At 43.1% G+C, this 50,806-nt stretch carries 40 protein-coding genes, 5 tRNA genes and 1 pseudogene; 17 read left to right on the top strand and 29 right to left on the bottom strand.

The genetic code is table 11. The features are described 5' to 3' along the window. Positions 1-116: 116 nt before the first annotated feature. Positions 117-1,340: a lipoprotein N-acyltransferase Lnb domain-containing protein gene (locus HC733_RS13890; RefSeq protein WP_190365641.1), complete on the bottom strand. Its 1,224-nt coding sequence runs from the start codon at positions 1,338-1,340 to the stop codon at positions 117-119. Positions 1,341-1,706: 366 nt separating this feature from the next. On the opposite strand from HC733_RS13890, the gene HC733_RS13885 reads away from it, so the two are divergent. Next, the gene (locus HC733_RS13885; protein WP_190365640.1) at positions 1,707-1,850 is read left to right on the top strand and encodes a hypothetical protein; all 144 of its coding nucleotides are present in this window, start codon (positions 1,707-1,709) and stop codon (positions 1,848-1,850) included. Positions 1,851-1,899: 49 nt separating this feature from the next. On the opposite strand, the gene tuf (HC733_RS13880) is transcribed toward HC733_RS13885, so the two are convergent. The 15 genes from tuf (HC733_RS13880) to deoC all read right to left on the bottom strand — a co-directional run bounded on the left by tuf (HC733_RS13880) (position 1,900) and on the right by deoC (position 20,315). Then, positions 1,900-3,084: an elongation factor Tu gene (gene tuf / locus HC733_RS13880; protein WP_190365618.1), complete on the bottom strand. Its 1,185-nt coding sequence runs from the start codon at positions 3,082-3,084 to the stop codon at positions 1,900-1,902. A gap of 60 nt (positions 3,085-3,144) precedes the next feature. Continuing rightward, a complete protein-coding gene (gene fusA / locus HC733_RS13875) occupies positions 3,145-5,259 on the bottom strand; it encodes an elongation factor G (RefSeq protein WP_190365639.1) in 2,115 nt (704 codons plus the stop codon). A gap of 27 nt (positions 5,260-5,286) precedes the next feature. Then, positions 5,287-5,757 (bottom strand): 30S ribosomal protein S7, encoded by a 471-nt coding sequence (gene rpsG / locus HC733_RS13870; protein WP_190365638.1) that lies wholly within the window; start codon positions 5,755-5,757, stop codon positions 5,287-5,289. Positions 5,758-5,859: 102 nt separating this feature from the next. Next, complete coding sequence (gene rpsL, locus HC733_RS13865; RefSeq protein ID WP_010367657.1) at positions 5,860-6,234, bottom strand: 30S ribosomal protein S12; 375 nt, start codon at positions 6,232-6,234, stop codon at positions 5,860-5,862. A 406-nt stretch (positions 6,235-6,640) separates the two neighbouring features. Beyond that, positions 6,641-10,822, bottom strand: coding sequence for a DNA-directed RNA polymerase subunit beta' (gene rpoC, locus HC733_RS13860; protein WP_190365637.1), 4,182 nt, complete (start codon positions 10,820-10,822; stop codon positions 6,641-6,643). Positions 10,823-10,937: 115 nt separating this feature from the next. Then, positions 10,938-14,963 (bottom strand): DNA-directed RNA polymerase subunit beta, encoded by a 4,026-nt coding sequence (gene rpoB / locus HC733_RS13855; protein WP_190365636.1) that lies wholly within the window; start codon positions 14,961-14,963, stop codon positions 10,938-10,940. Between the two features lie 268 nt (positions 14,964-15,231). Further along, a complete protein-coding gene (gene rplL / locus HC733_RS13850; RefSeq protein WP_190365635.1) occupies positions 15,232-15,594 on the bottom strand; it encodes a 50S ribosomal protein L7/L12 in 363 nt (120 codons plus the stop codon). A gap of 71 nt (positions 15,595-15,665) precedes the next feature. Then, positions 15,666-16,160: a 50S ribosomal protein L10 gene (gene rplJ / locus HC733_RS13845; protein ID WP_190365634.1), complete on the bottom strand. Its 495-nt coding sequence runs from the start codon at positions 16,158-16,160 to the stop codon at positions 15,666-15,668. Positions 16,161-16,497: 337 nt separating this feature from the next. After that, the gene (rplA, locus tag HC733_RS13840) at positions 16,498-17,199 is read right to left on the bottom strand and encodes a 50S ribosomal protein L1 (RefSeq protein WP_190365633.1); all 702 of its coding nucleotides are present in this window, start codon (positions 17,197-17,199) and stop codon (positions 16,498-16,500) included. A 5-nt stretch (positions 17,200-17,204) separates the two neighbouring features. Beyond that, on the bottom strand, positions 17,205-17,633 hold the full coding sequence (gene rplK / locus HC733_RS13835; RefSeq protein WP_190365632.1) for a 50S ribosomal protein L11: 429 nt from the start codon (positions 17,631-17,633) through the stop codon (positions 17,205-17,207). Positions 17,634-17,810: 177 nt separating this feature from the next. Further along, on the bottom strand, positions 17,811-18,368 hold the full coding sequence (nusG, locus tag HC733_RS13830; RefSeq protein ID WP_190365631.1) for a transcription termination/antitermination protein NusG: 558 nt from the start codon (positions 18,366-18,368) through the stop codon (positions 17,811-17,813). A 4-nt stretch (positions 18,369-18,372) separates the two neighbouring features. Further along, positions 18,373-18,750 carry a preprotein translocase subunit SecE gene (gene secE / locus HC733_RS13825; protein WP_190365630.1) on the bottom strand — a complete coding sequence of 126 codons (378 nt, stop codon included), beginning with the start codon at positions 18,748-18,750 and terminating at the stop codon, positions 18,373-18,375. A 130-nt stretch (positions 18,751-18,880) separates the two neighbouring features. Continuing rightward, positions 18,881-18,957 (bottom strand) — tRNA-Trp (locus HC733_RS13820). 121 nt (positions 18,958-19,078) lie between these two features. Continuing rightward, entirely contained in the window at positions 19,079-19,582 is a 504-nt protein-coding gene (locus HC733_RS13815; protein WP_190365642.1) for a hypothetical protein, read from the bottom strand. After that, positions 19,566-20,315, bottom strand: coding sequence for a deoxyribose-phosphate aldolase (gene deoC, locus HC733_RS13810; protein WP_190365629.1), 750 nt, complete (start codon positions 20,313-20,315; stop codon positions 19,566-19,568). The genes HC733_RS13815 and deoC overlap by 17 nt, the downstream gene beginning before the upstream one ends. 332 nt (positions 20,316-20,647) lie before the next feature. Here deoC and cysG point away from each other — a divergent pair, with 332 nt between their 5' ends. Genes cysG through cysQ form a run of 6 tightly spaced genes read left to right on the top strand, consistent with a single transcriptional unit; the run spans position 20,648 to position 27,566 of the window. Further along, positions 20,648-22,069, top strand: coding sequence for a siroheme synthase CysG (cysG, locus tag HC733_RS13805; protein WP_190365628.1), 1,422 nt, complete (start codon positions 20,648-20,650; stop codon positions 22,067-22,069). A gap of 41 nt (positions 22,070-22,110) precedes the next feature. Continuing rightward, positions 22,111-23,010 carry a sulfate adenylyltransferase subunit CysD gene (gene cysD / locus HC733_RS13800; protein WP_190365627.1) on the top strand — a complete coding sequence of 300 codons (900 nt, stop codon included), beginning with the start codon at positions 22,111-22,113 and terminating at the stop codon, positions 23,008-23,010. Then, complete coding sequence (cysN, locus tag HC733_RS13795; RefSeq protein ID WP_190365626.1) at positions 23,010-24,425, top strand: sulfate adenylyltransferase subunit CysN; 1,416 nt, start codon at positions 23,010-23,012, stop codon at positions 24,423-24,425. The genes cysD and cysN overlap by 1 nt, the downstream gene beginning before the upstream one ends. A gap of 33 nt (positions 24,426-24,458) precedes the next feature. Next, a complete protein-coding gene (locus tag HC733_RS13790; protein WP_190365625.1) occupies positions 24,459-26,183 on the top strand; it encodes an SLC13 family permease in 1,725 nt (574 codons plus the stop codon). 12 nt (positions 26,184-26,195) lie between these two features. Beyond that, complete coding sequence (cysC, locus tag HC733_RS13785; RefSeq protein WP_190365624.1) at positions 26,196-26,792, top strand: adenylyl-sulfate kinase; 597 nt, start codon at positions 26,196-26,198, stop codon at positions 26,790-26,792. A gap of 3 nt (positions 26,793-26,795) precedes the next feature. Continuing rightward, positions 26,796-27,566, top strand: a complete 771-nt coding sequence (gene cysQ / locus HC733_RS13780) for a 3'(2'),5'-bisphosphate nucleotidase CysQ (RefSeq protein WP_190365623.1) — start codon at positions 26,796-26,798, stop codon at positions 27,564-27,566. 55 nt (positions 27,567-27,621) lie between these two features. On the opposite strand, the gene HC733_RS13775 is transcribed toward cysQ, so the two are convergent. Beyond that, a complete protein-coding gene (locus HC733_RS13775; protein ID WP_190365622.1) occupies positions 27,622-28,950 on the bottom strand; it encodes a hypothetical protein in 1,329 nt (442 codons plus the stop codon). Between the two features lie 156 nt (positions 28,951-29,106). Between HC733_RS13775 and HC733_RS13770 the strand changes: the two genes are divergently transcribed. Then, the gene (locus tag HC733_RS13770) at positions 29,107-29,871 is read left to right on the top strand and encodes a substrate-binding periplasmic protein (protein WP_190365621.1); all 765 of its coding nucleotides are present in this window, start codon (positions 29,107-29,109) and stop codon (positions 29,869-29,871) included. Here HC733_RS13770 and HC733_RS13765 read toward each other — a convergent pair. Then, entirely contained in the window at positions 29,868-30,707 is an 840-nt protein-coding gene (locus HC733_RS13765; RefSeq protein ID WP_190365620.1) for an arylamine N-acetyltransferase family protein, read from the bottom strand. The genes HC733_RS13770 and HC733_RS13765 overlap by 4 nt on opposite strands. 242 nt (positions 30,708-30,949) lie before the next feature. Here HC733_RS13765 and HC733_RS13760 point away from each other — a divergent pair, with 242 nt between their 5' ends. Next, positions 30,950-31,963 carry a hypothetical protein gene (locus tag HC733_RS13760; RefSeq protein WP_190365619.1) on the top strand — a complete coding sequence of 338 codons (1,014 nt, stop codon included), beginning with the start codon at positions 30,950-30,952 and terminating at the stop codon, positions 31,961-31,963. Between the two features lie 165 nt (positions 31,964-32,128). Here HC733_RS13760 and tuf (HC733_RS13755) read toward each other — a convergent pair whose 3' ends face one another. The 8 genes from tuf (HC733_RS13755) to murB form a co-directional block, all read right to left on the bottom strand. Further along, positions 32,129-33,313: an elongation factor Tu gene (gene tuf / locus HC733_RS13755; protein WP_190365618.1), complete on the bottom strand. Its 1,185-nt coding sequence runs from the start codon at positions 33,311-33,313 to the stop codon at positions 32,129-32,131. Positions 33,314-33,440: 127 nt separating this feature from the next. Next, positions 33,441-33,516, bottom strand: a tRNA-Thr gene (locus HC733_RS13750). 12 nt (positions 33,517-33,528) lie between these two features. Next, positions 33,529-33,603, bottom strand: a tRNA-Gly gene (locus HC733_RS13745). 44 nt (positions 33,604-33,647) lie between these two features. After that, positions 33,648-33,732, bottom strand: a tRNA-Tyr gene (locus tag HC733_RS13740). Positions 33,733-33,778: 46 nt separating this feature from the next. Beyond that, positions 33,779-33,854 (bottom strand) — tRNA-Thr (locus HC733_RS13735). Positions 33,855-33,975: 121 nt separating this feature from the next. Further along, the gene (locus HC733_RS13730) at positions 33,976-34,680 is read right to left on the bottom strand and encodes a type III pantothenate kinase (RefSeq protein ID WP_190365617.1); all 705 of its coding nucleotides are present in this window, start codon (positions 34,678-34,680) and stop codon (positions 33,976-33,978) included. After that, positions 34,680-35,669 (bottom strand): bifunctional biotin--[acetyl-CoA-carboxylase] ligase/biotin operon repressor BirA, encoded by a 990-nt coding sequence (gene birA / locus HC733_RS13725; RefSeq protein ID WP_342366018.1) that lies wholly within the window; start codon positions 35,667-35,669, stop codon positions 34,680-34,682. Before birA ends, HC733_RS13730 begins: the two co-directional genes overlap by 1 nt. Next, positions 35,662-36,675 (bottom strand): UDP-N-acetylmuramate dehydrogenase, encoded by a 1,014-nt coding sequence (gene murB, locus HC733_RS13720; RefSeq protein ID WP_190365615.1) that lies wholly within the window; start codon positions 36,673-36,675, stop codon positions 35,662-35,664. Before murB ends, birA begins: the two co-directional genes overlap by 8 nt. A 132-nt stretch (positions 36,676-36,807) precedes the next feature. On the opposite strand from murB, the gene HC733_RS13715 reads away from it, so the two are divergent. Next, entirely contained in the window at positions 36,808-38,655 is a 1,848-nt protein-coding gene (locus HC733_RS13715) for a M1 family metallopeptidase (protein ID WP_190365614.1), read from the top strand. Positions 38,656-38,684: 29 nt separating this feature from the next. Here HC733_RS13715 and HC733_RS13710 read toward each other — a convergent pair whose 3' ends face one another. Further along, positions 38,685-39,302: a DUF2057 domain-containing protein gene (locus HC733_RS13710; protein ID WP_190365613.1), complete on the bottom strand. Its 618-nt coding sequence runs from the start codon at positions 39,300-39,302 to the stop codon at positions 38,685-38,687. Positions 39,303-39,448: 146 nt separating this feature from the next. Here HC733_RS13710 and HC733_RS13705 point away from each other — a divergent pair, with 146 nt between their 5' ends. The 4 genes from HC733_RS13705 (at position 39,449) to HC733_RS13690 (ending at position 46,494) form a co-directional block, all read left to right on the top strand. Beyond that, complete coding sequence (locus HC733_RS13705; protein WP_190365612.1) at positions 39,449-39,820, top strand: histidine triad nucleotide-binding protein; 372 nt, start codon at positions 39,449-39,451, stop codon at positions 39,818-39,820. A 228-nt stretch (positions 39,821-40,048) separates the two neighbouring features. Next, positions 40,049-40,705 carry a helix-turn-helix transcriptional regulator gene (locus HC733_RS13700; protein ID WP_190365611.1) on the top strand — a complete coding sequence of 219 codons (657 nt, stop codon included), beginning with the start codon at positions 40,049-40,051 and terminating at the stop codon, positions 40,703-40,705. Between the two features lie 131 nt (positions 40,706-40,836). Further along, positions 40,837-42,996, top strand: a complete 2,160-nt coding sequence (locus HC733_RS13695; RefSeq protein WP_190365610.1) for an ATP-binding protein — start codon at positions 40,837-40,839, stop codon at positions 42,994-42,996. A 207-nt stretch (positions 42,997-43,203) separates the two neighbouring features. Then, positions 43,204-46,494: a methyl-accepting chemotaxis protein gene (locus HC733_RS13690; protein WP_190365609.1), complete on the top strand. Its 3,291-nt coding sequence runs from the start codon at positions 43,204-43,206 to the stop codon at positions 46,492-46,494. Between the two features lie 68 nt (positions 46,495-46,562). Here HC733_RS13690 and HC733_RS13685 read toward each other — a convergent pair whose 3' ends face one another. Beyond that, entirely contained in the window at positions 46,563-47,702 is a 1,140-nt protein-coding gene (locus tag HC733_RS13685) for a methionine aminotransferase (RefSeq protein WP_190365608.1), read from the bottom strand. Positions 47,703-47,815: 113 nt separating this feature from the next. Between HC733_RS13685 and HC733_RS13680 the strand changes: the two genes are divergently transcribed. Genes HC733_RS13680 through HC733_RS13670 form a run of 3 tightly spaced genes read left to right on the top strand, consistent with a single transcriptional unit; the run spans position 47,816 to position 49,649 of the window. After that, positions 47,816-48,430, top strand: a complete 615-nt coding sequence (locus tag HC733_RS13680) for a methylthioribulose 1-phosphate dehydratase (RefSeq protein WP_190365607.1) — start codon at positions 47,816-47,818, stop codon at positions 48,428-48,430. Further along, entirely contained in the window at positions 48,427-49,110 is a 684-nt protein-coding gene (gene mtnC, locus HC733_RS13675; RefSeq protein ID WP_190365606.1) for an acireductone synthase, read from the top strand. The genes HC733_RS13680 and mtnC overlap by 4 nt, the downstream gene beginning before the upstream one ends. Continuing rightward, positions 49,107-49,649 carry a 1,2-dihydroxy-3-keto-5-methylthiopentene dioxygenase gene (locus HC733_RS13670; protein ID WP_190365605.1) on the top strand — a complete coding sequence of 181 codons (543 nt, stop codon included), beginning with the start codon at positions 49,107-49,109 and terminating at the stop codon, positions 49,647-49,649. The genes mtnC and HC733_RS13670 overlap by 4 nt, the downstream gene beginning before the upstream one ends. 183 nt (positions 49,650-49,832) lie before the next feature. On the opposite strand, the pseudogene HC733_RS13665 reads toward HC733_RS13670, so the two are convergent. Continuing rightward, positions 49,833-50,687 (bottom strand): annotated as a pseudogene (locus HC733_RS13665) (alpha/beta hydrolase family protein); the annotation flags it as partial. Positions 50,688-50,806 lie beyond the last annotated feature (119 nt).

Below are 50,806 nucleotides of genomic sequence, written 5' to 3'. Positions count from 1 at the left end.
CTGTTGAGTAGTAACAAGTCTTACTGCACGTTCACGAAATTCTGGTGTATAGCGATTTGATTTTTTCATAGTTCCAGTTTCTCAAGTTATTGAGTCTCTGGCAAACTCGGGGCGATTCACAAACCTGCTTCCAACTTGCTTTCTATCCATGATTTTTTTGTATCTGTTACAAAGGCAATACCTATGGTTCCATAGTATTGCAAAGCGGCCATTGGTTGAAAGCTTAGCCCTATCCCACCATCCACGAAAACCTCATTTTCGTTTTTAAATCGGTTTGTGTCAAAGCCACTATAAGCCATAGTAAAATAACCTGATAACCCATTAACAACAGGCTCATAGGGGATATATTGAGAAATACCATATAAAGTGAACTCGTCTAATTTAACGCTATCATCAGAAAGGATAATTTTAGGGCTTATTAGCTGCAATGAAGACTCAGAAAACGCATGTCTATTATCATCACTGCTCAAATGAGAAGCAGGAATTGCTTTTACAGATAAGTATTGCTCTTGGTTATTCGTAAATAGGCTGAATGACATTTGACTGTCACCAAGTCGGTTTAATGGGTTTTTAAAATTGCTAACATCAATCTCCAAGCTACTTAACTTGTCAACTAGAGTATTAATTTTTGCCTGATTGTTCTGCCATAACACTTGCGTGATACTTTTTTGGTCAAATAAGTACTGATTTAGCGCTAAAAGGTATTTGCCAGTCAAAAGCTTATCAGCACCTGTCCCGTCTAATCTCGGCACGTTGCCACTAATTAGCCACTGACTAAACTGCTGCTTTTTGTCACCAGATAAATTTTTACCATAAGCACGCAACTGCCAATTGAGTGATGGAGTAATTGTTGAATTGGAAACCAGTCGACTCTGATTAACTACTTTCACAACATCTAAAGGCGTCAACCAAGCCGATTGCGATTGAATCATCTTGGGTTCGACAACACCTAAAATATCCAAAGTGATTGTTGCGCAATTGTGCGTATGAAAAAAGTAATCTATTCTGCGGTTTTTCAGCTCCCACAAATGCAGCGTGATGAGTTTTACCTCATATTCACTCAACCCTAAATGATATTCATAAATGTTTCTAGATTCGATTTTCCCGTAGAACTGCTCACTTTCTGAGTAAGGAGAAACTACAAAGTGACCGCTCTTTCCCGTGACTATTGACTCAAACAATAGCTTAGGCACATTAATGCTATCAACGTCAGTAAAATAAGATACCGCGTGCTCACGCCCATGTTTGCCATTTAACTTTAAGAAACTATGACCCATGAAGCTGCTTGGGCTGACGAGGTTTTCAGAAGCATAAACCAAACTGATTGAACCTGTATTCACTGATTCTATTTAGTTGTTCTAAATGAGAAATTTTTAACGCAGCTGTCGTCAGGTTTAATCCTTCAAAAGGATTAAGTGTTATTGCGGATTGGTATATTGGTATAAGAGTTCAAGTGAAAAGTGATTAACTAATCACGAATGACTTGTGAAACAAACTTAATGAGCATAACGACGTGATAGTTGGTGTTAAAAAGATAGTGATTTTTGGCAAAGCGCTCACATTCCTTTCGCGCAAGGTGAATTCGTGCAAAGGATTAGCGACTTGAGCGAAGCGAATACGCTCTTTTTGCGCAAGGTGATTAAGGTGTAAAGGGTTAACGACTGCGAACGAAGTGAGGTCGCTTCCTTTTTCGTAAGGTGAATATAGTGCAAAAGTTTAATGACAAAGCGCGCAGTGCTTACATTCCTTTTGCGCAAGGTGAAGTAAGCCAATCTAACAACCGCTACGAGACTCACTCCGTCGGATGGCGCTTCGCTTATCCGACCTACGACCAAAATCTCAGGCATTAAAAAAGGCCACCTAAGTGACCTTTTTTACAGTGTTACTGCAATCTATTGATTACTCAATGATTGTAGCTACAACACCAGCACCTACTGTACGGCCACCTTCACGGATTGCGAAGCGTAAACCTTCGTCCATCGCGATTGGTACGATTAGCTCTACAGTCATCTTGATGTTGTCACCAGGCATTACCATTTCTACGCCTTCTGGTAACTCTACGTTACCTGTTACGTCAGTTGTACGGAAGTAGAACTGTGGACGGTAACCTTTGAAGAACGGAGTATGACGACCACCTTCATCTTTAGAAAGTACGTATACTTCTGAAGTGAATTTAGTGTGTGGCTTGATTGAACCAGGCTTACATAGTACTTGACCACGTTCAACTTCGTCACGCTTAGTACCACGTAGTAGTGCACCGATGTTCTCACCCGCACGACCTTCATCTAGAAGCTTACGGAACATCTCAACACCCGTACAAGTTGTCTTCGTTGTATCTTTGATACCTACGATTTCTACTTCGTCGTTCACGTTGATAATACCAGCTTCTACACGGCCTGTTACTACTGTACCACGACCTTGGATTGAGAATACGTCTTCGATAGGCATGATGAATGGCTTATCGATTGCACGCTCTGGCTCTGGAATGTACGTGTCTAGTGCTTCTGCAAGCTCTAGAATTTTTTGTTCCCAAGCTGCGTCGCCTTGAAGTGCTTGAAGCGCTGAACCTTGGATTAGTGGTAGGTCATCACCTGGGAAGTCGTACTCTGAAAGTAGCTCACGTACTTCCATCTCTACTAGCTCTAGAAGCTCTTCGTCGTCAACCATGTCACATTTGTTCATGAATACGATGATGTAAGGTACACCAACTTGACGTGAAAGTAGGATGTGCTCACGTGTTTGAGGCATAGGACCGTCAGTAGCTGCTACTACTAGGATCGCGCCGTCCATCTGTGCAGCACCCGTGATCATGTTTTTAACATAGTCAGCGTGTCCTGGACAGTCTACGTGTGCGTAGTGACGTGTTGGTGTATCGTATTCAACGTGTGAAGTGTTGATTGTGATACCACGCTCACGCTCTTCTGGAGCGTTATCGATTGATGCGAAGTCTTTAGCTTGACCACCATAGTGCTTTGCTAGCACGTTTGTGATTGCTGCTGTTAGAGTTGTTTTACCGTGGTCAACGTGGCCGATTGTACCTACGTTTACGTGCGGTTTTACGCGTTCAAACTTTTCTTTTGCCATCTTAAAAAATTCCTATAAAGAAATTAAAGTCCAGCCCTTAGAGACCGGACCGAACTAAAATTACTTAACAGCGCGAGCTGCAATAATTGTGTCAGCCACACTCTTAGCCGCTTCTGCGTACTTGGAAAATTCCATAGAGTACGAGGCACGACCTTGTGTAGCAGAACGAAGATCGGTTGCATAACCAAACATTTCAGAAAGCGGTACTTGTGCGTTAATCTGCTTCAAGCCACCAAGCGCATCTTCCATGCCTTCAATTATGCCACGACGACGGTTTAAATCACCTACTACATCACCCATGTTAGCTTCAGGGGTGATAACTTCAACTTTCATAACTGGCTCTAAAATGATCGGATCAGCCTGTAGCGCACCGGTTTTAAAGCCAATTGAACCTGCGATTCTAAACGCCATTTCGTTTGAGTCTACGTCATGGAACGAGCCATCAAACAACGTCGCTTTAACACCCAATAGCGGATAACCGGCAAGTACACCTTGTCGCATCTGCTCTTGAATACCTTTATCAACCGCTGGAATATACTCTTTTGGTACTACACCGCCCACGACTTCGTTCACGAACTCGTATGTTGGAGCCTCATCATCAGAGATATCCATCGGCTCAAGCTTAAGCCAAACATGACCATATTGACCACGACCACCAGACTGACGTACGAATTTACCTTCTGCTTCAACCGTTTTACGAATCGTTTCACGGTATGCTACTTGAGGTTTACCAACGTTACACTCAACGCTGAATTCACGTTTCATACGATCAACAATGATATCTAAGTGTAGTTCACCCATACCAGAGATGATCGTTTGGCCTGACTCTTCATCCGTTTCTACACGGAATGATGGGTCTTCTGCCGCTAGTTTACTTAGCGCGATACCCATTTTGTCTTGGTCAGCTACGGTTTTTGGCTCAACTGCAACTGAAATCACTGGCTCTGGAAATTCCATACGCTCTAAAGTAATAACAGCTTCTTGTGAACATAATGTGTCACCCGTGGTGACATCTTTTAGACCAATAGCAGCCGCAATGTCACCAGCACGTACTTCTTTGATCTCTTCACGAGAGTTTGCATGCATTTGAACGATACGGCCCAAACGCTCTTTTTTGCTTTTAACCGGGTTATATACCGCATCACCCTGCTTAACAGTACCAGAGTAAACGCGGAAGAAAGTTAAAGTTCCTACAAATGGGTCTGTGGCTATTTTGAATGCCAACGCCGAGAACGGCGCGCTATCATCTGCAGGACGAGTTCCTTCAGAGTCATCTTCAAGAATACCCTGGATCTCTTTAACTTCAGTAGGTGATGGCATGTATTCAATCACAGCGTCAAGCACAGCTTGTACGCCTTTGTTCTTGAATGCACTACCACAGGTCATTGGCACAATTTCATTGGCCAATGTACGCTTACGAAGCGCAGCCTTTATTTCAGCTTCGCTCAGTTCACCGTCATCTAAATATTTATCCATTAGTTCTTCAGACGCTTCAGCTGCGCTCTCAACCATGTGAGAACGCCACTCTTCAGCTAAGTCTAGAAGTTCTGCAGGGATCTCTTCATAACTGAACGTCATCCCCTGGTCTTCATTATTCCAGTTGATGGCTTTCATTTTGATGAGATCGATAACACCTTTAAATTCGTCTTCAGCACCAATAGGTAGCTGAATAGGCACAGGTGTGGCGCCCAGGCGAGATTTCACCTGTCCCACAACAGCAAGGAAGTCTGCGCCAGTACGATCCATTTTGTTTACGAAAACCAAGCGTGGTACTTCGTATTTGTTCGCCTGACGCCAAACTGTTTCTGTTTGTGGCTGTACACCTGATGAAGCACACAACACGACAACTGCACCATCGAGTACACGTAAAGAACGTTCTACTTCAATGGTAAAGTCTACGTGTCCTGGAGTATCAATAATATTGATACGATGGTCGTCAAATTGCGCGTCCATTCCCTTCCAGAAACACGTGGTTGCAGCAGACGTGATTGTGATACCACGCTCCTGCTCCTGCTCCATCCAGTCCATAGTTGCAGCACCATCGTGAACTTCACCGATCTTATGAGAAAGACCCGTGTAGAACAGAACACGTTCTGTCGTGGTGGTTTTGCCTGCATCTACGTGAGCACAAATACCGATGTTACGATAGCGCTCAATAGGAGTTGTACGTGCCATATTATCCTCTTAAAGGGTGTTAGCAGATTACCAACGGTAGTGAGCGAATGCTTTGTTCGCTTCAGCCATACGGTGAACGTCTTCACGTTTCTTAACCGCAGTGCCTTTGTTTTCAGCTGCGTCAACGATTTCTTGAGCTAAACGTAAGCCCATAGATTTCTCGCCACGCTTACGTGCAGCTTCAACCAACCAACGCATACCTAATGCGTTGCGACGAACTGGACGTACTTCAACTGGTACTTGGTATGTAGAACCACCAACACGGCGAGATTTAACCTCTACCGCTGGGCGTACATTTTCAAGTGCAGCTTCAAAGATTTCTAGGTGCGACTTGCCTGATTTCTCAGCAGCCACGTCTAACGCACCGTATACGATTTTTTCAGCAGTAGATTTCTTGCCGTCTAACATTACTACGTTAACGAATTTAGCAAGAAGTTCCGATCCGAACTTAGGATCTGGAAGAATTTTACGTTGACCTATTACGCGTCTTCTAGGCATTTTATATCTCCGGTATCTTCAGGTTCGCCTTTTTGGGCGACTCCCAAAACAAATTATTTACAAATTAAAACTTAAGTGCTTGGCCTTACTAACGGAGAACCATTAGCCCTTAGGGCGTTTTGCACCGTACTTAGAACGAGCCTGTCTACGGTCGTTTACGCCGGCACAGTCAAGTGCACCACGAACAGTGTGGAAACGCACACCAGGTAAGTCTTTAACACGACCACCACGGATTAGAATTACACTGTGCTCTTGTAAGTTGTGACCTTCACCACCGATGTATGAAGTTACTTCGAAACCGTTAGTTAAACGCACACGTGCTACTTTACGTAATGCAGAGTTTGGTTTCTTAGGTGTAGTTGTATATACGCGAGTACATACACCACGCTTTTGCGGACAAGCTTTAAGCGCAGCTGAGTTACTTTTTGTAACCTTGCTACGACGTGGCTTACGCACTAGCTGGTTAATAGTTGCCATTAAATAGCTCCTGATTAGTTAAAAATTACTACTGAAAAAATATAAAATCGTCCCAAATTTCTCGCCACTTTCGTGGAACGAATAAATGGGTGGCCGAATTTTAATGAGCAAAGATTGACCTGTCAATAAAAACCGCGCTTTGAGTAGGAAATTTGCAGTTTTTAACAGTGATTTTAACTTTTTTGACAAAAATCACTGCCAACAGGTTGCATAGATTTGGAATTTGATATGTTCCGATTGTGCTGCATATGAAGCAGTGCCTAGGATAACATTTCTTGCAATTCGATGCTATCAAACAAAGACAATAGACTTGCTCAAACAGCACAAAATATAGGTCAAATGTCAGTCCAAAAAAAAGCAGCTCTGTGAGCTGCTTCTTCATTTTTACCTACCATAAGGTAACGAGTTACTCGTTACCACCTAGTAAATCAGCATTTAGTGCATCAGTTAGTGCTTGAGTTGCCTCTTCTGCACTTACGGTTTGCTCTTCAACAGGTGTTTCAGCTTGCTTACGACGGTTAATACGCTCTTGGTGATACGCAAAACCAGTACCAGCTGGAATTAAGCGACCTACGATTACGTTTTCTTTCAGACCACGTAACTCATCGCTCTTACCATTAACAGCAGCTTCTGTAAGAACACGCGTTGTTTCTTGGAAAGACGCAGCTGAAATGAACGACTCAGTTGCAAGTGATGCTTTAGTAATACCCATTAGCTGAATTTCAAACTTAGCTGGGATCCTACCTTGCTTTTCAAGCTCACGGTTCGCGATATTAACGCGTGCCACTTCAACTTGTTCACCTGTTAAGAACTCAGAGTCACCACCATCTAGGATAATACACTTACGTAGCATCTGGCGAATGATAGTCTCAATGTGCTTATCGTTAATCTTTACACCTTGTAAACGATATACTTCTTGTACTTCGTTTACGATGTAGTTAGATACGTCAGTCACACCACGTAGACGTAAGATGTCATGTGGAGACTCAGGACCATCGGCGATAACTTCACCTTTAGAAACCTGCTCACCTTCGAACACGTTAAGCTGACGCCATTTCGGGATCATCTCTTCGTATGCATCACCTTGTTCAGGCGTGATAACTAAACGCTTCTTACCTTTAGTCTCTTTACCAAAGCTAATTGTACCTGTGATCTCAGCAAGAATTGCAGGATCTTTTGGTTTACGCGCTTCGAATAAGTCCGCTACGCGCGGTAGACCACCGGTGATGTCGCGAGTTTTCGAACCTTCTTGAGGAATACGCGCAAGAACCGCACCTGGTAGCGCTGTTGCGCCATCGGTGATTTCAATCGTAGTAAACGAAGGAAGACGGATCTCTTGTAAACCACGCTCATCGTTTTCAACGATTAGCTTAGGTTCTTTCGCGTTAACCTTAGACAAGTCTTTAACAACCACACGGGTTAGACCCGTTAGTTCGTCAGTTTGCGCTTCAGTGTTGCTATCATCGATATCTGAGAACGTGATCTTAGATTCGTGCTCAATGATGATTGGGTGACTATGCGGGTCCCAAGTAGCAACAATGTCGTTACCTTTAACGTCAGCACCGTCTTGAACCGTTAATACCGCACCGTAAGGTACTTTATAACGTTCTTTCTCACGACCATGTTCATCAATGATAGTGATTTCAGTTGAACGTGACGTAATTACAATCTTGCCATCTGTATTTAATACATACTTAGCATTATGTAGTTTTAGGTTACCGTTAGTCTTAACTTGTACGCTGTTCTCAGCTGATGCTCGTGATGCCGCACCACCAATGTGGAACGTACGCATCGTAAGCTGTGTACCCGGCTCACCGATTGATTGAGCAGCGATAACACCAACAGACTCACCCGCGTTGATCAAGTGACCGCGTGCAAGGTCACGACCGTAACACTTAGCACAAACACCAAAGTCGTTATCACACGTGATAACTGAACGTACACGTACTTCGTCCACTGAGTGCTCTTCTAAAAGGTCACACAGTTTTTCGTCAAGCATGATATTACGCTCAACTAATACTTCATCAGTACCTGGCTTAACAACGTCTTCAGCAACAACACGACCTAATACACGCTCGCGTAGTGGCTCTACAACGTCACCACCTTCAATGAGCGGCTTCATTGTTAGACCGTCTAATGTGCCACAATCGTCATCATTGATAACTAAGTCTTGTGCCACGTCTACTAAACGACGAGTTAGGTAACCCGAGTTCGCTGTCTTAAGTGCCGTATCGGCAAGACCTTTACGCGCACCGTGGGTTGAGATGAAGTACTGTAGTACGTTTAGACCTTCACGGAAGTTAGCCGTGATAGGTGTTTCGATGATTGAACCATCAGGACGAGCCATTAGACCACGCATACCAGCTAGCTGACGGATCTGAGCGGCACTACCACGAGCACCTGAGTCGGCCATCATAAACACTGAGTTAAATGATGGTTGCTCTTCTTCTTCACCTTTAGCGTTGATAACGGTGTCTTTTGACAAGTTCGCCATCATCTCACGTGATAAGTTTTCGTTAACACGTGACCAGATATCGATAACTTTGTTGTATTTCTCACCCGCAGTTACAAGACCTGATTGGAACTGTTGGTTAATTTCATTTACTTCTGCTTCAGCATTTTCAATGATTTCAGCTTTCACTGGTGGGATAACTAAGTCATCAATACCGATTGAAACACCTGACTTCATCGCATAATGGAAACCGGTGTACATCACTTGGTCAGCAAATACCACTGTATCTTTTAGACCAAGACGACGGTAACACTCGTTTAGAAGACCAGAAATCTGCTTTTTACCTAGTGGTTTGTTGATAAGCTCAAACGGCAAGCCCTCTGGCAACACTAGAGATAAAATTGCACGACCTACTGTCGTATCAATGATCTCAGTTACTTCTGAACGTTCTTTGGTTTCTTCATCAATACGTGTTTCAGTAATACGTACTTTTACACGTGCATGAAGTTCAGCAGTACCTGTACGGTATGCTTTTTCAGCTTCTTTTTGATCTTTAAATACAATGCCTTCACCTTTACCGTTAATACGGTCGCGCGTCATGTAGTAAAGACCTAGTACAACGTCCTGTGAAGGTACGATGATTGGCTCACCGTTCGCTGGCGATAGGATGTTGTTAGTCGACATCATCAGCGCACGGGCTTCAAGCTGTGCTTCAATTGTTAACGGTACGTGTACCGCCATTTGGTCACCGTCGAAGTCAGCGTTGTATGCCGCACACACTAGTGGGTGCAGGTGGATCGCTTTACCTTCGATAAGTACCGGTTCGAATGCTTGGATACCAAGACGGTGAAGTGTCGGTGCACGGTTCAGAAGAACTGGGTGCTCACGAATTACTTCGTCTAGTACGTCCCAAACCTCAGGAACTTCACGCTCAACCATCTTCTTCGCAGCTTTGATGGTTGTTGCCATACCACGGCGCTCTAATTTACCGTAGATAAATGGCTTGAATAGCTCAAGTGCCATCTTCTTAGGAAGACCACACTGGTGCAATTTAAGCGTAGGACCAACGGTGATTACAGAACGGCCTGAGTAGTCAACACGCTTACCAAGAAGGTTTTGACGGAAACGACCTTGCTTACCTTTGATCATATCTGCAAGCGACTTAAGAGGACGCTTGTTAGAACCTGTGATCGCACGGCCACGACGACCGTTATCAAGTAGCGCATCAACCGCTTCTTGTAACATACGTTTTTCGTTACGTACGATAATATCTGGTGCAGCTAAATCTAATAGGCGCTTCAAACGGTTGTTACGGTTGATAACACGACGATATAAATCGTTCAGATCAGACGTAGCAAAACGACCGCCATCTAGTGGGACTAGTGGACGTAAGTCTGGTGGAAGAACCGGAAGCACGCTCATGATCATCCACTCAGGGTTGTTACCTGATTGGTGGAAAGATTCCATTAGCTTAAGGCGCTTAGTGATCTTCTTACGCTTAGTTTCAGAGTTGATTGTTGGTAACTCTTCACGCATTTCAGCGATTAATTGCGCAAGGTCTAGCTCGCGTAGCAAATCAAGTACAGCTTCTGCACCCATCTTCGCTTCGAATTCATCACCGTGCTCTTCTAGTGCATCTAGGTACTCTTCTTCACCTAAAAGTTGACCACGCTCAAGCGTTGTCATACCAGGCTCAGTTACTACGAACGATTCGAAGTAAAGTACTCGCTCAATATCACGCAATGTCATATCTAGCATTAAGCCGATACGAGATGGTAATGATTTTAAGAACCAGATATGCGCAACTGGGCTCGCCAGCTCGATGTGACCCATACGGTCACGACGCACTTTAGTAAGCGTTACTTCAACGCCACATTTTTCACAGATCACACCACGGTGTTTTAAGCGCTTATATTTACCACATAAACACTCATAATCTTTCACTGGGCCGAAAATACGGGCACAGAATAAGCCATCACGCTCAGGCTTGAAAGTACGGTAGTTGATTGTCTCAGGTTTCTTTACCTCACCATAAGACCATGAACGCACCATGTCTGGTGAAGCAAGACCAATGCGAATCGCATCAAATTCTTCGGTCTTATTTTGTTGCTTCAGAAACTTAAGTAAGTCTTTCACCTTAGCTCTCCTGTCGGAGGTTAATCTTGAGGGCAAGCATTGCCTGCCCCTTCATTCTTTCAGTCCGGCTACCCACTGGGAGGGTAACTGCCGCAGCTAAACTGCGGCGGTCGGATTAATTTTCTTCCAACTCGATGTTGATACCCAGTGAGCGGATTTCTTTGAGCAATACGTTGAATGACTCAGGCATACCCGGTTCCATCTTGTGGTTACCGTCAACGATGTTCTTATACATCTTGGTACGACCGTTTACGTCATCCGACTTAACTGTCAACATTTCCTGTAGTGTATAGGCAGCACCGTATGCTTCTAATGCCCATACCTCCATCTCACCGAAACGCTGTCCACCGAACTGTGCTTTACCACCCAGCGGCTGCTGAGTAACTAAGCTGTAAGAACCTGTTGAACGCGCGTGCATCTTGTCATCAACCAAGTGGTTAAGTTTCAACATGTACATGTAACCAACAGTTACTTGACGTTCAAATGCATCACCAGTACGGCCATCGTAAAGTGTTACCTGACCACTTGTTGGATAACCACCTAGCTCAAGTAGCTCTTTAATTTCGCTTTCTTTAGCGCCATCAAATGCAGGTGTTGCAATTGGTAAACCGCCTTTAAGGTTTTCAGCCAAGCGACGCACTTCATCATCAGTGAAGCTATCAATATCAACTTTCTGACGGCAATCACCTACCTCATACGCTTTCTTGATGAAGTCACGTAATTCAGCAAGTTCACGCTGTTCTTGAAGCATTTCTTCGATACGCTCACCGATACCGCGCGCAGCAAGACCCATATGAGTTTCAAGGATCTGACCGATGTTCATACGCGATGGTACACCTAGTGGGTTCAATACGATGTCTACAGTACGACCTTTGTCATCGTAAGGCATGTCTTCAACTGGTACGATAGTAGAGATTACACCCTTGTTACCGTGACGACCCGCCATCTTATCACCAGGTTGGATACGACGTTTAACCGCTAGGTAAACTTTAACAATCTTCAATACGCCCGGCGCTAAGTCATCACCTTGAGTGATCTTGCGACGTTTGTTTTCAAACTTTTTGTCGTATTCAGCTTTAAGTTCATCATACTGTGCAGCTAACTGCTCAAGCTCTGATTGCTGCTCTTCATCTGCTAGGCTTTGTGTAAGCAACTTGTCAGTTGAAAGGCTTGCAATACGGCTCTCATCGAAACCAGCTTTAGCGAGTAGATTACGAGCACGTGTTAACACGCCGCCTTCAAGGATCTTGAATTCTTCGTTGAAGTCTTTCTTCGCTTCACGAAGCTGCATGTCTTCAACTTCTAAGGCACGTTTGTCTTTTTCAACGCCATCACGTGTGAATACTTGAACATCAATAACAGTACCTGTTACAGAGTTTGGTACACGTAGCGAGCTGTCTTTAACATCTGATGCTTTTTCACCGAAGATAGCGCGTAGTAGCTTTTCTTCAGGAGTAAGTTGCGTTTCACCTTTAGGCGTAACTTTACCTACTAGGATATCGCCGCCTTTTACTTCAGCACCGATGTATACAACACCTGATTCATCTAGCTTACCAAGCGCAGACTCACCTACGTTTGGAATATCAGCTGTAATTTCTTCAGGGCCTAACTTAGTATCACGTGCGATACACTGTAGCTCTTGGATGTGGATCGTTGTTAGACGGTCTTCTTCAACCACGCGCTCAGATAGCAAGATCGAGTCTTCGTAGTTGTAACCATTCCAAGGCATGAATGCTACACGTAAGTTTTGACCAAGTGCTAGGTCACCTAAATCTGTAGATGGACCATCTGCAAGTACATCACCGCGAACAACCGGCTCACCAACCATACAAGTTGGCTTTTGGTTGATACAGGTGTTTTGGTTTGAACGTGTGTACTTAGTTAAGTTGTAAATATCGATACCCGCTTCACCTGGAACACGTTCTTCTTCATTTACGTTAACTACGATACGACTTGCATCAGCGTACTTAACCACACCGCCGCGCTTAGCAACGATGGTTACACCTGAGTCTTTTGCAAGCGTTAGCTCGATACCAGTACCAACTAGCGGCTTGTCTGCTTTTAACGTCGGAACTGCTTGACGTTGCATGTTCGATCCCATCAATGCACGGTTAGCATCGTCGTGCTCAAGGAATGGAATAAGTGCCGCAGCCACAGAGATAACCTGTTGTGGAGATACGTCCATATATTGAATGTCAGAACGACCCATGAATGTCGATTCACCTTTGTGACGACACGGGATCTGCTCATCAATAAATTCGTTGTTCTCGTCTAAGTTTGTGTTTGCCTGAGCAATTACAAACTGACCTTCTTCGATTGCCGATAGGTAATCAACTTCGTCGGTTACAACACCATCAACTACTTTACGATATGGTGTTTCTAAGAAACCATAATCATTAGTACGCGCGTAAGTAGATAGCGAGTTGATTAGACCGATGTTCGGACCTTCAGGCGTTTCGATAGGACATACGCGACCATAGTGCGTTACGTGCACGTCACGTACTTCGAAGCCTGCACGCTCACGCGTTAGACCGCCCGGACCTAAAGCAGAAATACGACGCTTGTGCGTTACTTCTGATAGCGGGTTGTTTTGGTCCATGAACTGTGAAAGCTGTGAAGAACCGAAGAATTCTTTAACTGCTGCTGAAATAGGCTTAGCGTTAATTAAGTCTTGTGGCATTACAGCATCAAGATCACCTAAGCTCAAACGCTCGCGCACGGCACGTTCAACACGCACTAGACCAACGCGGAATTGGTTTTCAGCCATTTCACCTACTGAACGAATACGACGGTTACCTAAGTGGTCGATATCGTCCACTTCGCCTTTACCGTTACGGATGTCGATCAATACACGCATAACAGCAACGATATCTTCTTTGCTTAGCGTACCTGGGCCTGTATCTGTATCATAGCCAACACGGCTGTTGAACTTCATACGACCAACAGTTGACAAGTCATAACGCTCTTCAGAGAAGAACAGGTTGTCAAATAGCGCTTCCGCAGCTTCTTTTGTTGGTGGCTCACCAGGGCGCATCATGCGGTAGATTTCCACCAATGCTTCTAGGCGGTTGCTTGTAGAGTCGATACGCACTGTATCTGACATGTAAGCACCACTATCAACGTCGTTAATATAAAGTGTTGCGATGCGAGTGTGACCTGCTTTTACAAGCTCAGCCATTAGCTCAAGTGATAACTCATCGTTGGCATTAGCGATTACTTCGCCAGTTGACTCATCGATATAGTTTTTCGCAACAACACGACCAATGATGTACTCATGTGGTACTTCTAGTTGTTTAATATCTTTCTTTTCTAGTGCTTTGATGTGGCGCGCAGTAATACGACGACCAGATTCAATCACTACTTCACCGTCAGCATCTTTAATATCAAATGCAGCAGTTTCACCGCGAAGACGCGATGGTACTAGCTCCATCAATACTTTACCGTCAGTTACTTCGAACGTAGTTGTTTCGAAGAACAAGCCTAGGATCTCTTCTGTAGAGAACTCTAATGCACGTAAAATGATTGATGCAGGTAATTTACGACGGCGGTCGATACGAACGTAAAGGTTATCTTTTACGTCGAATTCAAAGTCTAACCATGAACCACGGTAAGGAATAACGCGTGCGTTATAAAGCACTTTACCAGACGAGTGCGACTTACCACGGTCGTTATCAAAGAATACACCAGGTGAACGGTGTAGCTGAGAAACGATAACACGCTCTGTTCCGTTGATAACAAAAGTACCGGTGTCAGTCATGAGCGGGATTTCGCCCATGTAAACTTCTTGCTCTTTAATGTCTTTTACTGTGCCTGGTGCGTCTTTATCCATTAGCACAAGACGTAATTTAACGCGAAGTGGAGCAGAATAAGTCACGCCGCGAATTTGACATTCTTTTACATCGAATACTGGCTCACCAATACGATAACTGACGTATTGTAGCTCAGAATTACCCGAGTAGCTTTTGATCGGAAACACAGAACGGAAAGCAGCTTCCAAACCGTGGTCGCCATCAGCGTCCGGATTCAAGAACTTTTTGAACGATTCTAACTGCGTCGACAGTAAGAAAGGTATGTCCAAAACTTGTGGACGTTTACCAAAATCCTTACGGATACGTTTCTTTTCAGAATAAGAGTAAGCCATGGGGTTCCTCAGCTTGCTGATCTTTGACCCAACCTGTTCTTGTAAGAACAGACTTAACTGGCATTCAAGCCATGATAACAACATCTAATTGTTGTACTAAATGCCATTGATATTAGCAAAAAACTACTTAGTTATTGAAAATACCAGTGAAATTTAGAATTTTATTGCGCGATAGAAAGGCATCTCGCTATAGCGCAAAAGGGCCGGTGATTAAATAATCACCAGCCCTTGCCTGATTTCTCAGGCAGCGAACCTAGCGTTAGCTAGATTACTTGATCTCAACTTGAGCACCAGCTTCTTCAAGCTCTTTCTTAAGTGCTTCAGCTTCTGCCTTAGATACACCTTCTTTGATTGCAGCAGGTGCAGACTCTACTAGAGCCTTAGCTTCTTTAAGGCCTAGACCTGTTGCGCCACGTACTGCTTTGATAGCAGCAACTTTGTTAGCGCCAGCAGCAGCTAGGATTACGTCGAACTCAGTCTTCTCTTCAGCAGCTTCAGCAGGACCAGCAGCAACAACAGCAGCAGCTGCAGTTACGCCGAATTTTTCTTCCATTGCTTCTACTAGTTCAACAACTTCCATTACTGACATTGCAGCAATAGCGTCAAGGATTTGGTCTTTAGTTACAGACATTTCAAATTTCCTAATTATTTACGAACCCATGTGGTTCAAAAAATTTATTAAAGAAAGGAGCGGTGCTTAAATTAAGCAGCTTGCTCAGCTTTCTGTACACGTACCGCTTCAATTGTTTTACACAATTTGCCAGCAGACGCTTCTTTCATAGCGCTCATTAAGCGTGCAACAGCTTCATCGTAAGTAGGTAGCTTAGCAAGCATCTCTACATCAACGATTTTACCTTCGAATGCAGCAGTTTTAAGCTCAAACGCTTGATTCTTTTTCGCGAAATCAGCAAAGATACGCGCAGCAGCACCTGGGTGCTCTGAAGAGAAAGCGATAAGGCTTGGACCAACTAGTGATTCATTAAGGCATTCGTAATCAGTGCCTTCAACAGCGCGTCGAGCTAGGGTGTTACGAACAACTTTCATCCATACACCAGCTTCACGAGCTTCTTTACGAAGAGCAGTGATTGCACCTACTGTTACACCACGAGAATCAGCAATAACGGCTGAAAGAGCACCTTTGGCAGCTTCGTTGACTTCAGCAACAATTGCCTTTTTGTCTTGAAGATTTAAAGCCATGGGTGTTACTCCTGGTTTATAGAAAAACAAAGATTTGTTTTTCAGTTCTACTCTACTCTGCTAAAAAATTTAGCAGAGATGCTTTTTACGGCGAGAGCCAGAAGATTAGGAAAAATCTAGCTGGGATTCACACCGTCTACGTAGGACGATTAAGGCCGAAGCCACCTACGGTCTTGGACGGAAGCGCAATTTATCGCGTTACTAAAAAGTGTTGCGAAATTATACGCTTCAACCCGAATTCGTTTCTTTGTTGAACTTATTCAAATGAATTTATCAACAAAATGGCGCAAGATTATAGTTCAAAAATTACGCCATGTAAACGCTAATCTCTAATAAATTATACTTGCGTATTTAGAGAAGCTTGGTCAACAGCAACACCTGCGCCCATAGTTGTTGAGATGCTTACTTTTTTCAAGTAAGTACCTTTTGCTTGAGAAGGCTTAGCTTTCTTAAGCGCAACAAGTAGAGACTCAAGGTTTTGTTGTAACTGCTCAGCAGTGAAGTCCACTTTACCGATAGTAGTGTGGATGATACCGTTCTTATCGTTACGGTAACGAACCTGACCAGCTTTAGCGTTTTTAACTGCTTCTGCAACGTTAGGCGTTACAGTACCAGTTTTAGGGTTAGGCATAAGACCACGTGGACCTAGGATTTGACCTAGTTGACCAACAACGCGCATTGCATCTGGAGAAGCAACAACAACGTCAAAGTTCATTTCGCCTTTTTTAACTAGTTCAGCAAGGTCTTCCATACCAACTAAATCAGCACCAGCTTCTTTAGCAGCTTCAGCGTTAGCACCTTGAGTGAACACAGCTACGCGAACGTCACGACCAGTACCGTGTGGTAGTACAGTTGCACCACGAACGTTTTGGTCTGATTTACGTGCGTCGATACCAAGGTTAACAGCAACGTCAACACTTTCAACGAACTTAGCTGTTGCTAATTCTTTAAGCAATGCAACTGCTTCATTGATTTCGTAATCTTTAGTAGCATCCACTTTTTCGCGGATAGTACGCATACGTTTAGTAAGTTTAGCCATTTCTATTAACCCTCTACATTCAAGCCCATTGCACGTGCAGAACCTGCAATCGTGCGAACTGCAGCTTCTAAATCAGCTGCTGTTAAATCTGGACGTTTAGTCTCAACGATCTCTTCAAGTTGAGCACGTGTAACAGTACCCACTTTCTCAGTGTTAGGACGACTAGAACCAGACTTGATGCCTGCGGCTTTCTTAAGAAGGTAAGAAGCAGGTGGAGTCTTCATTTCGAACGTGAAAGAACGATCGCTGTATACAGAAATAACTACAGGAACAGGTGCGCCTTTTTCGATAGACTCTGTACGTGCGTTGAACGCTTTACAGAATTCCATGATGTTTACACCGTGTTGACCTAGTGCAGGACCTACTGGAGGACTAGGGTTAGCCATACCAGCAGCAACTTGTAGCTTGATTAGAGCTTCAACTTTTTTAGCCATGATAATACCTCATTAGGTGGGTCTTAGCCTTGTGCGCGCGAGGACGCGTACTCAAGCGGCTTCCCAATTAATAAAAAACTTTTTGATTTTGCAAAGACTTTATATCTTTAGCATACAAAAAGGCCGCTGATTATAAGTTAACCAGCGGCCTTTTTCAATAGCCATTCCAAGAAAGAATTATTTATCTTTCTCTACTTGGCCAAATTCTAGATCAACAGGCGTCGAGCGACCGAAAATAAGTACAGATACTTTTAAGCGGCTCTTTTCGTAATCCACTTCTTCAACCACACCACTGAAGTCCGCAAATGGACCGTCAGTTACGCGCACCACTTCACCCACTTCGAACAAGGTTGCAGGCTTAGGTGCTTCAGCATTTTCTTGTAAGCGGTTAAGAATACGCTCGGCTTCTTTTGCACTAATTGGTGCTGGGCGGTCAGACGTACCACCAATGAAGCCCATTACACGCGGTGTACTGTTCACTAAGTGCCAGCTCGCGTCGTTCATGTCCATTTGTACCAGTACATAACCTGGGAAAAATTTACGCTCAGATTTGCGCTTTTGACCAGCACGCATCTCAACTACTTCTTCAGTAGGGACTAATACTTCACCGAAGCTATCTTCCAAGCCTTCGATTTTAATATGCTCAATAATAGTTTGAGCCACACGCTTTTCATAACCTGAAAACGCTTGAATTACGTACCAGCGTAATTTCTTTTCTTTGTTCTCATCCGACATGGGATCAGATCTCCAATCCAGTTAAAAAGCCAACAACTCTGAATAAAATGCCGTCCAGACCCCATAGGATCAACGCCATTACTACTGTCGCAGCCATTACGATAAATGTAGTGTGAGTTGTTTCTTGACGCGTTGGCCAAACAACTTTACGTACTTCGATGCGAGACTCTTTTGCAAAAGCAATAAAAGTACGCCCCTTTTCAGTTGTAAAAGCCACACCGAGTGCCGCTGCAATCGCTACAACCACGCCAACGGCACGTAATAACACAGACATATCTGCATAAAGATAGTTGCCAACTACCGCACCTGTAAGAAGCGCGATTGCAATTAGCCATTTTACCATGTCCATTGAGCTAGACTGGGTTTCAACATTAGTGCTCATAATTTATTTACCTTAAATACAGACACAACAACCCTGCATATAACAGGGTTAATCCATTAAATCCAAATGTATAAATAAGCGTTAACTACTCAAGAACACATTATTTTAGATTTAGACTCTACTGTATGAATGGCAGGGGCGGCAGGACTCGAACCCGCAACCATCGGTTTTGGAGACCGCTGTTCTACCAATTGGAACTACGCCCCTGCAAAGTGGATGCCCATTATACTTACGAACAATTTGAAAACAAGAGTAAAAGATATGCAAACACAAAAATCATCAAAACAGACACGCCACATTTAATTAGATAAGTCTAAAAACTGTGTTTTCAAGTGTCCAATCTTAGTAAATCAGGGTTATAAAAGTCGGTTAATAACCAAATTTGCTCAAATGCGTGATTACTTGGAAAGTCGAGCCTGCCAATAATCGCCTCAAAGTCATCATGATGCCATAGTGTACTGGCATTGCGGATCAACAACCATGTACGCTTAGAATGATAACGTTTAAGTGCTTTTTGTTTTAATAAACGCTCCAATGCAACTTGTAAACGTCTCTCTGTTGGTGCTTGCGCCATCGTGGCAAGCTCTCTTTGAATGTCTAATGATAGCGACCTACCGAGCACAGCCATCGCTTCTTGCTCACTGCCGTATAAATGTGCAACTTCGATATCCAGTCGCTCATCTGCTTGATAGCAACTGATATCTGGCATATTCGGCTCATTATGCCAAATATGCCGCATAGGAATACCATATTGCTGTTCGTAGCAACGTAAAAACAACTTTGCAGCTTGATGTTCTAGCTGTAACTTTTCCAAATCACTTTCGCGCAGCACCGATTGTTTCATGTATATCCGTTAATAAGCTTGAGGCACCAAAGCGCAAATGTGCAGCATTGATCCACTCTCGACCCATAATTTGCTCTGCTAAACGCAGGTAATCCGAAGCCTGAGCAACCGTCTTAACACCTCCGGCCGCTTTAAAACTCACATCTTTGTCAGAGCGCTTAATACATTCAAGTATAGTCTTAGTTGCATCAAGTGTTGCATTTACAGGCACTTTACCTGTACTGGTTTTAATAAAATCAGCCCCAGCAAGTATCGCAACATCACAGGCTTGAGTGATAAGCGCTTCACTCTCAAGTACGCCACTTTCAATGATCACTTTTAATTTAGCTTTGCCTTTGCACAATGTTTTACTTGAGTTGACGTATTGCCATGGGGTATCAGGGTCTCCAGCAATCAATTGCTGATAGGGCAACACCAAGTCAATTTCATCAGCTCCATCAAAAAGCGCTTGTTCCGTTTGAGCAAGAACAGCTTTCAACGGCTGCTTTGCGTCAGGAAAATTTGTTACTGTGGCTACTTTTACCTGTGTTAGATCTCGTTCGGCTAGGAGCTGTTTAGCCAACGCCACAAATTGAGGATATACACACACAGCAGCGGGAACACCGAATTCGGGGTTAATACTGTTAATCAGTGACGCAATGGCATGTTCGTCATCGTTTTCGTTCAACGACGTTAAATCCATTAAGCTCAATGCCAATTTAGCATCTTCATACAATGCCATAATTCTATTCCAGTTAGGTCAATATCTTGGTTTAGTAAAAAGCATACGCTCAAATCTCCACAGGACAAATGTCCGCAAAACACGGAGAGCAAATAAATGTTATGCTGAATAACTCATAACCAAACACTATAAGCAGTGTGTCATAGTGCAATTTTCGGCGCAAGACACTGTAAATAAAGCCTTAAGCCATTTGACAAGGTGCCATATAACTTTTGGTTATATAAACTAGGTTTTAATTATTTTTTACTCTGCTTGAGGCACTATATTCTGCTTCCCTGTTCACCACTTTGTGTGCATCGTGGTCACGTAATCTTAGTGTTTTGGAGCTAACAGTGCAGTATTTACCCATTTTCACCAAATTAGACAATAAACCGGTTCTCATCGTCGGTGGCGGTGATGTTGCGCTTCGAAAATGTCGTGCATTTATTAAAGCACGCGCACATATCACTGTGGTAGCTCCGCAATTTTGTGATGAACTAAAAGCACATGAAAATAGTGGCGAAGTCACACTAGTAAACGGCTATTTTACTACTGAACATTTAGCAGGAAAGATGCTGGTCATAGCGGCTACCGACAACGATGAAGTGAATAACCTAGTCTTTGAACAAGCTAATGAGAGAAATATTTTTGTTAATGTGGTTGATGACCAACCAAAATGCACCTTTATTTTTCCCTCTATCGTAGATAGAGACCCCATTACCATTGCCATTTCAAGTGCAGGCACAGCGCCCGTCTTAGCAAGACGCTTGCGGGAAAAGCTCGAAACGCTCATCCCGCAACACATTGGCCCGCTTGCCAAATTGGTGGGAAGCTTCAGAGAGCACGTCAAAGAACGTTTTAAGCATTTTGCTGATCGCAGGCAGTTTTGGGAAAGCGTATTTGATTCAAGTGTAGTGAGTAAAGTACAAGCAGGTGATACTCTAGGTGCCACGGCACAATTACATGACATGCTTGACGCAAAACCTGAACCTGAAGGGGAAGTATATATTGTTGGTGCAGGTCCGGGCGACCCTGAATTACTGACATTAAAAGCATTACAGCTAATGCAGCAAGCCGATGTGGTGGTGTACGACTACCTTGTATCAGATGAGATCATGGATTTAGTGCGCAGAGATGCCGATTTAGTGTGTGTTGGCAAACGTTTGGGGAATCACAGCGTTAAGCAAGAAGACACTAATCAGATGCTGGTCGAATTTGCCAAACAAGGCAAGAAAGTATGTCGTATCAAAGGCGGCGACCCGTTCATTTATGGCCGTGGTGGCGAAGAAGTACAAGTGCTGGCAGCAAACCAAGTGCGTTATCAAATAGTGCCTGGTATTACTGCTGCCGCAGGTTGCAGCGCCTATGCTGGCATTCCGCTTACACACCGTGATCATGCGCAAGCAATTCAGTTTGTAACGGGTCATTGTAAAAAAGATGGTCAGGAGCTTGATTGGCCTTCGTTGGCTAAGCCTAATCAAACTTTGGCCATTTATATGGGCGTGATAAAATCGCCGCATATTCAAGCGCAATTGCTGAAATATGGTCGCGCAGGTTCAACGCCTGTGGCAATCATCGAAAACGGCACTCGTAAAGAACAACGGGTAATTAGAACGCAGCTGAGTCAACTAGCAGAGCAAATAGAAGCACATCAAGTTGTCTCACCTGCATTACTTATTATCGGCGAAGTTGCTGCACTTCATGAGCAACTTGCCTGGTTTGGACAAACCGCGCAGGTAAGCAGCTTTGCTCAGCCACTCACCGATGTGGCATAAACAGATTATTTAATTTTAATATTTGATGTAGGACGACTACTATGGCTTTAACCCACCTTCAGCAGCTTGAAGCTGAGAGTATAAAGATTATTCGCGAAGTCGCCGCCGAGTTTGAAAACCCAGTAATGCTTTACTCTATTGGTAAAGACTCTTCGGTACTTCTGCACTTAGCTCGTAAGGCATTTTATCCAGCTAAAATCCCTTTCCCATTGTTGCATGTGGATACAGACTGGAAGTTCCGCGAGATGATCGAGTTTCGTGACCGCATGGCAAAAGAGTATGGCTTTGAGCTCTTAGTGCACAAAAATCCAGAAGGTATCGCCATGGGTATTGGACCATTTACCCACGGTTCAGCAAAGCATACTGATGTCATGAAAACCCAAGCTTTGAAGCAAGCGTTGGATCAATATGGTTTTGATGCTGCTTTTGGCGGTGCTCGCCGTGATGAAGAAAAGTCTCGCGCCAAAGAACGTGTTTACTCATTCCGTGACAAACACCACCGCTGGGATCCAAAAAACCAACGACCAGAGCTTTGGAATACTTATAACAGCCAAGTAAACCCAGGTGAGAGCATCCGCGTCTTCCCACTTTCAAACTGGACTGAGCTAGACATTTGGCAATATATCTATCAAGAAAACATTGAGATGGTACCGCTATATCTAGCAAAAGAGCGCCCTGTTGTTGAGCGCAATGGTACGTTGATCATGGTAGACGATGAACGTATGCCATTAGAAGAAGGTGAAGTGCCTCAGATGAAGTCGGTGCGCTTTCGTACGTTGGGTTGCTACCCACTTACCGGTGCAGTTGAGTCAACAGCCAGTACATTAACCGAAATTATTGAAGAAATGTTGTTATCAACATCATCTGAGCGTGAAGGTCGTGTCATTGACCATGATTCAGCTGGGTCGATGGAAAAGAAAAAACGTGAGGGGTACTTCTAATGTCAACAGCCAATGAAGTGAGAGAATTAGGAATTGATGCATACCTTGCTCGTCAGCAAGACAAGAGTTTGTTACGCATGATGACCTGTGGCAGTGTTGATGATGGTAAGTCTACCCTGATTGGTCGACTGCTACACGATAGCCACCAAATCTATGAAGATCAGCTAGCAGCCCTACACCGAGATAACGAAAAGGTGGGGAATGCGGGTGAGGAACTCGACTTAGCACTGTTGGTTGACGGCTTACAGGCCGAGCGTGAGCAAGGCATCACCATTGATGTAGCTTATCGTTATTTTTCAACAGCTAAACGCAAGTTCATTATTGCCGACACACCAGGACACGAGCAATATACCCGTAACATGGTGACCGGTGCGTCGACCAGCGATCTGGCCATTATTCTTGTTGACGCGCGCTATGGTGTGCAAGTGCAAACCAAGCGTCACAGCTTTATCTGTGACTCATTAGGTATTAAGCAATTTGTTGTTGCTATCAACAAGATGGATATTTGTGACTTTGATGAAGCGGTGTTCAATCGCATTAAAGCGCAGTACTTAGAGTTTGCAAAACAGCTTAGTGTAACTGACATTAAATTCGTACCTATGTCAGCATTAAAAGGCGACAACGTAGTAACGCGTTCAGCACATACGCCTTATTACACAGATAAGCCTTTGCTTGAGCTACTTGAAGACTCGCCAGCAGCCGCCGCTAACACTGAGTTTGAAGCGCGTTTTCCTGTACAGTATGTTATTCGTCCAAACCTTGACTTTAGAGGTTTTCAGGGCACATTAACATCAGGTTCCTTAGCGGTTGGCCAAGCAGTAAAAGTGCTCCCTTCGGGTAAATGCTCTAGTATCAAAGAGCTGGTAACCTTTGACGGTAACTTAGAGCAAGCACAAACAGGACAAGCGTTTACTATCACCTTAAATGATGAAGTCGATGTGAGTCGAGGAGATGTGATTGTTCCTGCAGATTCAAATGCCCAAGTAACAAATCTTATTCAAGCAAAGCTAGTTTGGATGCACGAAGCTCCATTGGTTGTGGGTAAGAGCTATAACTTTAAGCTAGGTAGTAAAAATACCTCCGCTATCGTTAAACACATTGATCACACTATTGATGTGAATACCTTAGAGCATGGCCAAGCTGACGCATTGCAACTTAATGAAATTGCAATCGTCACGCTTGAGCTAACTGAAACGATTGTGGCCGATATTTATCGCGATAACCGTGAGACAGGTGCGTTTATTCTGATTGATAGATTGAGCAACTTGACGGTAGGCGCAGGTATGATTGAGACTTTATTAGCTGCTCAAGAAGCCAGACAATCACAATTTAGTGAGTTTGAAATTGAACTTAATGCTTTGGTCCGCAAGCACTTTCCTCATTGGCAAGCGCTGGATATCAGCAAACTTAAGTGATCAGTTAACGCCTGTTATTAGGAGCGTCTTTAGATGTATGAACAAATCGTTTTAACAGGCATCATGTTAGCGTTAGTCGGCTGCCTTTTTGGCACCCGACTAAAACCCGCGTGGCTATTCGTTGGCGCGATAAGCTTAAGCTACCTAGCTGGTCTTATCGATCTTGAAGGCATGTTAGTCAATTACGCTAACCCTTCTCTTATTACACTGGTGCTATTAATCTTAGTGTCAATTGCCATTGAAAAAACCACGCTTATCCAAGCTCTAGCACAGTCTTTAGCAAAAGGTAGTTTGTCACATTCGGTGATGAAGCTCGGCCTATCGACCGCCTTTTTGTCATCATTTACCAACAATACCGCCGTAGTAGCTTCGCTGATTTCAGCGATAAAAGAAAGCCCAACACATTCCCCTTCGAAGTTGTTATTACCCTTATCCTATACGGCTATTTTAGGGGGAACACTCACCTTAATAGGCACCTCAACCAACTTAATAGTAAATGGCTTTGCTATTGATGCTGGGATGGCGCCTCTAGGCTTTTTTGATTTCACACTCATTGGCTTAGGCGCACTGTCGGTTGGCCTACTAACCATAATGGTGCTACTCAAATACCTACCTGATAATGGCACCAATGATCAAGAAGTGGTGCCCTTTTACTTGGAAGGTAAAGTACAAGCAGGCTCTAAGCTGATTGGCCGTACCGTTGAAGAAAATGGCCTTCGCGATCTCAAAGATTTGTTTCTTGCCGAGATTATTCATGGCGATCGCCGCATTTGTGCCGTTACCCCTCAGCAGGTAATCCAACAAGGGGATGTGTTATTATTTGTGGGCGACATTAAGTCTGTGCCTTTGCTATCCCGTTTCGATGGTCTAAAAATCGTTCATGATAAGCATGAAAAAGACGTTGAACACCTCGTTGAAGTTGTCATGAGTCAGTCATCAAAATACATTGGCAAAACGGTAAAGGAAGTGCGTTTTCGTGAGCAATTTCATGCCGCGGTTATTGCCATTAGACGTGGTCATGACCGTTTGCAAGGAGGGCTTGGGCAAGTTCGTTTACAAGCCGGTGATTCATTGATTTTGGCGCCTGGTAGTCAGTTTTATGAGCTGCCTGATTTAAAGCGCGAGTTTGTGTATATCTCAGGTTTAGACCTACAAACACATTTAAAACCAAAACAATCAAACCTAGTATTGGTAGCCTTTGCTGGTGTGTTAGCGCTGAGCATTTTTGACGTAGTACCGCTGGTCAAAGGTTTAATGGTCTTGTTACTTGGCTTATTTTTGATGGGTACCATCAAGGTGAGCGAGCTAAAACGCCGCTTTCCCATTGAGCTGTTAGCCATCGTAGGCAGCGCCATTGGTCTTGCCAAGCTGATGATCAACACAGGGTTAGCTGGGCAGATCTCCGATGCATTATTTTACGTGTTAGGGGATTTTGGCCCCTATGGTGCCTTTATCGCTATTTTTGTGATGACCGTCGTATTTACCGAACTCATCACTAATAATGCCGCCGCTGCACTGTCATTTCCAGTCGCATATGCGCTGGCAATTGGCTTTGGAGTGAATCCACTTCCGTTTGTTATGGCCGTTGCATTTGGCGCGTCAGCCAGTTTTATTTCACCTTTTGGTTATCAAACCAATTTGATGGTTTATAGCGCAGGAAACTACCGTATAAAAGACTATGTGACGATGGGATTGCCTCTATCCATCATATATTCAATTACTGTTTTAACCTTAATTCCTCTGGTTTTTCCATTTTAATAGGCAAGCAATATGGACGAAAATATAGTTTGGCATAACTATGCCGTTGACAAAGCACAACGTAGTGAACAAAAACGCCATAAGCCTTGTGTATTATGGTTTACTGGTTACTCAGGTTCAGGTAAAAGCACAGTAGCAGGTGCCCTTGAAAGCGCCCTGCATCAACAAGGTGTTCATACCTATTTGCTCGATGGGGATAATGTTCGCCATGGCCTGTGCAAAGACTTAGGATTTAGTGACGAAGACAGAGTCGAAAATATTCGTCGCGTTGGCGAACTCAGTAAGCTCATGGCCGATGCCGGCTTGGTCGTACTTACCGCCTTTATTTCGCCGTTTCAAGCAGAACGTGATATGGTACGTTCGCTACTAAATGACGGTGAGTTTATTGAAGTATTTTTAGATACACCGTTGGATGTGTGTGAACAACGCGATCCTAAAGGCTTGTATAAAAAAGCCAGAGCGGGTGAAATCAAACACTTTACGGGTATTGACTCTGATTATCAGGTGCCGGTAAACCCTGAAGTGAGATTAGATACTAGCAAAAACTCGTTGTCTGACTCTGTGGAGCAATTAGTCGCATACCTGAAAACTAGAAACATCATAGGATAAGTTATGAATCAAACCGATCTTTTGGAAGAGATCTTGTTGCTAGCGCGCAAAGCGGGTGACGCCATCATGTCAATTTATGCCAAAGATTTTAATATCGAGTATAAAGCAGATCAGAGCCCAGTAACCGATGCCGACTTTGCGGCCCATAAAGTGATAGTCAAAGGTTTGCAAAAACTTACACCTCAGCTGCCTATCTTAAGTGAAGAAAGCGCAGACATAGACTGGCCAACAAGGCAAACTTGGCAGGAATATTGGCTGGTCGACCCTATTGATGGTACTAAAGAATTCATCAAGAAAAACGGCGAATTCACCGTTAATATCGCACTTATCAAACATGGCAAACCCATTTTAGGGGTGGTACATGCCCCTGCACTTAACGAAAGCTACTTAGCGGCTGAAGCAATTGGTGCATTTAAAGAGTGCGGCGAAGCGCGCATTGAACTTAAAGTAACAGAAAAGGCCAATACAGGAACAATCCATGTTGTTGGCTCGCGCTCTCATCCATCCCCCGATTTAGCCGCCTACCTTGAACAGTTTGATGACGTGGAAATGGTGCCTAAAGGTAGTTCATTGAAGTTATGCTTAGTGGCAGAGGGGCAAGCCGATATTTACCCTCGCCTTGGGCCTACTTGTGAATGGGATACTGGAGCTGGCCATGCAGTTGCAGCAATTGCGGGTGCCAAAGTCACTCAAATTGACGGTAGTCCATTGCTATATAATCAAAAAGAAAGCTATTTAAATCCTTATTTTGTCGTCTCTCGGTTAGCTGACTAACTTAGCCTCACGTTTAACCCGCAAGAGGCGGGTTAAACTTGCTCTTTACGTCCTGCTAAATACCGTATAAAGTGCGCATTGCTTTATAATCAATGCCAAACTGACGTTCAAACCAACTATTTACATACGCATTACTCGGCTCGATTTGTGCACACCTAAGTACATTTTCCGCATTGGATTCGGCGCGTTGGTCTTGGCAATATTGTTGCTGCCACAATTGTGTAAGCGATTGCTCAAATCCTTGAGATAATTTAGTTAAGTAAGAAGAAAACAGCGCTTGTTGATCTAATAATTCAGCAGCTCTAGGCTGTAGTTCAGCTTCTGCAAAGTTAGCACTGTGGCTTGTTGTTTGATTGCCCTGACTGTCCATATATTGGTTAGACAACTGCATCCCAGCAAGCTTGCTATGATAGCTTAATCGCGCAGAATATGTCTCGCGATAGTCAATTAGTGGATATATGTAAACGCGCTCAACATCTACCTCTACCTGCTTGTTACTATCATTTGGATCCTGTCTAAGCTCTTTAACAAGATAGCGTTTTTCTTGTTGCTTGTGTGTCCGTACTTGTTGGTAATCTACATCTGCAGCAATGGTCATATCTAGCGCTTGAGTCGCTTTTGGAGCGTACCAAATACTGCGCTGAAAACTATCTTGTAGTTGACTAATAGTGCCGTCAATCAACTGCTGATGAGCACGCCTTTGCGGTGTATTAAGTTGCAATTGCTTGTTAAAGACTAGGTTTGAATAACGACTATTATCTACATGATCGACAGACAAATTTTGCTTAACCTGCCATACCGAGCAGTATTTTTGTGTAAGCTGATATAAAAAGAAACGCTGCCCCTTAACCTGTTCAGCTAAAGCGTCGCATTTACGCTTAGCTAATTTGCTTAGCTGTGGCTGATAACTCTTTAATGACGTTGTTAGCTGAGCATTGGCAATTAAAAATGCATATTTGTGCTCAAACCAACGAAATTGATCGGGAAAACTACTGGTTGCTAAGGTTTTTCCATGCTCTTTGAGAAACGCCTCAGCATAACGCACTTCTTCACTTTGGGTTGCCGCCTGTGCGCCCATAGCTTCAAGATGCCAAACGCTTTGGTTACGTAAAATAGACTCAAGCTTATCTGCTGCACCGATGTGGTTTGATGCGAGCCTCAGCATACGAACTTCTATCAGCCCTCTATCAATAATTTTGTGACGTGCTTGATTGAGGCGCTGCTGCGCTTCTACATCATTGGCATCTTCTTCTAAAGCTTGTTGATAAAACTCTGCAGCTTGTTGATACATTCCCTGCTCATACAGCTTGTCACCCTTTTCAACTAAGCTAGTACATGCACTTAGTAAGAATAAACTCCCCAATAACACCATGGCTCGAGTCATACAGCTATTTTCCTTTCAAATTCAACGTTACTTACTCTTTATCATGACTGATAACATTGTAGCCAATCTAGGCCCACGATGCGATGACTAAAATAACGCCAACTCACACCTTTTTGACTACGCTTAAAAAAGTACAACCAAGTAAGGGATCTGATTATGCAACAATACTTGTGCCGCATTTTACTTTGCTGCTTTTTTTTTCATGCTGCCAGTGTACTTGCTAACGACCCCAAAAGTAAGATCCATATATACACAGAAGACTTCCCACCCTATCAAGAGTTTATGGGGCCTGGCAAGATAGGCGGTGTTGCTACAGAGTTAGTAAAAACCCTGTTCGAGCACAGTAATATTGACTATAAAATTCATGTATTACCTTGGTTTAGAACTAACCATATTGTAAACCAAACGCCAAACACCTTTATCTATTCACTTGCACGTACTAAAGAGCGCGAGAAGCTCTATCACTGGATTGCGCCTCTGTGCGAAATAAATGTGTCTTTTTACAAACTCAAAGCTAGAAAAGACATTGAAGTGAATAGCATTGAAGATATTAAAAAATATATTGTGGCAGTGGCATCTGGACAGCCTACAGAGCAACATCTCGTGGAGCAAGGTTTCACCCAAGATGACAATTTAGTGATCCTAGCCAGTCATCAACAAGGCGCTTTGATGCTCAACAAAGAACGTGTTGACTTGTTATATGGTGCCGACTTATTTATCAAAAACGTCAAAAAATCACTGGGAAGTACCGACGAGTGGGAAAGAGTCTATGTATCTGAACATTTAAGTAAGCGCATGTATTTAGCCGCAAACATCAATAGCGACGAAGCGCTTATCAGCAAACTGCGTAAAAGCCATCACGCACTGAGTAAAAAGCTCAAAACATCAGTGCGCTGTGAAAAAGCCCTGCATACTTACTAACTTTGCCTCGTGATGCGTGTTTGTACTTTATCAAAGGCATAAGCTAAATACGCATCGCTGGCTTGCACACCCATATAGTTACTTAATAGATCTTTTAGCTGTGACACATCATGAATTGTTTGCTGTATTTGCGCACCTGTTTGCTCATTCATGTGGATAAAACTATCGTTACGGATTAGATAACGTTGTCCGTCTTCAATACGTGATACAACGAGGTTATTCACAAATGCAGCCTCAAAATGTTGATGACTATAAAAATGCCCTACTTCGCAATCTCCTTCAAATACCTCTGCCAAATCGATTTGATACAAAGAAATAGTCTCAGGCACAGTTTGTGAAATCGTAACAGTCCCTTCACCACAGAGAACTTCATATTGGTTCACACCTTCAATCACCACCTGATTGCGGTTGATCTCAATAGGTACAATCGGTGCTTTCACACCAAACCCGACTTCAATGGTATAAGTCTTGTCACCAAAGCGCAGTAAGGTGACGCGATGCGTGCGAGGGTTGTCAGTTCTGCCATTTAACATCACGCGCGCCAACGCAGGCTTTACGTCATAACCTAGCGCTTCTAACACTAAATACATGATTCGGTTATGTTCAAAGCAATACCCACCTTGGCGCTTGGTGATCAGCCTCTCAAACAATGCCTCAGCTTCAAGAGATAAGTAAGCACCTTGCATAGCGTTAATACTGCTAAAACTGTAGGTTGCTAAATGCTGCTTTTGCAATTGCGCAACGAGCTCAAAACTACCAATGGGGGCAGATAAAGACAGAGTATCTAAATACAAGCGGATATAGTGAGCGAGTGGTAAATCGTACTTCTCTAACATATTATTTTCCTTAAAGTATTTTTATGTCGGTAGCAAAGATAAAAGCTCAAGTTAGGTTTAGGTCAAGAACCTTTATTATATTTTTGCATACCAACTGAAGCCTTATGATGTTCAAAACTTAGTAAAATTGTTCTTTGGATTCTGATGACTCCTCCATCTAACAATTAACACAACTGGAAATGGTCTTCATCTAAATCTAAGATCAATTACTAATCACTCTCTCAAACATCGTAAGGATGGATATGAACAATCTACAAAATAGTAACGAGATTCAAGTTGAGAATGCTGGAAAGCTCATTGGCAGCCTCCCTAAAGAAAGTTTAAAGTCCTTATTTTACTTGTGTGTTGGAAAACCTGATTCTCGGACGAAGGTATTTTCGTCCGCTGTTTTTTTGGAAAAGGACGATATCATTGAGCTGAATGAATGTATTACTAGAAAACTAAAAATACATAATATCGATGCTCAAATTACTACTGTGAGCGTTGGTAAAGGCACAGACATCAGCGAGTTTGGAACTTGGCGGGAGTTTGAAGAGCATCACTGGCATGAACCAGAATGTATAGAGGAACTTGTAATAAAATGGGACTTTATGATCACATTGCCCGATTATAAGATACCACAAAGACATACATTACTCGTTAGAATATCTTGTGATATGAAGCCTGGAAAGTTTCTTCAAATGGTTGCTTCTGGCAATGCAGATGACTTCGATCAAATGGACATTCTTACTGCGCCAGCATTTTGTAGAGTAGACTTTATTAACTCCCAGATCAGTAAAGAGCTAATCAACGAGGTGAGTGATTGGTATGAAGGGAGAAAAGAACCAGAACTTATACCTAGCAAGTTTTATTGGTTCAAGTTACGAAAAAATATTGTTGCAATGCTAATACATCATTCTTTCGCACTCATGTTTTCACTTGTATGGGTAACAGCTTACCTCTGGTTAGACACAAATAAGTTCTCTGGCAATATCACTCTGCAAGCAAGTGCACTTTGGATTTTTATCGGTATATACATGTTAACTCCCGTAACCAAGTTCGGGCATATTATTGCTAGCCGTGTTTATTCAGAGCTAAGCGAGCTAGAAGGTAGTAGAGTGGTTTTTCAATTCACCTCTGGGGATAAAAAAAAGTTATCTGAATTAGCCAATTATAATAAAAAGAAAGGCCGTTCTTTTGCTATGAAATCACTCTTTGCATTCCTCATAAACATACTTGCTGGAATTTGCTCTACATATTTGTATTTAAATAGCTGATGAGGTCGCTTCCTTTTTCGTAAGGTGAAACGAGCAAGTTTAACAACCGTTGAGGGACTCACTCCGTCGGATGGCGCTTCGCTTATCCGACCTACGACCAAAATCTCAGGCATTAAAAAAGGCCACCTAAGTGACCTTTTTTACAGTGTTACTGCAATCTATTGATTACTCAATGATTGTAGCTACAACACCAGCACCTACTGTACGGCCACCTTCACGGATTGCGAAGCGTAAACCTTCGTCCATCGCGATTGGTACGATTAGCTCTACAGTCATCTTGATGTTGTCACCAGGCATTACCATTTCTACGCCTTCTGGTAACTCTACGTTACCTGTTACGTCAGTTGTACGGAAGTAGAACTGTGGACGGTAACCTTTGAAGAACGGAGTATGACGACCACCTTCATCTTTAGAAAGTACGTATACTTCTGAAGTGAATTTAGTGTGTGGCTTGATTGAACCAGGCTTACATAGTACTTGACCACGTTCAACTTCGTCACGCTTAGTACCACGTAGTAGTGCACCGATGTTCTCACCCGCACGACCTTCATCTAGAAGCTTACGGAACATCTCAACACCCGTACAAGTTGTCTTCGTTGTATCTTTGATACCTACGATTTCTACTTCGTCGTTCACGTTGATAATACCAGCTTCTACACGGCCTGTTACTACTGTACCACGACCTTGGATTGAGAATACGTCTTCGATAGGCATGATGAATGGCTTATCGATTGCACGCTCTGGCTCTGGAATGTACGTGTCTAGTGCTTCTGCAAGCTCTAGAATTTTTTGTTCCCAAGCTGCGTCGCCTTGAAGTGCTTGAAGCGCTGAACCTTGGATTAGTGGTAGGTCATCACCTGGGAAGTCGTACTCTGAAAGTAGCTCACGTACTTCCATCTCTACTAGCTCTAGAAGCTCTTCGTCGTCAACCATGTCACATTTGTTCATGAATACGATGATGTAAGGTACACCAACTTGACGTGAAAGTAGGATGTGCTCACGTGTTTGAGGCATAGGACCGTCAGTAGCTGCTACTACTAGGATCGCGCCGTCCATCTGTGCAGCACCCGTGATCATGTTTTTAACATAGTCAGCGTGTCCTGGACAGTCTACGTGTGCGTAGTGACGTGTTGGTGTATCGTATTCAACGTGTGAAGTGTTGATTGTGATACCACGCTCACGCTCTTCTGGAGCGTTATCGATTGATGCGAAGTCTTTAGCTTGACCACCGTAGTGCTTTGCTAGCACGTTTGTGATTGCTGCTGTTAGAGTTGTTTTACCGTGGTCAACGTGGCCGATTGTACCTACGTTTACGTGCGGTTTTACGCGTTCAAACTTTTCTTTTGCCATGACGGAACCTATCAGTTTTTGTGTATCTAGATTACATATAAAAATAACCCGCCATATGCGAGCTAAGATTATTCTTTCAATTTTTTAATGACAAATCAAAGGAAGTATTTGAGAAGATTCTTAAGACTGGTGCTGATAGGCAGATTTGAACTGCCGACCTCACCCTTACCAAGGGTGCGCTCTACCAACTGAGCTATATCAGCACACCAGAATACTGGAGCGGGCAGCGGGAATCGAACCCGCATCATCAGCTTGGAAGGCTGAGGTAATAGCCATTATACGATGCCCGCTTTAGGAACCTGTTCTTAACTACCTCGAACCGTCAAGAATAAAGTGGTGGAGGGGGCTGGATTCGAACCAGCGAAGGCAGTGCCGTCAGATTTACAGTCTGATCCCTTTGGCCGCTCGGGAACCCCTCCACGAAAAATTCTTTCCTAAAGCATCTGCAGATTGCAGTGTAAAAAATGGTGCCGACTATCCGAGTCGAACGGATGACCTACTGATTACAAGTCAGTTGCTCTACCAACTGAGCTAAGTCGGCACTGCTTTAGTACGGGGCGAGATTCTAGAGCAAGGTTTCGGGCGATGCAACAACAATCTGCAAAAAAATGATAAATTATTGTTTAAGTGCTCATATTTGCGGCAATAGTACGCTAATACGTTCAAATTTGAGTGTTTTTACGCCAAAAAGCTAAGCCTTGCAACACTAAAGCGTCGTGGTACACAGCCTCACAATTAAGTTGCTGAGCAATAAATTCACCATATCCACCCGCACAAATCACCTTGAGCTTACCTTTATTCGACCCAAACTTTTCTATTGCTGCATACACGGCGCCCAACGTGGCCACTAAGGCGCCATTTTTCACGGCATTCGGGGTGTTTTTACCCAGTTCTTGTGCAAATGGGCACTGTTCGTCGCTAAATACCTTTTGTGTGTTCGCCACCAAGCTATCAATCATCATATCTAGCCCTGGTAAAATCCAACCGCCAAGATGGTGACCATCCGCACTGAGAAGGTCCACTTTTGTGGCTGTTCCCGAGTCAACAATCACGCAATCTTGTTTAGGATATAAATAGTGACACGCGACAACGGTAAGCCATCGGTCGATGCCAAGGTTCTGGTAGTGTTCATAAGCACAATGCAATTGCCCTAAAGTTGCACTCACATGCGCGTGTATCACTTTTATCCCGCTCGCTTGTGCTTTATTTACAAAAGGAGATAAAGCGTCAGACTTACCCACTTGAGCCACCAGCACCTCATTTATATCATCCCACGGCACTTGGTCTTCATGAATGAGTTGAATACTGTGATCAGACGCCAAAGCCAGTTTTACTGCGGTATTTCCGACATCGATTAGTAAGCGCATTACCCTTCCTTACGCAGTGAAATCTCACCACCAAAATAACTTTTTAACACCCCATCTTGGCGTAATACGATACCGCCTTGTGCATCAATGCCCTCACACACGCCTCGCCATTGGCGTTGTCCTGTGCTGAGTGTTACCACTTCGCCAGCAAACGCATTGAGTGAATTCCACTGCGCGGTCATCTGAGTAAGCCCACTGTGCTGATACTTCGCTAAACGCGCAGCTAAACGCTGAGTCAGCACGGCAACCAACAGATTCTTGTCGATGCTGCCTGCATGGCTCGATAAGTCTGTCCAAGGCTGATCTATTTGTGCTGATGCCCCATCTGGCATCAACAAATTGATGCCAATTCCGATAACTAAATGACATGGCCCTTCAACCTGACCATCGAGTTCAACCAACACCCCTGCCAATTTCTTATTGTTAAGATAGATATCATTTGGCCACTTCAGTGCAACGTCTAAGTTATATAGCACCTTGATTGCATCATATACCGCTAGTCCAACTGCGATAGATACACCCATTGCCGCCTGCAATCCATCATCTAAACGCCAATAATAGCTGTAATAAAGATTCGCCCCAAATGGTGATTGCCAAGTACGGCCCCGTCGCCCTCGTCCTGCTTGTTGCATTTCAGCAACAAGAATTTGCCCAGACTCTAAGGGCTGCCGATTTTGAACTCGGCGCATCAACTCACTATTTGTCGAATCAATAATAGCCTCAACTTCCACCGAGTTGTAGCATTCTAAGTGCGCTAGCTGTTCAATGATCTGTGTTTTATCCAACAATGGTAAGCTATGGTTTAAACAATACCCTTTGCCACTGACGGTAAAAATATCAATACCCATTTCTTGCAGTGAAGCAATATGTTTTGACACCGCAGCACGGCTAATTCCCAACTGCTCGCCCAACAACTGCCCCGACACAAAACCTCCTTGGTTTAGTGCGTTCAAAATAGCTAATTTATTTCCTTCAGGTGCTTTATTCACACACTGCTCCTTGAATATGGACTTCGTTATCATGACCTAATAAACGCACTTCGTGCTCTAACTTTACGGCAAACTTTTCCCATACTTGCTGCTGGATATATTTAATCATCGAGACCAACTCATCTGCGCTACCGTTACCTTGGTTAACCAGCACCAATGCTTGTTGGTGATAAACCGCAATGCCACCTATTTGATGTCCTTTAAGTCCTGCTTGCTCTATCAACCATCCAGCCGCAAGTTTTTGCTGACTATCATTAACAAAGTAAGTAGGCATATCTGCAAATTGCTGCTTTAACTTACTGACGTGCTGATTGCTCACCACTGGGTTTTTGAAAAAGCTACCCGCATTTGCCAACACGCTGGGATCTGGTAGTTTACTTTGCCTGATAGCAATCACCGCTTGGCACACCTGCCAAGCGCTAGGGTGGGTATGTTTGAGGTGCTGCAAAGGCCCATAGCTAAGTTCAGGCTGCCACTGTTTAGTTATTTTTAGGCCCACCTGTGTTATCACGAAACACCCCTTTAATGCATGCTTAAAAATTGAGTCACGATAGCCAAATTCGCATTGCTCGCGAGTCAGATTCACGATTTGTTGTGTATCAATATCAAACCCTTCTACATACTCAACAAATTTAGCCAACTCAACGCCATACGCGCCAATATTTTGTACTGGTGCCGCCCCAACTGTACCGGGAATTAGCGCTAAGTTTTCAAGTCCTGCAATACCTTTTTCAAGTAACTGCAAAATTAGTTGGTGCCAATTCTCACCAGCTGCAGCTGTGACCAACCAATCCGAATCACGCTCTTGTATAGCCACTCCCTTAAGTGCCATTTTGATAACTGTGCCAACAAAGTCATCAACAAAAATGGTATTGCTCCCCTCGCCTAGTAAACAAAATGGCTGTGAAAAGTCGATTTCTGTTAGCTGCTGCCAGTGGTTCACTGTAACTAACTGTGAGCACTGACTGGGTAAAGCAAAAGTATGTAGAGACTGTAAAGCGTGCACTCGATGGCCTTAACAAAATAATCTGAGTGCCGTTAGTTTACCTGAACACTTCACTAGGCGCATCCATGTGTGATCTTCACACTAAGCATGTTATAACATGACCACTAACACTGAATAATGAGCAAGGATTTTATGAAATTAACAGCCTTCGCGACCAGCTTAGCACTGGCCGGACTCTCTCACACTGTAATTGCTGCAACTGCCGTTGACCAACATACCTATGCTAACTTGAATGATGTTATCTCTACACATCTACATTTGGACTTAGATGTCGATTTTGCAGATAAACAACTCGAGGGTTTTGTTGAGCACACGTTAGAGTGGCAAAACGCCAATGCGCGCACTTTAGTACTCGATACCCGCGATTTAGAAATCGACAAAGTCATGTACCAAGGACAAAACGGACAATGGCACAAGGCAAGTTTTACTCTGGCAAAGCGTGATGATGTGAAAGGTGCCAAGCTAACCATTAAATTTAAAGAGCAAGCTAAAAAGGCGCGTATTTACTACAATAGCTTGCCACAAGCTTCTGGCCTGCAATGGCTCACTCCTGTCCAAACAGCAAGTAAAACGCATCCATTTATGTACAGCCAATCACAGGCTATCCATGCACGCAGCTGGATCCCTGTACAAGATACACCAGCGATGCGCGTTACCTACTCAGCACGCATTCAAACACCAGACGATGTACGAGCGGTAATGAGTGCCGACAACAGCGGCGCATTAATTAAAGATGGTGACTATTGGTTTGATATGCCACAGGCAATCCCACCGTACCTCATAGCAATTGGCGCAGGTAACTTAGAATATAAAGAAATGTCGCATCAAACAGCGATTTTTGCTGAACCACAAATTCTAGATGCATCAGTTGCCGAGTTTAACGACACGCAAACGATGATCAACAAAACCAATGCTATGTACGGTGAATATGCTTGGGGTCGCTACGACCTACTAATGCTGCCACCAAGCTTCCCATTCGGTGGTATGGAAAACCCTCGTTTATCTTTTATCACCCCAACGGTGGTTGCCGGCGATAAGAGTTTAGTTAACCTAATTGCCCATGAATTGGCACACTCTTGGTCTGGAAACTTAGTAACCAATGCCACATGGGAAGATCTATGGCTTAACGAAGGTTTCACCTCATATGTTGAAAACCGTATTATGGAAGAAGTATTTGGCCGCGAGCGCGCAGTTATGGAACAAGCACTGGATGCCGCTGGTTTAAAAGAGTTACTCAAAACCATTGATGAACCAGATACACGCTTAAATTTAAAACTCAACGGTCGCGATCCTGACGATGCATTTAGCTCAGTGCCATACACTAAAGGGCAATTGTTCTTAATGTATTTAGAAGAAAAGTTTGGCCGTGAGAAGTTTGATGTATTTGTAAAAGAGTACTTTAAAACTTACTCATTCAAGTCTCTAACAACCGCAGAGTTTGTTGATTATTTAAATAACAACTTGCTACAAAAATATCCCGGCGTTGTGAGCCTAGAAAAAGCCAAAGAGTGGATCTTTGAGCCAGGGCTTCCTGCCGATGCACCAAACCCAACATCGGATGCATTTGAAAAAGTAGATGTACTTACTCAAGCATGGTTGAAAGGTGAAAAAACGTTAAGCGAGTTACCTACAACGCAATGGAGCGTGCATGAGTGGTTACACTTTATCAACAACCTTCCTAGAGATTTAGATACAGTGCGGATGTCCGAGTTAGATAGTGCATTTAACCTAACCAACTCAACCAATGCCGAGCGTGCTTTTGCTTGGTATATGCTTGCTGTGGGTAACGGCTACGAGGCCATTTATCCTGCACTTGAAAAACACTTAACCACTATTGGTCGTCGTAAACTGATTGTTCCGTTATACAAAGCACTGGTTACAAACGGCAAACGTGACTGGGCTTATGATGTTTATCAAAAAGCACGCCTGGGTTATCACTCACTTGCACAAGGTTCAATAGACGCGATATTCGAAAAATAAGCGTAAACCAAATGAAAAATTAAGGGCCTTTACTGGCCCTTAATTTTTTCTAAAAATGCAACTCGCTGCGCGTCATTGGCTTGTTGCCACCAAAATTCTAACATCGAAAAGGCATCCGGATGTGACACCCCTTTTGGCTTTGCCACTGAGCTAGATGGCTGCACAAGAACTTGCGTCGCTTGCACAGCTGAAGACACCATTTTCTGTTGTGATACAACATCACCGCCGTGCATTACCATTGGCTTAATACGTACCAATGTAACAACCTGATTGTCAGGTTGCCTTACTGCAACACTCGGTTTTTTTGCAAACTGTTCAGCCTGTGCCACATCAACGGGGCGCTTAAATAGCAGCTGATAATCTCCCTCTTGATCAATTAACATAGTTACCCAAAAAGGCTCAGACTCAACCACTTCATGCTCATCATAATCAAGTTCATACAAATCACTGTATTTGAGCTTCAGTGCGTACTTTCCTGGAGCTAAAGTCAATTTGGTGACTTTATTGAACAATGAATGTTCTATCTCTTGCTCATTAACCTGCAATGGATAAAGCTCTTGAGAAAAATTAACGGTCGCGCTGTGTGCTAACCCCAAGTGACCGCCAACTAACAAGGTCAGTAACAAAATAACTGGCCTAATATTCATACCATCCCCTTTCAATTTAACATCTTATTATCACAAGCAGTTTGACAGTCAAAGTAAACTTTGTCATTAGTGTATCTATTAAACCTTAGTATACTCTTTATGCGTAAGTGCTAATGCAGTAACAAAAACTTTTAGTAGGACCTAACATGACCGAGAGCACCATTTTTGACAAAATTATCAATAAAGAGATCCCCGCGGATGTTGTTTACGAAGATGAACACACACTCGCCTTTAAAGACATTAATCCACAGGCGCCCTTTCATGTTCTGGTGATCCCAAAACAGCGTATCGCAACCATCAATGATGTAAATGAACAAAATTCACATCTCATCGGCCATTTGTATGTTGTCGCTGCAAAACTTGCCAAAGAGTATGGTTTTGCAGAGGAAGGTTATCGAGTTGTCATGAATTGTAACGAACATGGCGGACAAACGGTCTATCATGTTCACTTACATCTACTCGCAGGTAAGCCTATGGGCTGGCCTCCTTATCAAGATAGGAAAAAAGAACTAATCTAAATTATTCTATGTTAATTAATGTAAACAGTTAAGTTATTATTTCAAAAAACAAAACTGTATTCATATCAAAAAGTTAACTTAAAGAAACGATAAATTGTTACTGTTCATGAAGTTATTGAGCAGTAACATATAGCAATTACTTCTAAACCTTGATGAAAATACTAATACAAAAGGGCGGACCCTCATGTTAGCATTAAGTCATCAGTTTGAATAAGAGTGTTAGTATCAATGAGCAGTTCTGCCTTTTTGTTATTAGACAAAGACCCAATTAATACAATAGGAATCAATGTCCTACAGCCATTATTAAAAACCCAAGGGCTGGAAGTGACAACCAGTACAGATATCGAAGATGTTCCTGAAGGAACGCGTATCCTCTTTATCGAAACTGCGCCAAAGGATGCTTGGATTAAGTTAAAAGAACAACTTAGTCGACTCAAAGTCAATTGTGATATCGTTTTGTTTAATCTTGACGAAAATCCCGAGTTGGCCAATCGTGCCTTACTAAGTGGTATCCGTGGCGTGTTTTACACGACCGATAACGCTGATGTGTTAATGAAGGGTATTCGACTTTTACTGGAAAATCAGCTGTGGTATCGCCGAGAGATCATGTGCAACGCGCTCAATCGCATGCTGCAATTTAATAAAGATGCGTTACATAAGCTGACCGAAGGTGATATTGAACCAGTCAAACTTACCAAGCGTGAAAAAGCCATTATTTCACTCATGAGTAAAGGTGCAAAAAACAAAGAAATTGCGGAAGATTTAAATATCAGCCCGCATACCGTAAAAACTCACCTATACAGCGCATTTAGAAAAACCAAATGTCGTAACCGTATTGAGCTGCTTTCTTGGGCGCAGCAAAATATTCCTGATGAAATTCGTTAATGTAAAAACCACATTAGCTTATGCATAAATATTTTCTTACAGCCGCAATCGCGGCTGTTTTGTTTCTTTACTCACCTTATACAAATCTCTATGCTTAATCGTTAAATCCTAATATAAAAACAATAACGAGCATGTTCGATCCAAAAACGTTGTATATCACTAGCATAGCCATGATGGCAATGATGGTTTTGCTAAACTTTTTAACTTGGCGAACCAATAAAGACACCCCGGGCACTTTGCTTTATATTTTTTACCCTCTGGTATTACTTGCCGCCATTGTCAGCTTTGCGGTCCACAGTAAGTTAGATATGTGGCAAAGTATCGGTAGTGCAAATGCCTTGTTATTTAGTGCATCGATTATCCATTGCTTTGCCATCTCTCAGTTTCTTGGTTACAAAAAATTTGAGCTAAAACTATTTTTATGCATCACCGCAGTATTATTTATTGGCTTGATCTACTTTAGTGCGATAAATGATAACTTACGCTATCGCATTTTAGTTTCCGATTTACAGCACATTACAGAAACAATTTTCTTACTGTATCTATTTTTACGTTTTGCTCGCCATCTCTACCCAAATGGTACTATCGTTTACTCCATCATACTGTGCTTGGTGATGTGTGCTTTCACTGCCCGTACCTTCTTAATGGGCGATATCACCCATTTAGAACTACTGGATGACAATTGGTTTGTTACAACACTCTTCATCAATGGCGTACTAGCCCCTATTTTTTATGCTACCGGAATGGCATTGCTATGTAATGAGCGCAGAGAGTTAAACTTAAATAGATTGACCGAAAAAGCACAAAAAGACCTTGAGATAAGAGGGCTATTTTTATCAACCATCAGTCATGAAATTCGGACCCCCCTCAACGGGATTTTAGGCAGTGCTCAGTTGGTGCTAAACCGTACAACCAACCACCGAAATAAAGCTTATTGCGAAGCCATTATCAACTCAGCCGAGTCGCTCAATTTATTGATAGACAAGGTGTTAGACTATGCCAGCCTAGATCAAAGTGATGAAGCCTTGTATGAAGAAGATGTTGAGCTAAAAAGTTGGCTAAATAACTTGTGTTTACTCCTTAGTCCCCTTGCAGAGCAAAAAAAGCTATCTTTCGAATTGATATACGACTTGCCAGAGCAAGCTTGCTATTACTGTGATCAGCAGAAACTTCGGCAAATTGTCATCAACTTAGTTGGAAACGCAATAAAGTTTACCGATAAAGGCAGTGTAAAAATCCAAGTTGAACTGGTGAATGAGAATAACATGAGCCATCAAGTGCGCTTCAGCGTAATAGACTCAGGCCCAGGTATAGACAGCGAAGACATTGATAAATTAACTGAACCTTATGTGCAAAGTAGTGCAGGAAAAGTTAAAGGTGGTACAGGCCTTGGACTGGCAATCACCAGCCGCTTGTTAGAACGCTTGGGCTCCAAACTGAACATCGACAGCACCTTAGGACAAGGCAGTACATTTAGCTTTGAAGTAACATTAGCATTAGGAGAATTAAGTTTAGTTGAGCAACGACATCACAACCCCGACTGTTTGATTGGTTTGAATGTGTTACTCGTTGAAGACCTAGATCTGAATCAAAAAATTGCTATCGAGTTTATGGCCGCAGATGAACATAAGGTCAAGCTTGCCACCGATGGTCAAAGTGCAATTGCCCTGTTACAACAGCATCAATTTGATGTGGTATTACTGGATATGAATTTGCCTGATCTCACTGGTCAAGAAGTCATGCGCAAACTGAAAAATATGGATCATAAAAACAAACGCACACCCTTTTTGGCATTTACGGCAAGTTTAAGTCCTGATGAAATCAAAGAGTACCTAACACTGGGCATCAAAGACATTGTTGGCAAGCCCATCAAACAAGAAAAACTACGCCGTGCACTGAGCGATTCGCAAAGCGCTCAAAAGCCAACCATTAGCGTGGAGCTGACGGATACCTTGTATGATGATACCGCCGTAAATTCTCTAAAAGGCGGCTTTAGTGAAGATGAAATATCCTCTGTCTACAACGAGTTTGTACTCTCTGCTCGCAATAAACTCATTCATATACAACAATTAGAGGGAGCAAATAATGAACAGTGTATTAAGCTCTTACATCGTCAAGCAGGCACTGCTTTACAGCTGGGATTCAATAGATATGGCTTAGCATTAAAGAAAGTTGAACGTCGCTTGCTTGATGGCAAATCAAGCGATGGGGAACTCACCAAGGCGATGACATTGTGGCAAGAAAGCTTAGAAGCGTATTTAAGCTTTGTAAGAAAAAGCACCCTAGGCTGAGCAAGTACAGCAAACGAAGGAGCAGAGTGTCTGCTCCTTTCAAAAAACAGCACTTTATTTCTATTTCAAAAACAATAACACATCCTATTTTCGTAATAAAAGCTTTCCTTTTATATAGACGCAAACAAGAATTGTTCTACACTTTCTAACTGGCCGTTGTTTTTTGTTAGCCACTCTTAGCAACACTTTATGAACAAGGAATATGTTATGCGAAAATTTGCTCATGCTGTCACTTCGCTAGACTTAACCAAAAAACTCAATATTGCTTTTCTGGCAGTCGCACTCATCCCCATAGCATGCATTATCAGCATTGCGTTATATCAGGCATCTTCAGCTTTGCAAAAGCAATCGTATGCTCAACTAAATGCTGTCAGTGAAGTTAAGAAAAATGCTGTTGTTAGACATTTTCAAGGGGTGCGAGACAAACTGCAATCGCTCACTGTTAATCCCCATACTGCTACGGCTGCACAAGCTTTTACTTACGCGATTGCGAACTTAGATACCCCTACGGTTGTATCTGATAATTTGGCACAGTTTTATAATTCACAGTTCCTTGAAAAATTTGCACAAAGTAACCCAGATGCACAACCTCCCAAAGAATTGTTTAATCAGCTATCACCCGAAGCGGCAGCACTGCAAACTCGCTACATCGCCGATAACTCTTACCCACTTGGCGAAAAGCTGCGTCTCGTTAGTACCGGCCACCAAGACAATTACGACTTGGTTCACCAGCAGTATCATGCGTATTTTTCAGACATAGCACAGATATTTAATCTATATGATTTGTTCATTATTGATAATGATACAGGTGTTGTAGCCTACTCAGTCTACAAAGAATTGGATTTTGCCACCTCGTTAGTCACAGGCCCGTTCGCCAAGAGCGGTTTGGCCAAAGTATTTGAGCAAGCTAAACAATTACAAGATAGCTCAGAGTTTGCCTTTGTAGACTATGAGCCATACTTACCTTCATATAACGCGCCGGCTAGTTTCATTGCCGCCCCCATTCACATTGAAGGTAGCAAAGGCGCAACCTTAGTGTTCCAGCTTTCAATAACTGCGCTCAACAGCATCATGACAGAGCGAGAAGGGCTTGGTAAGAGTGGAGAAACCTATTTAGTTGGTCCTGAAGGGCTCATGCGCTCGGACTCATACCTTGATCCAATTAATCGCTCTGTCGTGAATGCTTTTAAACACCCAGATACCAGCAAAATAAATACCGAAGCATTTCACAGAGCAATCAACGGTGAGCAAGGACAAAAGCTCATCACTGACTATAATGGCCAGCCCGTGCTTTCTTCATACTCCCCTGTTGAGGTTCTAGGTGTTCGCTGGGCACTCTTATCCGAGATTGATGAAGCGGAGGCTTTTTCAGCCGTCACTCAGCTCACGCGAGTACTCGCTATAGTGCTCACAGTGTGTATTATCATCATAGTCATTGTGGCTATCTGGTTTGCAAAAACCCTGACCAAGCCAGTTCAAGCTTTGGTTAAAACAATGTATCGGGTTGAAAATGAAGGCGACTTTTCGTTACGTGCGCCTATCACATCTTCAGATGAAATCGGGCAATCTGCACAGGCTTTTAATTCCTTACTAGATGCTTTACAGGTCTCCCTCGAAGAAACGAATCGAGTGATGAATCAGATGGCAAAAGGCTGCTTTTCAGAGCGAATTACAGTGGACTGCAAAGGTGAGCTGGATATCTTAAAGAGTGCTACCAATCATTGCGCGAGCACTTTAGATGTTGCAATAGGAGAAATAAATACCGTTATTAAAGAGATGTCTGAAGGACAGTTTAATAATCAATTACAATCTCCTATGTCCGGTGACCTTGCAAGACTTAAAGACAATATTAACTATTCACTAAACAGCCTAAATACCACCATGAACGAAATTGTCCATGTGATGGAAAATGTAGAGCAAGGCAATTTCAAAGAACAAATCAGCATTAATGCAGGCGGCAAACTAGAGCAGTTAAAAAACAGTGTTAACAACTCTGTATCGAGTTTATCGGGTGCCATCGATGATATCAGCGATGTTATGAGCGCAATTCGCTGTGGTGATTTTTCAAAACGGATCAACTTGCCACTAAATGGCCAACTTGAAGAACTCAAAGATGATATCAATTTTAGCGTGACCAATTTAGCGAATATTATCAAAGAAATTTGCACTGTTATGGCGCAAGTAAGCCAAGGTGACTTTAAACATACCGTTAACTGCGATGCGCAAGGTCAGCTAGGTCGCTTAAAAGATGATATTAATCTTTCTATCGAGTCTTTAGATGACGCTGTTGGTGAAATATCTTCGGTCATGACAGCCATCAGTTATGGCCGCTTTGACCGCGCCATTGAAGCGCCGATGAAAGGTCAACTACATAGCCTAAAAACTGATATTAATCGCTCAGTCAATAACTTAAACCAAATTATTGCCGAGCTTGGTAGCGTTATGAGCGCCATGTGTCAGGGAGATTTTAGCCTGCAGATCACCTCCAACCTTCAGGGCCAACTACAACAGCTAAAAGACGATGTAAATGGCTCTACGGCAATTATCAACGACGCCATCAGCGAGGTAACTCAAGTGCTAAGTGCCTTAGCCAAAGGCGATTTAACTCATACAGTACAAGGTGAGTATGAGGGAGTTTTCGCTATGCTCAAGCAAGATGTGAATTCAACCATCAAGAAACTCACCGAGGTCATTGAAGGCATCCAGCAATCAGCTAATAACGTCTCACAAAGCGCTTCCGAAATAGCCGATAGTAATACCGAAATAAGCGCACGCACAGAAGAGCAGGCCGCTAATTTGGAAGAAGCCAGCGCGAGTACCAGTCAAATGCTTGAGGCACTAACCTTGGTATCCGAACAATCAGGGGCAGCTGTAAAATTAGCGCACCGAGCTGAGGAAACCGCTAAAGAAGGCGGTAAACTGTCAAAAGATACCGTCAGTGCCATCGACGAAGTAGATAAAGCGAGTAAAAATATCAATGAAATCGTCTCTGTTATTGATGGCTTGGCATTTCAAACCAACTTGCTTGCGCTCAATGCAGCTGTTGAAGCCGCCAGAGCCGGAGAAAATGGCAAAGGCTTTGCCGTAGTCGCCAATGAGGTGAGAGATCTGGCTGGGCGCAGTGCGGCATCAGCTAAGCAAATTAAAGACATTATCGCCAACAGTAACGATAAAGTGGGTCAAGGCATTGAAATGGCAAATAGCTCTGGCTTGAAGCTAGATCATATCGTCGCAGCGGTACTCGAAGTGAGCAATACCATAGTAAAAATCAATCAATCCACCACCAACCAACAGCATGCCATTAAAGAGGTTGACCAAGTGGTACAGCGGCTCACTGACTTAATCCAAGAAAATTCTGCTATCACTGAAGAAACGATGGCGGCTGCTAAGCAAATGGCTGAGCAATCGAATGAGATGCGCCGCTTACTTGAATACTTCAACATAGAAAAGCCAGCACCAAATGCAACACTATTGGTACACCAATATAATGCTTCATAGGCATTTTATTTAAAGCCCCACTCGCCTGTTTTTGCGTGGGGCTCACATTCTTTAATAAACGCTTTTTACTAAAGTGAACATAGTTTTTCTGCAGCTTTGAGTAATGTCTCGGTGTGCTTTGCAAAGCATAAACGAATTATCTTATCGCCCGGGGGCTTATCATAAAATACACTTAACGGAATTGCCGCAACGCCTACCTCTTTCACTAAGTATTCGCAAAAAGCGACGTCATCGAGCTGCGAGATGGCAGAGTAATCCAGTAACAAGAAGTAAGTCCCTTCACTTGGCAAAATTTCAAAGCGGCTATTTTGCACAGCCTGTACTAATGTGTCTCTTTTTTGTTGATAAAACTGTGCCAGCTCATCAACATGCTCTGCATGCTCTTTGAGCATATCAGCAAGCGCTAACTGGGCTGGCGTGAAACTTGAAAACGTCACATATTGGTGAACTTTACGAAACTCTTCAGATAGATTTTTTGGCGCAACACAGTAGCCCATTTTCCACCCTGTGCAATGGAAGGTCTTACCAAAACTAGAGATCACGAAACTACGGGCAAAAATCTCTTCATCTAACAGCGCGCTAAAATGAGGTTGCCCATCAAAAGTGATATGTTCATAAACTTCGTCACTAATAAGCAATAGATTGTGCTTTATTAGCAAATCTTTTAACTGTGCAACATCACTTTGTGAAATTATTTTGGCACTGGGGTTGTGAGGGGTATTTATAATAATTGCGCGCGTTTTATCGCTGAGCGAATTCTTCACTTGTTGCCAATCAATCCGAAAATCAGGGGCTCGCAACGCAATATGAACCGCTTTGCCTCCCGCCAATTCAATGGCTGGCGCATAACTATCGTAAGCTGGGTCAAACACTATCACTTCGTCACCTACTTGCGTGATCGCTTGAATAGCAACAAAGAGTGCTTCAGTGGCTCCACTGGTGACCGTCACGGTACTTTCAGGTTCAACGGTTTGCTTATAACGACGCGCAATAAGAGCAGCTATTTGGCTTTGTAATGCAGTTATTCCGGATGATGGTGAGTATTGATTAAACCCCTGTTCACTATACACTGCCAACCGCTGTTTTAAAAAATCTGGGGTATCAAATTCAGGGAAGCCTTGAGACAAATTAATTGCTTGATATTGATTCGCCAGTCCAGTCATTTGACTAAAAATACTGGTGCCAACGTGGGGTAATTTACTTTCCAATGTCCTTCTCTCTTTGATGATGGTGTAAAACTAAAAGCAATGTTATTATTACACAAATAGATGTATAGCCGTCTAAATATTTTATCTTATTTGAGAATACAAGGTAACACAGGATGAATAGTGATGCTGCTAAATCAGCGCTAATTGACGCCGGAAAGTGGATTAGTAATAAAGGTTGGGTACCGGCAACCGGTGGTAATTTTTCAATAAAAACGGATGACGGTTTTGTTGTTACAGCCAGTGGCCATGATAAAGGCAGCCTAACCGAACAACATTTTTTGGAGTTAAATAAAAATGGTGAGATACGCTCAGGTGACGGCAAGCCATCTGCTGAAACAGCATTGCATTTAAAACTATATCAACTAGTACCAACCACAGGGTGTGTATTGCATACGCATTCTGTCGCCGCAACGGTTTTATCTAGATTTGAGAAGAACAACATTTTACAAATCAATGGATATGAAATGCAAAAGTCGTTATCGGGCATTACATCCCACCATACCCCAGTTGACATTGCCATTTTCGATAATGATCAAGATATCGAACGCTTAGCATCCCAAGTGGCTGAGTATCATCAGCAACGCCCTATTACTCATGCGGTATTGATCCGTGGCCATGGGCTGTATGCATTAGGGACAAATATCAATGAAACACGCCGACACATTGAAGGGTTAGAGTTTTTATTTGCCTGCGAGTTAGAACGCATCAAATTGGAGTCAATTAAATGATTAAAGCCATAGTGACGGATATTGAGGGCACCATCACCCGCATCTCATTTGTAAAGGACATACTCTTTCCCTATGCCGCTAAACACCTAGCAGAGTTTGTCCAGACTCATCAACAACGTGATGATGTAAAGGCACAAATTGACGCAGTGCGTAACGAGCTTGATAACCCTCAAGCCAGCATTGATGAAGTGATATCAGCACTATTAGGTTGGATTGAAGCAGATAAAAAGGTGACGCCCCTAAAGCAACTGCAAGGCTTTATTTGGCAAGCGGGCTATGAGCATGGCGACTTTACCGGGCATATTTATCCTGATGCGTATGCTTTTTTAAATGAGCAAAGCACGCAGAATATCGATTTATATGTTTATTCATCAGGCTCAGTAAAAGCGCAACACCTGTTGTTTGCACATTCTGATTATGGTGATATTCGCCATTTATTTAAGGGCTATTTCGACACCCATATCGGCGCTAAACAAGAGCCTGAATCGTATCACGCCATTGCTGCTCAGCTTCCCTATGATGCGCAGCATATTCTATTTCTCAGTGATGTAGTTGCTGAACTTGATGCTGCAAAAGCGGCAGGCATGAAAACCTTACAGTTATGGCGCGATAACCAGCCACAGTCTGAGAATCATCCTGCCATTGAAAATTTTGCGCAATTTGAGGCATTATCACTATGAGCCAACTGACTATTTTTGCTGACCAAAACCCAAGCAATGCGCTGGTAAAAAGCACAGACACAAACGAGATAAAACAACACCTTGCACAAGTTGGTGTTAACTTTGAACAATGGCAAGCCCAACAAAAGATCACGCCCGCGATGACCCATGGGGATATTTTGCAAAGCTACCAAATGGATATTGAACGTGTTCAAGCCAATGGCGGATACCAAACTGTGGATGTGATTGCGCTTGAAAAAGGCAACCCCAATGCCGCCCAGTTACGTGAAAAGTTCTTATTTGAGCATACCCATAATGAAGATGAAGTACGCTTTTTTGTTAAAGGGCAAGGTCTGTTTTGCCTACATATTGATGACAAGGTTTATCAAGTGCACTGCCAACAAGGTGACTTGATCTCTGTGCCTGCCAACACTGCACATTGGTTTGATATGGGCAGTGACCCTGAGTTTACTGCTATTCGCTTTTTCAATAATGAAGCTGGCTGGGTTGCTCAAAGTACAGAATCAGACATTGCAAAGCGCTTTCCCACGTTAGACTAAAACCATATAAAAAGTCGACTTCTCGTTAATGCCATTCGCTTAAAAGTGCCTGATCTTCGCCAGTTAGACGGCTAGTATTGTTTAGACACAGCCGTCTTCCTATTTAGTCTCGTCGTTGTAAACTCGTTTGTGAATCACACATTTTAATCGAGTGGTCTTTGACTCATCATCGCCTTTTCAAGCTTAGAGTTTTAAGTTTTGATTTAAAAAGGCGAGTATCTTGATGTAATACTCTTGACGATGCTTGGCTTTGTAAAAGCCGTGACCTTCACTTTCCAACAGCATATATTCATATGGGTGTTCAGCTTTTTTTAGTGCCTCAACCAAAGACTCCGCGTGCTCAATTGGTGCTCTTTGATCCTCACCACCATGGACAATGAGCACATTTGCTTTAAGTTTATCGACGTTATAGCTTGGTGAAAAAGCTTTATGTTCCTGCGGATCACTTCCAAGCACTTTAGTTAGATAGTTACGGCCAGTTTTATACTCTGAAATATCACCTTCTTTAAACATCAAAGGTAAGTCATAGACACCAACGACACCTATCGCACATTTAAATAAGTCGGGCGCCAAGATCGAACTTTGTAGAGCTGAATAACCACCAAAGCTCGCCCCCATGATACACATGTTATCTGGGTTAACGTAGCCTTGCTCAATCACATACTTGGTTCCATCAATGATATCGAATTGCACCTCACGCCCCCACTTTTGGTAACCCGCATACTCAAAAATATCGCCATAACCACCCGACCCTCTGAAGTTGACCTTCAGCACTGCAATACCTCGACTGGCTAATAATTGAGTATCTTCATCAAACCCCCAAAAGTCTCTGATGCCATGAGGGCCGCCATGAGGTATCACAACCAAAGGCAAATTTTTGTCTGGTTTCCCTTTGGGTAACGTTAGATATCCATGAATGGTTAAACCATCACGCGCTTTAAAAGCAATGGGCTTAGTCGGTGACATATCTTCTGGTTTTAGCCAGCCACGCTCCGAAAAAAGATATTTCAAGCTTTTTTTAGCATCATCATATAGATAGGTGAGCTTACGGCAAGTTAGCGTAACTCACCATCAAAAATATGCTTGAGTCCAGAATTTAGTCTATGCGTTGTGATTTATAGTTCCAAGGCAAGTAAAGTTCTGGGTTTAATCGCAAT

This window comes from Pseudoalteromonas sp. S16_S37 (assembly GCF_014694405.1).
Classification (GTDB): domain Bacteria; phylum Pseudomonadota; class Gammaproteobacteria; order Enterobacterales; family Alteromonadaceae; genus Pseudoalteromonas.
Note: the sequence above shows the minus strand (reverse complement) of the source record. Positions and strands in the feature narration are given on the sequence as shown.

Coding starts and splice junctions, on each gene's coding strand:
- tuf (WP_190365618.1), bottom strand. CDS start 3,084: ATGGCAAAAGAAAAGTTTGAACGCGTAAAACCGCACGTAAACGTAGGT.
- fusA (WP_190365639.1), bottom strand. CDS start 5,259: ATGGCACGTACAACTCCTATTGAGCGCTATCGTAACATCGGTATTTGT.
- rpsG (WP_190365638.1), bottom strand. CDS start 5,757: ATGCCTAGAAGACGCGTAATAGGTCAACGTAAAATTCTTCCAGATCCT.
- rpsL (WP_010367657.1), bottom strand. CDS start 6,234: ATGGCAACTATTAACCAGCTAGTGCGTAAGCCACGTCGTAGCAAGGTT.
- rpoB (WP_190365636.1), bottom strand. CDS start 14,963: ATGGCTTACTCTTATTCTGAAAAGAAACGTATCCGTAAGGATTTTGGT.
- rplL (WP_190365635.1), bottom strand. CDS start 15,594: ATGTCTGTAACTAAAGACCAAATCCTTGACGCTATTGCTGCAATGTCA.
- rplJ (WP_190365634.1), bottom strand. CDS start 16,160: ATGGCTTTAAATCTTCAAGACAAAAAGGCAATTGTTGCTGAAGTCAAC.
- rplA (WP_190365633.1), bottom strand. CDS start 17,199: ATGGCTAAACTTACTAAACGTATGCGTACTATCCGCGAAAAAGTGGAT.
- rplK (WP_190365632.1), bottom strand. CDS start 17,633: ATGGCTAAAAAAGTTGAAGCTCTAATCAAGCTACAAGTTGCTGCTGGT.
- nusG (WP_190365631.1), bottom strand. CDS start 18,368: ATGTCGGATGAGAACAAAGAAAAGAAATTACGCTGGTACGTAATTCAA.
- secE (WP_190365630.1), bottom strand. CDS start 18,750: ATGAGCACTAATGTTGAAACCCAGTCTAGCTCAATGGACATGGTAAAA.
- deoC (WP_190365629.1), bottom strand. CDS start 20,315: ATGGCATTGTATGAAGATGCTAAATTGGCATTGAGCTTAATGGATTTA.
- cysD (WP_190365627.1), top strand. CDS start 22,111: ATGGCTTTAACCCACCTTCAGCAGCTTGAAGCTGAGAGTATAAAGATT.
- cysN (WP_190365626.1), top strand. CDS start 23,010: ATGTCAACAGCCAATGAAGTGAGAGAATTAGGAATTGATGCATACCTT.
- HC733_RS13790 (WP_190365625.1), top strand. CDS start 24,459: ATGTATGAACAAATCGTTTTAACAGGCATCATGTTAGCGTTAGTCGGC.
- cysC (WP_190365624.1), top strand. CDS start 26,196: ATGGACGAAAATATAGTTTGGCATAACTATGCCGTTGACAAAGCACAA.
- cysQ (WP_190365623.1), top strand. CDS start 26,796: ATGAATCAAACCGATCTTTTGGAAGAGATCTTGTTGCTAGCGCGCAAA.
- HC733_RS13775 (WP_190365622.1), bottom strand. CDS start 28,950: ATGACTCGAGCCATGGTGTTATTGGGGAGTTTATTCTTACTAAGTGCA.
- HC733_RS13770 (WP_190365621.1), top strand. CDS start 29,107: ATGCAACAATACTTGTGCCGCATTTTACTTTGCTGCTTTTTTTTTCAT.
- HC733_RS13765 (WP_190365620.1), bottom strand. CDS start 30,707: ATGTTAGAGAAGTACGATTTACCACTCGCTCACTATATCCGCTTGTAT.
- HC733_RS13760 (WP_190365619.1), top strand. CDS start 30,950: ATGAACAATCTACAAAATAGTAACGAGATTCAAGTTGAGAATGCTGGA.
- tuf (WP_190365618.1), bottom strand. CDS start 33,313: ATGGCAAAAGAAAAGTTTGAACGCGTAAAACCGCACGTAAACGTAGGT.
- HC733_RS13730 (WP_190365617.1), bottom strand. CDS start 34,680: ATGCGCTTACTAATCGATGTCGGAAATACCGCAGTAAAACTGGCTTTG.
- HC733_RS13715 (WP_190365614.1), top strand. CDS start 36,808: ATGAAATTAACAGCCTTCGCGACCAGCTTAGCACTGGCCGGACTCTCT.
- HC733_RS13710 (WP_190365613.1), bottom strand. CDS start 39,302: ATGAATATTAGGCCAGTTATTTTGTTACTGACCTTGTTAGTTGGCGGT.
- HC733_RS13705 (WP_190365612.1), top strand. CDS start 39,449: ATGACCGAGAGCACCATTTTTGACAAAATTATCAATAAAGAGATCCCC.
- HC733_RS13700 (WP_190365611.1), top strand. CDS start 40,049: ATGAGCAGTTCTGCCTTTTTGTTATTAGACAAAGACCCAATTAATACA.
- HC733_RS13695 (WP_190365610.1), top strand. CDS start 40,837: ATGTTCGATCCAAAAACGTTGTATATCACTAGCATAGCCATGATGGCA.
- HC733_RS13690 (WP_190365609.1), top strand. CDS start 43,204: ATGCGAAAATTTGCTCATGCTGTCACTTCGCTAGACTTAACCAAAAAA.
- HC733_RS13680 (WP_190365607.1), top strand. CDS start 47,816: ATGAATAGTGATGCTGCTAAATCAGCGCTAATTGACGCCGGAAAGTGG.
- mtnC (WP_190365606.1), top strand. CDS start 48,427: ATGATTAAAGCCATAGTGACGGATATTGAGGGCACCATCACCCGCATC.
- HC733_RS13670 (WP_190365605.1), top strand. CDS start 49,107: ATGAGCCAACTGACTATTTTTGCTGACCAAAACCCAAGCAATGCGCTG.